General features: G+C 59.6%; 49 protein-coding genes (2 of these 49 running past the window's edge). 29 read left to right on the top strand and 20 right to left on the bottom strand.

Features of this window, described 5'->3' with window-relative positions; genetic code table 11:
• From GOX63_RS14250 to GOX63_RS14200, 11 genes are all read left to right on the top strand, one after another.
• On the top strand, positions 1 to 758 hold the end of the coding sequence (locus tag GOX63_RS14250) for a dynamin family protein (protein ID WP_170326524.1). It extends 976 nt beyond the left edge of the window; 758 of the gene's 1,734 nt are visible here — the last part of the coding sequence; its start codon lies off the left edge, out of view; the stop codon is at positions 756 to 758.
• A gap of 22 nt (positions 759 to 780) precedes the next feature.
• Positions 781 to 1,182 carry a hypothetical protein gene (locus GOX63_RS14245; RefSeq protein ID WP_170326525.1) on the top strand — a complete coding sequence of 134 codons (402 nt, stop codon included), beginning with the start codon at positions 781 to 783 and terminating at the stop codon, positions 1,180 to 1,182.
• Between the two features lie 24 nt (positions 1,183 to 1,206).
• Positions 1,207 to 2,082 (top strand): hypothetical protein, encoded by an 876-nt coding sequence (locus GOX63_RS14240; protein WP_170326526.1) that lies wholly within the window; start codon positions 1,207 to 1,209, stop codon positions 2,080 to 2,082.
• A 67-nt stretch (positions 2,083 to 2,149) separates the two neighbouring features.
• Complete coding sequence (locus tag GOX63_RS14235; RefSeq protein ID WP_170326527.1) at positions 2,150 to 4,192, top strand: dynamin family protein; 2,043 nt, start codon at positions 2,150 to 2,152, stop codon at positions 4,190 to 4,192.
• Complete coding sequence (locus GOX63_RS14230; RefSeq protein ID WP_170326528.1) at positions 4,189 to 5,475, top strand: dynamin family protein; 1,287 nt, start codon at positions 4,189 to 4,191, stop codon at positions 5,473 to 5,475. The genes GOX63_RS14235 and GOX63_RS14230 overlap by 4 nt, the downstream gene beginning before the upstream one ends.
• A 340-nt stretch (positions 5,476 to 5,815) precedes the next feature.
• Positions 5,816 to 7,942: a serine/threonine-protein kinase gene (locus GOX63_RS14225; RefSeq protein ID WP_170546131.1), complete on the top strand. Its 2,127-nt coding sequence runs from the start codon at positions 5,816 to 5,818 to the stop codon at positions 7,940 to 7,942.
• Between the two features lie 179 nt (positions 7,943 to 8,121).
• Positions 8,122 to 9,171, top strand: a complete 1,050-nt coding sequence (locus GOX63_RS14220) for an FHA domain-containing protein (protein WP_367647205.1) — start codon at positions 8,122 to 8,124, stop codon at positions 9,169 to 9,171.
• Between the two features lie 3 nt (positions 9,172 to 9,174).
• Positions 9,175 to 9,960, top strand: coding sequence for a PP2C family protein-serine/threonine phosphatase (locus GOX63_RS14215; protein WP_170546128.1), 786 nt, complete (start codon positions 9,175 to 9,177; stop codon positions 9,958 to 9,960).
• A gap of 22 nt (positions 9,961 to 9,982) precedes the next feature.
• On the top strand, positions 9,983 to 11,245 hold the full coding sequence (locus GOX63_RS14210) for a transporter substrate-binding domain-containing protein (protein ID WP_170326531.1): 1,263 nt from the start codon (positions 9,983 to 9,985) through the stop codon (positions 11,243 to 11,245).
• Positions 11,246 to 11,289: 44 nt separating this feature from the next.
• Entirely contained in the window at positions 11,290 to 12,399 is a 1,110-nt protein-coding gene (locus GOX63_RS14205; protein ID WP_170326532.1) for a LysM peptidoglycan-binding domain-containing protein, read from the top strand.
• A gap of 41 nt (positions 12,400 to 12,440) precedes the next feature.
• Positions 12,441 to 13,550 carry a transporter substrate-binding domain-containing protein gene (locus GOX63_RS14200; protein ID WP_170326533.1) on the top strand — a complete coding sequence of 370 codons (1,110 nt, stop codon included), beginning with the start codon at positions 12,441 to 12,443 and terminating at the stop codon, positions 13,548 to 13,550.
• 269 nt (positions 13,551 to 13,819) lie between these two features.
• Here GOX63_RS14200 and GOX63_RS14195 read toward each other — a convergent pair whose 3' ends face one another.
• The 8 genes from GOX63_RS14195 to GOX63_RS14160 form a co-directional block, all read right to left on the bottom strand.
• The gene (locus tag GOX63_RS14195) at positions 13,820 to 16,033 is read right to left on the bottom strand and encodes an NADP-dependent isocitrate dehydrogenase (RefSeq protein WP_170326534.1); all 2,214 of its coding nucleotides are present in this window, start codon (positions 16,031 to 16,033) and stop codon (positions 13,820 to 13,822) included.
• Positions 16,034 to 16,270: 237 nt separating this feature from the next.
• A complete protein-coding gene (locus GOX63_RS14190; RefSeq protein ID WP_170326535.1) occupies positions 16,271 to 17,401 on the bottom strand; it encodes a tetratricopeptide repeat protein in 1,131 nt (376 codons plus the stop codon).
• A gap of 99 nt (positions 17,402 to 17,500) precedes the next feature.
• Positions 17,501 to 18,526 carry a trans-3-hydroxy-L-proline dehydratase gene (locus GOX63_RS14185; protein ID WP_170546125.1) on the bottom strand — a complete coding sequence of 342 codons (1,026 nt, stop codon included), beginning with the start codon at positions 18,524 to 18,526 and terminating at the stop codon, positions 17,501 to 17,503.
• A gap of 9 nt (positions 18,527 to 18,535) precedes the next feature.
• Positions 18,536 to 19,774: an NAD(P)/FAD-dependent oxidoreductase gene (locus GOX63_RS14180; protein WP_170546122.1), complete on the bottom strand. Its 1,239-nt coding sequence runs from the start codon at positions 19,772 to 19,774 to the stop codon at positions 18,536 to 18,538.
• Positions 19,771 to 20,703 carry a proline racemase family protein gene (locus GOX63_RS14175; RefSeq protein ID WP_170326538.1) on the bottom strand — a complete coding sequence of 311 codons (933 nt, stop codon included), beginning with the start codon at positions 20,701 to 20,703 and terminating at the stop codon, positions 19,771 to 19,773. The genes GOX63_RS14180 and GOX63_RS14175 overlap by 4 nt, the downstream gene beginning before the upstream one ends.
• Positions 20,694 to 21,653, bottom strand: coding sequence for a dihydrodipicolinate synthase family protein (locus GOX63_RS14170; RefSeq protein ID WP_170326539.1), 960 nt, complete (start codon positions 21,651 to 21,653; stop codon positions 20,694 to 20,696). The genes GOX63_RS14175 and GOX63_RS14170 overlap by 10 nt, the downstream gene beginning before the upstream one ends.
• A gap of 159 nt (positions 21,654 to 21,812) precedes the next feature.
• Positions 21,813 to 22,871, bottom strand: coding sequence for an ABC transporter ATP-binding protein (locus GOX63_RS14165; protein ID WP_170326540.1), 1,059 nt, complete (start codon positions 22,869 to 22,871; stop codon positions 21,813 to 21,815).
• Positions 22,868 to 23,674, bottom strand: coding sequence for an IclR family transcriptional regulator (locus GOX63_RS14160; protein ID WP_170326541.1), 807 nt, complete (start codon positions 23,672 to 23,674; stop codon positions 22,868 to 22,870). The genes GOX63_RS14165 and GOX63_RS14160 overlap by 4 nt, the downstream gene beginning before the upstream one ends.
• A 149-nt stretch (positions 23,675 to 23,823) precedes the next feature.
• On the opposite strand from GOX63_RS14160, the gene GOX63_RS14155 reads away from it, so the two are divergent.
• From GOX63_RS14155 to GOX63_RS14110, 10 genes are all read left to right on the top strand, one after another.
• Positions 23,824 to 25,083: an ABC transporter substrate-binding protein gene (locus GOX63_RS14155; RefSeq protein ID WP_170546117.1), complete on the top strand. Its 1,260-nt coding sequence runs from the start codon at positions 23,824 to 23,826 to the stop codon at positions 25,081 to 25,083.
• Between the two features lie 98 nt (positions 25,084 to 25,181).
• A complete protein-coding gene (locus GOX63_RS14150) occupies positions 25,182 to 26,105 on the top strand; it encodes a carbohydrate ABC transporter permease (protein WP_170546113.1) in 924 nt (307 codons plus the stop codon).
• Position 26,106: 1 nt separating this feature from the next.
• Positions 26,107 to 26,955 (top strand): carbohydrate ABC transporter permease, encoded by an 849-nt coding sequence (locus GOX63_RS14145; protein WP_170326544.1) that lies wholly within the window; start codon positions 26,107 to 26,109, stop codon positions 26,953 to 26,955.
• A gap of 23 nt (positions 26,956 to 26,978) precedes the next feature.
• Positions 26,979 to 28,319, top strand: a complete 1,341-nt coding sequence (locus GOX63_RS14140; protein ID WP_170546111.1) for an alpha-glucosidase/alpha-galactosidase — start codon at positions 26,979 to 26,981, stop codon at positions 28,317 to 28,319.
• Positions 28,320 to 28,332: 13 nt separating this feature from the next.
• Positions 28,333 to 30,042, top strand: a complete 1,710-nt coding sequence (locus GOX63_RS14135; protein ID WP_170546108.1) for an IlvD/Edd family dehydratase — start codon at positions 28,333 to 28,335, stop codon at positions 30,040 to 30,042.
• Entirely contained in the window at positions 30,042 to 30,806 is a 765-nt protein-coding gene (locus tag GOX63_RS14130; RefSeq protein ID WP_170326547.1) for an SDR family NAD(P)-dependent oxidoreductase, read from the top strand. The genes GOX63_RS14135 and GOX63_RS14130 overlap by 1 nt, the downstream gene beginning before the upstream one ends.
• Before the next feature lie 4 nt (positions 30,807 to 30,810).
• Complete coding sequence (locus GOX63_RS14125; protein ID WP_170546105.1) at positions 30,811 to 31,704, top strand: 2-dehydro-3-deoxygalactonokinase; 894 nt, start codon at positions 30,811 to 30,813, stop codon at positions 31,702 to 31,704.
• Positions 31,701 to 32,306 carry a 2-dehydro-3-deoxy-6-phosphogalactonate aldolase gene (locus tag GOX63_RS14120; protein WP_170546102.1) on the top strand — a complete coding sequence of 202 codons (606 nt, stop codon included), beginning with the start codon at positions 31,701 to 31,703 and terminating at the stop codon, positions 32,304 to 32,306. Before GOX63_RS14125 ends, GOX63_RS14120 begins: the two co-directional genes overlap by 4 nt.
• Positions 32,303 to 33,163, top strand: a complete 861-nt coding sequence (locus GOX63_RS14115; RefSeq protein WP_170546099.1) for an SMP-30/gluconolactonase/LRE family protein — start codon at positions 32,303 to 32,305, stop codon at positions 33,161 to 33,163. The genes GOX63_RS14120 and GOX63_RS14115 overlap by 4 nt, the downstream gene beginning before the upstream one ends.
• The gene (locus tag GOX63_RS14110; protein ID WP_170546096.1) at positions 33,160 to 35,067 is read left to right on the top strand and encodes a beta-galactosidase; all 1,908 of its coding nucleotides are present in this window, start codon (positions 33,160 to 33,162) and stop codon (positions 35,065 to 35,067) included. Before GOX63_RS14115 ends, GOX63_RS14110 begins: the two co-directional genes overlap by 4 nt.
• A 36-nt stretch (positions 35,068 to 35,103) precedes the next feature.
• Here GOX63_RS14110 and GOX63_RS14105 read toward each other — a convergent pair whose 3' ends face one another.
• From GOX63_RS14105 to GOX63_RS14065, 9 genes are all read right to left on the bottom strand, one after another.
• Positions 35,104 to 36,411 (bottom strand): ABC transporter permease, encoded by a 1,308-nt coding sequence (locus GOX63_RS14105; protein ID WP_170326552.1) that lies wholly within the window; start codon positions 36,409 to 36,411, stop codon positions 35,104 to 35,106.
• Entirely contained in the window at positions 36,408 to 37,328 is a 921-nt protein-coding gene (locus GOX63_RS14100) for an ABC transporter permease (protein WP_170326553.1), read from the bottom strand. The genes GOX63_RS14105 and GOX63_RS14100 overlap by 4 nt, the downstream gene beginning before the upstream one ends.
• Positions 37,329 to 37,340: 12 nt before the next feature.
• The gene (locus tag GOX63_RS14095; protein ID WP_170326554.1) at positions 37,341 to 38,453 is read right to left on the bottom strand and encodes an ABC transporter ATP-binding protein; all 1,113 of its coding nucleotides are present in this window, start codon (positions 38,451 to 38,453) and stop codon (positions 37,341 to 37,343) included.
• 118 nt (positions 38,454 to 38,571) lie between these two features.
• Positions 38,572 to 39,696: an extracellular solute-binding protein gene (locus tag GOX63_RS14090; RefSeq protein ID WP_170326555.1), complete on the bottom strand. Its 1,125-nt coding sequence runs from the start codon at positions 39,694 to 39,696 to the stop codon at positions 38,572 to 38,574.
• A 148-nt stretch (positions 39,697 to 39,844) separates the two neighbouring features.
• Complete coding sequence (locus tag GOX63_RS14085; RefSeq protein ID WP_170546093.1) at positions 39,845 to 41,809, bottom strand: beta-galactosidase; 1,965 nt, start codon at positions 41,807 to 41,809, stop codon at positions 39,845 to 39,847.
• Positions 41,806 to 43,452: an amino acid ABC transporter permease gene (locus GOX63_RS14080; protein WP_170326557.1), complete on the bottom strand. Its 1,647-nt coding sequence runs from the start codon at positions 43,450 to 43,452 to the stop codon at positions 41,806 to 41,808. Before GOX63_RS14080 ends, GOX63_RS14085 begins: the two co-directional genes overlap by 4 nt.
• 65 nt (positions 43,453 to 43,517) lie before the next feature.
• Positions 43,518 to 44,267, bottom strand: a complete 750-nt coding sequence (locus tag GOX63_RS14075; protein ID WP_170326558.1) for a basic amino acid ABC transporter substrate-binding protein — start codon at positions 44,265 to 44,267, stop codon at positions 43,518 to 43,520.
• 22 nt (positions 44,268 to 44,289) lie between these two features.
• A complete protein-coding gene (locus GOX63_RS14070) occupies positions 44,290 to 45,336 on the bottom strand; it encodes a LacI family DNA-binding transcriptional regulator (protein ID WP_170326559.1) in 1,047 nt (348 codons plus the stop codon).
• Positions 45,336 to 46,088: a sugar phosphate isomerase/epimerase family protein gene (locus tag GOX63_RS14065; RefSeq protein ID WP_170546091.1), complete on the bottom strand. Its 753-nt coding sequence runs from the start codon at positions 46,086 to 46,088 to the stop codon at positions 45,336 to 45,338. Before GOX63_RS14065 ends, GOX63_RS14070 begins: the two co-directional genes overlap by 1 nt.
• 284 nt (positions 46,089 to 46,372) lie before the next feature.
• Between GOX63_RS14065 and GOX63_RS14060 the strand changes: the two genes are divergently transcribed.
• From GOX63_RS14060 to GOX63_RS14040, 5 genes are all read left to right on the top strand, one after another.
• Entirely contained in the window at positions 46,373 to 48,331 is a 1,959-nt protein-coding gene (locus tag GOX63_RS14060) for a family 1 glycosylhydrolase (protein ID WP_170546088.1), read from the top strand.
• Positions 48,332 to 48,369: 38 nt separating this feature from the next.
• Positions 48,370 to 49,296 (top strand): carbohydrate kinase family protein, encoded by a 927-nt coding sequence (locus tag GOX63_RS14055; protein ID WP_170546219.1) that lies wholly within the window; start codon positions 48,370 to 48,372, stop codon positions 49,294 to 49,296.
• Positions 49,297 to 49,312: 16 nt separating this feature from the next.
• Positions 49,313 to 49,984, top strand: coding sequence for a D-lyxose/D-mannose family sugar isomerase (locus GOX63_RS14050; RefSeq protein WP_170546085.1), 672 nt, complete (start codon positions 49,313 to 49,315; stop codon positions 49,982 to 49,984).
• A 114-nt stretch (positions 49,985 to 50,098) separates the two neighbouring features.
• Positions 50,099 to 50,356 (top strand): hypothetical protein, encoded by a 258-nt coding sequence (locus GOX63_RS14045; RefSeq protein WP_170546082.1) that lies wholly within the window; start codon positions 50,099 to 50,101, stop codon positions 50,354 to 50,356.
• A 10-nt stretch (positions 50,357 to 50,366) separates the two neighbouring features.
• Positions 50,367 to 50,840, top strand: coding sequence for a hypothetical protein (locus GOX63_RS14040; protein WP_170546080.1), 474 nt, complete (start codon positions 50,367 to 50,369; stop codon positions 50,838 to 50,840).
• Positions 50,841 to 50,843: 3 nt separating this feature from the next.
• Here GOX63_RS14040 and GOX63_RS14035 read toward each other — a convergent pair whose 3' ends face one another.
• The 3 genes from GOX63_RS14035 to GOX63_RS14025 are packed head-to-tail and all read right to left on the bottom strand — an operon-like array spanning position 50,844 to position 55,820.
• Positions 50,844 to 52,013 (bottom strand): acetate/propionate family kinase, encoded by a 1,170-nt coding sequence (locus tag GOX63_RS14035; protein ID WP_170326566.1) that lies wholly within the window; start codon positions 52,011 to 52,013, stop codon positions 50,844 to 50,846.
• Positions 52,006 to 53,400 (bottom strand): bifunctional enoyl-CoA hydratase/phosphate acetyltransferase, encoded by a 1,395-nt coding sequence (locus GOX63_RS14030; protein WP_170326567.1) that lies wholly within the window; start codon positions 53,398 to 53,400, stop codon positions 52,006 to 52,008. Before GOX63_RS14030 ends, GOX63_RS14035 begins: the two co-directional genes overlap by 8 nt.
• Entirely contained in the window at positions 53,397 to 55,820 is a 2,424-nt protein-coding gene (locus GOX63_RS14025; protein WP_170546078.1) for a DUF3141 domain-containing protein, read from the bottom strand. Before GOX63_RS14025 ends, GOX63_RS14030 begins: the two co-directional genes overlap by 4 nt.
• A 416-nt stretch (positions 55,821 to 56,236) precedes the next feature.
• On the opposite strand from GOX63_RS14025, the gene napF reads away from it, so the two are divergent.
• The 3 genes in view from napF to napA are tightly spaced (each overlapping or abutting the next) and all read left to right on the top strand, a layout consistent with a single transcriptional unit that may run on beyond the window.
• Positions 56,237 to 56,752 carry a ferredoxin-type protein NapF gene (gene napF, locus GOX63_RS14020; RefSeq protein WP_170326569.1) on the top strand — a complete coding sequence of 172 codons (516 nt, stop codon included), beginning with the start codon at positions 56,237 to 56,239 and terminating at the stop codon, positions 56,750 to 56,752.
• Complete coding sequence (locus GOX63_RS14015; RefSeq protein WP_170326570.1) at positions 56,749 to 57,042, top strand: chaperone NapD; 294 nt, start codon at positions 56,749 to 56,751, stop codon at positions 57,040 to 57,042. The genes napF and GOX63_RS14015 overlap by 4 nt, the downstream gene beginning before the upstream one ends.
• Positions 57,039 to 57,671, top strand: the beginning of a protein-coding gene (napA, locus tag GOX63_RS14010; protein ID WP_170326571.1) for a nitrate reductase catalytic subunit NapA. It continues 1,860 nt past the right edge of the window; only the first 633 of its 2,493 coding nucleotides appear in the window; its start codon is at positions 57,039 to 57,041; the stop codon falls past the right edge of the window. Before GOX63_RS14015 ends, napA begins: the two co-directional genes overlap by 4 nt.

The following is a 57,671-nucleotide window of genomic DNA, read 5'->3' as shown; positions in this document are numbered from 1 at the left end:
AGGCCGAGCGTCTGCGCGCCGAGATGGGAACCGAAACACCGGTGTCCGAGCCACAAACGGAAACCGAAGGCGACGATCTGCGTGCCTTTTTCCGGGAAACGGAAAGCAACAGCCTGAATCTGGCGGAATACACGGAATTACTGGCAGATGACGACCAGTTCGATCTGCTGGATGAAAGTGAGCTGGACGAAGAGGATGACAACATCCTGGCAGCTGGCGAACAGGTGGAAACACCAGACGAGCCCGCTCGTGACTCATCGGATCCATTCCTGGAAACGCTGGAAGGCAAGCTGGCGGACACGCCCGAACAGGATCAGGTATCGGTCGAAGACCCCAAGGAAGAAGGCGCTGAAATTTCTGTGTCGTCAATCGCTGCCTTGCTGGCCGAACAGTCGAATGGCGCCGAAGAAGAATACGAACCGGAGCCCGAATCCAGCGGCCTTGTGAACATGCAGGTCGTGTCCCTGTCAAATGGTGCCGCTACCGAGGAGTCCGCCCCGTCGGACGACAAGGATGAAGAAGAAGGCTTGCTGACTGTTTCGGAAAGCGCACCCCTGAGCGCGGCATCCATGTGGCGCGACGTTACCGCGGATGAGGATTTGCCGAACGATGTTGAAGGCATGAAAAAGGTGTTCGGGGCGTTTCTCGAGGAGTTCGACCAGATCGCGGCCGAGCATTTCGCGCGCCACGCAAAGGGCGCGGTTCGCCCTGTTCCGAACGCAACAGAAAACGGCGGGGCAGAGTTCCGTGTTTTATAACCAGAATCTCAGGTAGCAAGCGATGACGATCGAAGCCGCACTGAACACCGCAATGGAAACCATACCCGACTGTATTGCAGCCGGGTATGTCGATATGGAAACCGGGATGTTGCTTGGGACCAACACCCTGGATTCAGACAGCGCGGACGTCCTGGACACTCTTGCCCTTGCCGTGGCTAACCTGTTTCAGGGGCGCGGGGTCAATGCCTTTGAGGACTTGCTGCGTGCGGCTGGGGCTGAAGAAGCCGACAACCCGGGGTTCGGGGAAATCGCGGTGTTTTCGAATGATCGGCTAAATATTTTTCTGCGGACCCGGGAATATCCCGATCATGTGGTCTGCTACATCTGTCGCGGCAGCGCCAATGTCGGGTTGGCGTTGACAAAATCGCATCTCAGCCTGGGGCCCGTTGCGGCCGCAGTCTAGACCGGACCAAAGGGGGGTCACGGCATGATGGATACGGACATTCTCGAGATGCTCGACGACATTGGGCGCTCGTCTGTGGCACGCCTGAACCCGGCGGTCACTGTTCCGGGGGAAACGGCCCGGATTCGGCGCGAAAAGGTGCTGCGGACCATTCGCGGCACCATTCTGCCGCGCCGGCTGGAATTCACTGCCGCCAATGGCGATTGCCTTGCAATCGAGGTCAACAGTTCCCGGATCACGGATGTGTTCCGGGTCCAATCCGGCATCGCCCCGGATTTCGAAACCGAATCCCGTGAGGACCTGGCCAATAAGCTGGCGCAACTGGTGACCGACATTGCGGCGGCCCCCGCTCCGTTGGAACTGATTTCGCTGCAGCCTGACACCGCGCTTGAGGCCGACGATGTGGGCATCACCTTCAGCGAGATCGAAAGCGCCTGCGAGAAAATCGAACTGCCTGCCGAGCCTGTGATTGCCATCGTCCCGGATGAGCCCGAGCCTGAAGACACTGCACCCACTGTGGAAGCAGCAACAGAAGACACCACCGGCTCTTTGGCCCAACGGTTCTATGAGGGTTCGGAACGATTTGCCCAAGGCCGTGTTCTGGCCCAAGGCGATGACGGGGTGACATTGCGTATGGACGGGGCATGTGACGAAGGGGCGGCTCTGCACCCCGATTCCGATCTGCTAGCCCGTTTCGCCCGCGATCTTGCCGGTTGGGATGGCGACACGGCCTCAGCGATGGATCACCCGCAGCTGATTGTCATGCGCCCCTCGGGCGGCAAAGGGGCCGGGCTAGCCATCATGAATGATGGTGAGCGTTTTGCAATCTCTGTCCACGAGGCACGCAAACTGGGTGCTGTTATCAATCTGTGGGCCAGTCTGAAAAGGCCGGCCGGATGATTGCGCCCCTTTCGTTCAATTTTTCGATGAATTCGATCCGTGATTACAAGTTACCAGGGTAAGGTTTATGAGTGAAAATAATCGTCGCGAGTTAATCCGTATTGCCGAAGACATGAACGGCACCTCGAATGATGAGACCCGCCAGTTCATCTCTCGCATTGTCAGCGATCTAGCAAACCTGAAGCCTTCGATCGCCTTTGTTGGGCAGATCAAGGCAGGCAAATCTCGTTTGATCAACGGCTTCACCGGTCAGGCCGAATACCTGCCGTCGGACGTGAATCCCTGGACGACGGTGATCACCGACATGCATTTCGGCCACCCTTCGGGGCGGACCGCCGGTGCCGAGTTCCATTTCTTCGACAACCGCCAGTGGCAGGCTCTGATCGCCGAAGGCGAAGAGTTGCGCAACATGTTCCCTGATGACGAGGACAGCTATAAGCGCGAGATGATCGAAGAGCAGGTCGAGGCTATGAAGACCCGCGCCAAGCTGCGGCTGGGCGAAAGCTACAAGCACCTGCTGGGCCAGCATCACGACCTTGACGAACTGACTTCGGACGATCTGGCGCGCTATGTATGTGCCGGGGATGATCCCACCGAAGCAGGGGAACACGATCCGGGCTCGGATCGTGGTCTCTACAGCGACATCACCCGTAAGGCCGAGGTCTATTTCGACATCGGCCATTTCCCGTTCCCGCTGACGGTGACGGACACGCCCGGCGTAAACGACCCGCTTTTGATCCGTGAAGAAATCTCGCGCCAGTACCTCAAGGAATCCGATTTCTTTGTGGTGGTTCTGTCGGCGCATCAGGCCCTGTCTCGGGCCGATCTGAAACTGTTCCGCCTGATGCAAGCACTGGAGCTGGGCCAAATTGTGGTCTTCATCAACCGCGTCGATGAGTTGGGCGGCGGCCCCGAAGATGCCGCCAAGGTCCGGACCGATGTCATGGAAGGCTTGGAAAAGGCCCTTGGGAATTCGGACATCGACGTGCTGATGGGCAGCGCACAATGGGCGCATTACGCCCTGACCGGTGATGAGACCGGCATCAACCATGACGAGGTTCTGGCCTGGTTGCGGGCGCATCCGGCACAGATGAAACAATATCTGGACGGTGTGGAAGAGATCAAACAGGGGCCCGGCCCGATCAGCCGCGAAGGCGTTCTGCGTTTTGCCGCGATGATCGCCTCAGGTCTGCCAGACCTGCGCCGCCATGTCACCGGTGCCCTGACCGAGGGTCCGCGCAACGAACAGCTACGGATGGCATGGCAACACCTCAACACCTTCGCGCAAGGCGAGGTCGAGCGCAGCAGGGCACATCTGCGCGCCATTGAAGACGAAACGACTCCCACCGCCGAAAACGGGGGTGAAAACGACAAGACTCTGGCGGAATTGCGTACACTCGTCGCTGAAAAGACGGCCGGGATCATCCATGACATGGATGACGTTCTGGCCAATCTGCGCGGCGTCATGGACGACACCGTAGCCGAGGCGGTATCGGTCGTGGTGCGGGGTCCGAACGGGGATTCTCCGTTGCTGGCCAAGGGCGGTGACACCGAGCTGAACTTCACCCCCTTGCGGGATCGGATGCGTGAACTTGTGCAGGGGGCCACGCAGGTCGTGCGCCAACGGATGCTGAGCGAGTTGTATACGATCGACATGCAAAGCAATGCAGCTCTGCGCGCCCTGCCCGGCTGGCAGGACCCGACGGACAACCGGATGAACACCAGTGCCGTTCGGTGGTTCCGCCCCGACACCACCGCGCTGACCCGTGGCATTACGGTCGAGCTGCGGGTCAATTGGCTGTCGCGTCTGATTTCGCGCAAGAGTGTTGTGGCCCGGGCCGAACGCATGATTGTGCAGGAATTCGAGATGATCGGCGATGATCTGGTGGACACCGCGCGCAGCGATTTGCTGGAACGTCTGAACACGGTTCTGGATCACTATCTGGCCTTGCTGGCCGGGCATCTAGAACATCGCGCCGGAAGCGGCGAAACCAATGAGCGGGCCCAGGCGCAAGCAGCCTTTGACCACGCCCAGCATATCGCCGAAGAACTGGGCGCCGTCTTTGGCGCGGATGACATCGACAAGAGATTAGCAGAGGCTGCGGAATGATCGAATTTCCCGGAACCGAACAGGAAGTAAAACAACTTGAACGCTTTCTGACCGCGACCGAAAACCTGCCGACCGACACGGCGCTGGACGAGATGCGCGAACGCGCACTTGCCCATGCCGGGCGGCTGTCGAACGCGGTCAATATCGGTTTCGCCGGGGAATTCGGGGCTGGCAAATCCAGCCTCGCCAACATGCTGGCAGGGGCAGACATTCTGCCCACCGGACCGCAGCACCTGAAACTGCCACTGGTGATCGTCGCCTATTCCGACACACCGGAAACCACCGTCGGCTGGTGGGACAAAGAGCCCAAAACCTATTCCGGCATCGCATTGGAAAAAGCAGCCGAGGACGCGCCCGATTTCATCTCAGTCGGGCTAAACACCCCTGCCTTGCAAGAAATCTCGCTGTTTGACCTGCCCGGAACCGGCGCGTTGGACGATACGTATAAAGAAACACTCGATCTGCTGAAGTTCGTGGATTGCGCCATCTGGTGCACCAATGGCACCAACGCATGGCGCGAAACTGAACGACATCTCTGGTCACAAGTCCCGCAGGAGCTGCGCGCCAACAGCCTGTTGGCGGTCACCCATGCCGATCTGCCGCCGGTCCGCGATGCGCTGGACCGGGTTGTGTCCCGGCTCAACAAGGAAAAGGGCGATCTGTTCCGCTCGGTCGTGCCGATCGGTACTCCGGTGGCCGTGCGCGCTATGGCGCAAGAGCCCGAACCTGATTTCGCCCTCTGGGAAAACTGCGGCGGTCAGAATCTGGCTGAACAGGTACTACAGATCGCATCCGACCGTCGTCTGGCCGATCTCGAGTCCGCGCGCGCCGATCTGAAACAGGACTTTCTGCCCTTTCTGGAGACACTGACCGGCCCCGAGACCGAGACGCAGCAACCTGATGCCGTGTCCGTACATGCCGCATTGGAATCTGCCCTGCCCCCTCTGGAAAATCCGATCCTCGAGGACTGGTTGGCCGCAATTGCCAGTATCTACGCGGATCTGCGCGAATCGTCCAATATCGAGCCTTCCGCCTTCTTGCACTCGTGTCAGGAAATCGTCGAGGATTTCGCCGAGCGCCTTGAGCAAGGCGGAGAAATCGACCCCAAGGCTGATTGGATACCGGGCGAGTTCGAAAAGGCCACGGACCTGTTGTTGTTGCTGCAATTCGAAAGCGGTGACGCCCCTCTGAAGGATGCGATCAGCATCCTCGCGCAGCTCAGTGACAACCTGGCTTGGGCGGGCAGCCGAGTGGATTCGGTACAGCCGAAAACCGGAACCTGACAATTTCTCGTTAAGATTGCGCCATGGCGCAGCGATTCGAGACCCGTGGAATCGGGTCTCGAGCGCATCGACTCCGTTGACCAAGCGGAGACAAAGAGTCGGTCCGTCTGTATTTTGTGCAAGACAGTTTTCAATATTTAGATGCCGAAATGCCATCAGTTACAATATGTAGTGTTTCCCAAAAAACGATCCATAGTGAAGCCATGAGGCGGCCCCAATAAAGTCAAATTTGAAACGTCTAACCGTCTCAAGTGTCCTGCGGTTGTGTTTGGTTGTGAGTTCGCGGGCGATTTAGCCCAGTTAAGAAAACCGCAAAACGATTAGTAACGGGCGGAATGAAATGAGCCACAACCAGGCGGTCGGTGCATCGCACGACGAACCGAAAATCGAAGGACTTCAACCCGGCGCAAAGCTGTTGCACGGGCAGTATGAAATCCTGCGTTACCTCAGCAATGGCGGCTTCGGGATCACCTATCTGGCCCGCAACAGTCTGGACCGCGAGGTAGTAATCAAAGAGTGCTTCCCGGGTGCGCTATGCCACCGTAACGGTGACTTGGTTGAAGCAACCGATCCAGACCACAAGAACGATCTGCGCGCGATCATCGACTTGTTCATTCAAGAGGCGCGCAACCACGCGCGTCTGGTCCATCCCAATATCGTCGACGTCCATCAGGTGTTCGAAGACAACGACACAGCCTATATCGCGATGGACTTCATCAAGGGCTGCGATCTTCTGGATTATGTCGAGAATGCCGACAACAAAACCGGCTCGGATTTCATCGTTCAGGTCACCGAGAAGATGCTGTCGGCGGTGTCGTTCATCCACCAGAGTGGCATGTTGCACCGGGACATCTCACCCGACAACATCCTGATCAATGAAAACGGTGAGCCGGTTCTGATCGACTTTGGCGCCGCGCGCGAACAGGCCGCGAACCAATCCGCTGCGTTGTTGACCCTGCGGGTGATCAAGGACGGTTACTCGCCCCATGAATTCTATGTGCGCGGAGCCGATCAAGGCCCCAGCAGCGACCTCTATGTGCTGGCCGCCACGTTGTATCACGCCATCAGCGGCGAGCGCCCGATTGACGGCCAGACCCGTCTGAACGCCTTCAACAACAGTCAGGAAGACCCCTACACCCCGCTGGCCGGACGGTTCAAAGGCTATCCCGAAGGGTTCCTTGAGGCGATCGACAAGGCGATGGAGGTGCACGTCACCGACCGTTTGCAAACCGCGCTGGACTGGCTGCGCATGTTCCGCGGCCCGGACGTCATGTTCGATACGTTCGACTACCGCCCGGTCTCGGTCATCGTGGGCATGGACCGCAAGGATGAAGAGGCCGAAAAGGCCCGGATCAAAGCCGAAAGCGAAAATGCCGAAGCTGTGGTCACTGCCCTGCTGGCCGGAAATGCCGATCTTGCCCTGGGCAATGAAGACAAAGACGAAAATGAACTCGCCAAGTTCACACCCAAAGAAGAAGCCGCCGTCGCGGTTGATACCGTTGTCAAAAGCGGATCGGGCGGCAGTGGCAAACTGATTGCCGGTGCAGCTGTCGTCGCGGTTGGTCTGGCAGCGGGCGGGTATTTCCTGATGTCCGGTGACAAATCCGAACCGGCAAAGGACGTCGCGGTTGCATCAGCTCCTGCGGCTCAGGAAACAGAAGAACAGGTGGCAGTAACGCAAGAACCTGTCGAGCAGGTCGCCACCACAGAAACCGCGTCGGAACAGGTTGAGCCGGCCCCGGTTGCGGCAGAACCAACACAGGCACCTGTCGAGCAGACACAGGCACAATCGGCTGAACCAGAAGAGGCCCAGCCGGCAGAGACCGTTACAACTGAACCTGCCCCGGCCGTTTCAGCATCCCCGGCAGAAACACAGGTTGCCTTCTCGCATTGGGATGTCGAAATTCCGTTCCAGACGTCCAGACGTCGCGCATCGACCGGCAGCATCATCGCCGTGACCGGTGTTGATCCTTCGCGGGACATGTCGGTGATCGGTGACTGGGTCAAACGTGGTGACGCGATTTATACCCTGAACGGGAACCCCATCCGTGAAAACACAAGCTTTGCCGCGCAGGTTCTGGACGATCTGTCAATTGATCCCGATGGCTATATCCGCGTGACGGCCCGTTACCGTCCGCTGGGCAAAACCCTTGCTGTGAACGGGTTGCTGGCCTTGCCTGCCTTCCGCGCCATCGGGCTGGAAAACGGCTACGGCTTTACCGTTCGCAACGAGGATGGTCAGAACTGGACAACTGTTGTCACCACTGTGCCTGCGGATGCTGCCGGTGATTTGCAACGGGGCGATGTTCTGGTCTCGGAAGCGCAGACCGGGTTGGCCATCGACGGGCAGGTAAGCCTGGATGCCATGCTGGACGGGTTGGTTGCAGAAAAACAGTCGCAGGCCCGACTGACCGTGTTGCGCGATGGTGCCCAGACGGACGCCGTGATGCAGTTGGCGCAGGAGTAATCTGACCGGTCGCAAGTGATCTGCCGCGTTGTGAAAGCTGAGGGTGGCGCCCGGAAATCCGCCACCCTGACGGGGACCGGCCCGTCGCGGCAGAGAAAATTTGGTTTGGTTTCCGGATCAAAAGTGCCGTTGTGCCGATGCGCGCAGAGGCGAGTAGCAGCCCGCAGGACGCAGGTTCTGTGAAAGAAAGCAAAGGTATCGACATCATGTTCAAATACAAAAGCCCTCTTAGCCGGCTGCTTGAAGGTGCCGGAAAAGCCAAGGAACCCGAAGCCGAAACCGAGGTGGAAGAGACCGCCACGCCAGAGGCTGAAGCGCCTCAGCCGATTGCAGATTTCAATGCGCTTCGCGCTGCATTGGGCGGTGGCAACATGTCCTCGGAAAGCTACGAGGACAGCGATGACCTGATCCCCGAAGAAGAGATGCCCGAGTTTTCGGAAGAAGCGACCGACGACGCTGAAGACGAGGTCATCGTGGCCGCGGTCGTCGCGGAAACCCAGGACAATATTTTCGAGGCGCCCGAAGCACCCGAAGCACCCGAAGAGCTATCCGAAGCGGAAGAGCCGGTTGTAACCCTGCACATCGCCACCGAGGAAGACGTTGCCGCGGAACAGCCCGCTCAGGAGGAGTCGGTTGCCGAAGTGGTCGTCGAAACCGTTGAGCTGACTCAGCCCGAACCTGCGGCACAACCCGAACCTGTGGCGCAGGCCGAGCCCGCGCCAGAAGCTCAGCCGGAACCGCAACAGCCGATCGCAGCGCCTGCGGCGGATGACCGTCGTGGCCGCGTCAAGACCACCTTCCTAGGTTTCGAACGTGCAGACACCCATGTTCAGGACCTAATGGAAACCTCGGAACCGGTTGCCAAGACCGAAGCCGCGCAAGAGACCTTCCCGGTTGGCTGGCTGGTTGTCACCTCTGGCCCGGGTCGGGGTTCATGCATTACGCTGACAGAAGGCCTGATGCAGATTGGCCGCAACGATGATCAGGCCATTCAGCTGGACTTTGGCGACACCGGTATCTCGCGCAGCAACCATGCGGTGATTGCCTATGACCCCGAAGATCGCAAATGCTATCTGGGTCATGGCGGCAAGGCCAATCTGGTCCGCCTGAACGGCAAGCCGGTTCTCAGCACCGTCGCACTGTCCAGCGGCGACCTGATCCGCATCAGCGAAACCTCGATCCGCTTTGCCGCCTTCTGCGATGACGGCTTTGACTGGCGGGATGCCTGATAGATGCTGGCGCAACCGGCATATGATATTGCGCTGATCCTTGATCAGGGTCAGCGCGAGACGCAGGAAGACGCGATTGCCGCGCGCACATTCGATGCAGCGGATGCAGGCTATGTCGTAATTGCGGACGGTATGGGTGGTCACGCCGCGGGCGAGGTTGCCTCGGAACTCGTTGTTGCAGCCTGGCGCGAGTCCCTAGACGCCGAGCTTGGGAATACCCCGCTATCAGAAGCGGCAGTGGCCGACGCGCTGCCACTGGCAGCCATGCAAGCCAACGCCTTGATCGCGGCCCATTGCGAGGACAAAGGCGACAAGTTCAACATGGGGTCGACCCTGCTGGGACTTCTGTTGGTTGGTCACCGCGCATCCTGGATCTCGATCGGTGACAGCCCCTTATACCTGTTCCGCGACGGAGTTCTGCACCAGATCAACGAAGATCACTCGATGGCGCCGGTAATCGACGCGCAGGTGACCGAAGGCAAACTGACCGAGGCCGAAGCACAGGCGCATCCCGACCGAAACCAGCTGACTTCAGTCATCATGGGGGCTGCAATCCCCAAGGTCGATTGCCCCGAAACGCCGCTGGAACTGACCGCATCGGACGTTCTGATCTTGGGCAGTGACGGGCTGCAATACCTCAGTGACGCCGAAATTCAGTCCATTGTCCAAAGCAATTCGAACGCCTGGGCACAGGATATCGCCGACGCGCTGTGGCAGGCCCTTCGGGCCAAAGGCGATCCGGATCAGGACAATGCCTCGATCGGCGTTGTGAAACTTACAAAAAACTAACCAAGGCAAAGCTACAGGACCCATGAAACCTCATCTGTTCATCTCCAGCCTGGCACTAGCTGCCGCGGCCGGTACCGCCTCGGCGCAAGAGGCGTGCTCGACCTACGAAATCCAACGCGGCGACAGCCTGCGCGAATTGACGATCGAAGTGTATTCGACCGAGGATTTCCGTATCATCTTTGACGCCAACCGCGACGTGATCGGCAATAACCCGAACATCATCCGCGTGGGCGACGTCCTGACCCTGCCCTGTCTTGAGGATATCGGGCGGGCCCCGACTGCACCGCAGACCGAAGCCGAAGCGATGGCCGCTGAAATGGCGGCGGAACTGGTAAAGGCCGCCGAAAAGCGGGCCGCCAAGGCAATCGCCGATGCCGAAGCCCGTGTTGCCGAGGCCGAAGCCGAAGCCAAAAAGGCCAGCGAAGAAGCCGTGATCGCGGCCAAAGCCGAGGCCAAAAAAGAGATCGAAGCCGCCCGTGCCGAGGGTGCCGCGCTGATCCGCAACGCGGATGAGGGTGAGCGTCCGGAAATTCGGGACCGCCAACTGCTGCTGATCACCGGTGGCGACTATGCACCTTTCACCGACGAGGCCCTGCCCAATCGTGGCCTTTACACCAATCTGGTGGAAACCGCGATGCTGCGTGCCGCGCCCGAGCAAAGCTACAAAATCCAGTTCGTCAACGATTGGTCCTCGCATCTGGACCTGTTGATGCCGACTCTGGCCTTTGACGCCACATTCCCCTGGTCGCGCCCGAATTGCGAAGAGGCCGCAACACTGTCCGACAAGGACCGCGCGCGGTGTGAAACCTATAACTTCTCGAACCCGTTCTACGAGGTTGTGGATACATTCTTTGCCCGTGAAGGCTCGGGCTATGAACAGACCCTGACCTATGCCGATTTCGCAGGCACCACGATCTGCCGCCCCGAGGGCTGGTCGCTGTCGCATATGGACGCGGTGGGCCTTTACGAGCCCGCGATCACTCTGATGCGCCCCGTCTCGCCGGATGACTGCTTTCACGCGGTCATGGAAGGCACGGCCGATATCGTAGCAATCGAAGCCCATCTGGCCGTCGAGGCAATCGGGCGGCTGGGATACGAACACCGCATCATCGAAAACCCCAACCTCGCGGCGATCAAATCGCTTAACGTCATGACCCACAAAGATAATCCGGATGGTGAAGCGATCCTTGAGACGCTGAACCAAGGTCTGGCGATCATGCAGCAATCCGGAGAATGGCGGGACATCGTCTCGACCGCACTACGCCACCAAATGGAAAACGGCTGAAACAACAAATAGCCCTCTCAAATACGATCTGGAGAAACTACCGAATGCCCCAACTACCGCTCCATAACGTTGCGATGACCTCTGCTGCAGTCATCGCGCTAAGCGCCGGAGCCGCTGCCGCCCAGCAAGCATGTGCGAACTATACCGTGCAAGATGGTGACACCATGGCCACCATCGCCATTGCTGCCTACGGCACATCGAACTACCAGCCTATTTTCAACGCGAACCGGGAGAATATCTCCAATCCGAACGCGCTGACACCCGGGCTTTCTCTTGTGCTTCCCTGTTTGGACGGAAGCCTGCCAAACGGCCAGAGTGCGCGCGATATCATCGCAGCACAGCAAGCACGGTATGCAAACACGTCGGCGAACAGTGCGTTCAAGCAGCCGATCAAGCTGGTGACCGGCAACGGATGGGCCCCCTTCGCGGACGAAACTCTGAATGGGGGCGGCTTCATCACCCGTTTGGGGACAACAACCCTACAACGGGCCGGGAACAACGAGGAATACTCGATCAGTTTCGTGGACGACTGGAACTCGCACATCGAAACACTACTGCCCTTGGGCGCGTTCGACATTTCGATGGCCTGGAACATCCCGGACTGCACCAACAGAAGCTATGAATGGTCTTGGGAAACCGAGGTCCGCTGCACCCAGTTCCACGCATCGGCACCGGTCTATGACATCGTTTTCGGGTTCTACAGCCTTCCCGAAAGCACATATGCAAGCGCAACCAGCTTCGACGATCTGCACGGTGCCACAATCTGCCGTATGGAAGGCTGGCCCCTGCACGATCTTGAACAAGAAGGCCTGCTGCGCGGCGAGACAATGACCGTATTGCAACCCGCCACTGCGCGGGAGTGCCTCGACGCGGTCATTACCGGTACGGCCGACCTTGCCACGTTCGAAGTGCAGCTGTTCGCGGACGCCATGAGCCAAATGGGCTTGGACACAAACGACATCGTCGAGAACCCCTATGTCTCAACGCTGTCCGCACTTCGGTTCATTACTCACCGGTCCAATCCTCAGGGGAAGAAATACCTTGCCCTGATGAACAAGGGCCTAAACGAAATGCGTGAAACCGGGGAGTGGTACGCCATCATCTCGGACACCCTGAATGAGCACAACGAAAGACTGCTAGAAGCGATCAACTAGGGTCTCATTTTCAACATTCCAACCGACGGGAGGAAGAATAAATGCTGAAGGAAAAACTAAATATCAAGGTGATGACGGCCACGGCCGTCCTCACACTCACCGCAGGCGCAGCCGCAGCGCAGGAAGCCTGTACAAACTATACTGTCGAAGATGGCGACACGATGGCCACCATCGCGATCGCGGCTTATGGCACGTCGAACTATCAGCCGATCTTCAACGCGAACCGCAACGTCATCACCAACCCAAACGATCTGGCGCCCGGCCTTGTACTGGCCCTGCCTTGTGAAGATGGTAGCCTCCCGAATGGTCAGTCCGCGCAGGAAATTATCGCGGCCGAGGAAGCACGAGCAGCCAGCGTCAAGCGGTCGAGCGTTTACGAGCCGCCGATTAAACTGGTGACCGGCAATGGCTGGGCGCCGTTTGCCGATGAATCGCTGAATGGCGGCGGCGCGATCACCCGTCTGGGGACCACGGCGCTACAGCGTGGCGGCAACGCGCGCGACTATTCGATCAGCTTCGTGGACGACTGGAACTCGCACCTGGAAACACTACTGCCTTTGGGCGCGTTTGACGTGTCGATGGCGTGGAATATGCCGGACTGCACCAACCGCACCTATGAGTGGTCTTGGGAAACAGAAGTGCGTTGCACCCAATTCGACGCATCCGTACCCGTCTATGATATCGTTGTCGGTTTCTACACCCTGCCAGAAAGCGACTACGCAAACGCCACCACGTTCACTCAATTGGAAGGCGCAACAATCTGCCGTATGGATGGATGGTTCATCCACGACCTTGAACAAGAAGGTCTGCACAACGGCGAAACCATGACCCTGATGCAGCCGATCACTGCACGTGAGTGCCTTGACGCTGTTCTGACCGGCACCGCTGACGTTGCAACCTTCGAGGTTCAGCTGTTCTCGGACACCATGGTGGAAATGGGCCTCACCTCGAACGATCTGGTGGAAAACCCGTTCGTGACTTCGCTGTCCTCACTGCGTTTCATCAGCCACCGCAGCAATCCGTTCGGAAAACAATATCTGGCGATGCTGAACAAAGGCCTGAACGAGATGCGTGAATCCGGCGAATGGTACGCCATCGTTTCGGACACGCTGCGTGAGCACAATGAAAAACTGATGGCAGCGTCGAACTGATCCCACGGTTCAACTAACTACCAAGGGGCTGGTCTCAGGACCGGCCCCTTTTTTGTCCGGGGCCTTCCGGTTCAACGCCCTGGCCAAGGCGCCTACGGGAAACCCCCAATACCCAGCCGCGCTGGAAGTGATATTCTGCAGACAACTAACCGGTGAGGCTATGCCTCTCCACTCACTCAAAAAGGGGCTGACTTTGGGGGTCAGCCCCTTTTTTTCAACGCTCTGATTTGAAAAGTAAAAGCCACGCCCAAAGGCGTGGCCCTACATGATCATCCGATGATCGCGTTCAGAGTCGCACTGGGGCGCATCACTGCAGCGGTCTTGGCGGGATCGGTGTGATAGTACCCGCCCAGATCGGCAGGCGCGCCTTGTGCGGCCGCCAGTTCACCCAGGATCTGTTCTTCCTTGTCGGCCAGTTCCTTGACGATGGGCGCGAACTCAGCCGCCAGTTCCGCATCGTCGGATTGCGCGGCCAAAGCCTCCGCCCAGTAGCGTGCAAACCAGTAGTGGCTGTCGCGGTTGTCGGGCTGGCCGACTTTACGGCTGGGCGACTTGTTGTTGTCCAGAATGCCCTGCGTCGCTGCCTCGGCCGCGGCACCCAGAACGCCCGCTTTTGCATTGCCCTTGCTGTCGGCAAGGAAGTTCAGCGATTCACCCAGTGCACAGAACTCACCCATCGAGTCCCAACGCAGGTGGTTTTCTTCGACAAGCTGCTGCACGTGCTTCGGCGCCGAGCCGCCGGCACCGGTTTCAAACAGACCGCCGCCATTCATCAGCTTGACGATGGACAGCATCTTGGCAGAGGTGCCCAGTTCCAGGATCGGGAAAAGGTCGGTCAGATAATCCCGCAGTACGTTGCCGGTGATCGCGATCGAGTCATTGCCTGCCGTGATGGTTTCCAGCGATTGACGGGTTGCTTCACGCGGCGCCATGATCTGGAACTTGTCGGCCACGCCAGCGGCCTCGAGCGCCGGTTTGACGTATTTGATCAGCTCAGCATCGTGGGCGCGGTTTGCGTCCAGCCAGAAGATCGCCTCGGACCCGGTCAGGCGCTGACGGTCCATCGCCAGTTGAATCCAGTTCTCGATCGGCGCTTTCTTGACAGTGCAGGACCGCCAGATGTCGCCCTTTTCGACCGCGTGCTCATGCAGCGTTTCGCCATTGGCCAGAACGATGCGGATGGTGCCATCTGCAGGGGCCTGGAATGTGGTCGGGTGCGAGCCGTATTCCTCGGCCTTCTGCGCCATCAGGCCAACGTTGGCCACGGCACCGGCAGTGGCCGGGTTCAGAGCGCCATTGGCTTTGAAGAAGTTGATCGCTTCGTCATAGACCGGCGCATAGCAGCGATCGGGGATCACACAGTTGGTGTCGCCCTTGGCACCGGTTTCATCCCAGCCCTTGCCACCTGCGCGGATCACGGCAGGCATCGAGGCGTCGATGATCACGTCCGACGGCACGTGCAGGTTGGTGATGCCCTTGTCGCTGTCGACCATGTACATCGACGGACGGTCGCCTTTCAGCGCGTCGATGGCGGCCACGATCTCGGCATTGTCCTTGACGCGATCCAGCAGGTCACCCAGGCCCGAGTTCGGGTTCACACCCAGCGCGTCCAGTTCGGCACCGAATTTCTCGAACACCGGGGCCAGCCAGGCTTTGACCGCATAGCCAAAGATGATCGGGTCGGACACTTTCATCATGGTCGCTTTCATGTGAAGCGAGAACATGGTGCCGTCTTTCTTCGTGTCTTCGATGGCGTCCGCCAGGAACGCAGACAGAGCTTTGACAGACATGAAAGTCGCGTCCGCCACGGTGCCTTCGTCCAGCGTCCAACCGTCTTTCAGAACGGTCACGCTGCCGTCTTTGCCGACAAACTCGATCTTTGCATCACCGGCCTGCGCTGCAGTGATGGTGGTCGATTTTTCGTTTGCGTAGAAATCGTTATCCGACATCGACGACACTTTGGTTTTGCTGTCTGCGGACCACTCGCCCATCGAATGCGGGTTGTTCTGAGCGTAGTTTTTAACGGCCTTTGCCGCACGGCGGTCACTGTTGCCTTCGCGCAGAACCGGGTTCACGGCCGAGCCTTTGATGGCATCGTAACGCGCGCGGATCGCCTTTTCTGCGTCGTTCGCGGGCTCTTCGGGGTAGTTCGGGATATCGTAGCCTTGCGCCTGCAGCTCTTCGATCGCAGCAACCAGCTGTGGGACCGACGCCGAGATGTTCGGCAGCTTGATCACGTTGGCCTCGGGCGTTTTCACCAGCTCACCCAGCGCGGCCAGATCGTCGGTGATGCGCTGTGCATCGGTCAGGTTTTCCGGAAAGGTCGCCAGAATACGGCCCGCCAGCGAAATATCCTTGGTTCCAACGCTGACACCCGCGGCTCCGGCGAACTTGCGAATGATGGGCAGGAACGACGCGCTGGCCAGCTCGGGCGCTTCGTCTACAATGGTATACAATATATCGAAGTTCGATTTTTCTGCCATATTCTTTTACCTTTTTTAAGCCTTTCGGGGCGTGCGATCCAAGAGTGCGCCACGTTTGCGTGGCTACGGATGGGGCGCGAGAATCCTACCGCCCCAATGGTGACTCTGATTTGACAGGGCCTCCCATAAAACAGGTTGCGTTTCGGATCAATCCTCTAGTGGGGGCGCAAATTGACACGGGGTAACAGGTAATATCTGTTTTCCAAGAATTTGGGCGCGGCAGCCCCAGCATGACGGTCAGTCTTTGTTCGCCAAGCCGAAAACACTGAATCCACCCGTATCCTCAACATGGTCCAGATAACGCAGTATGGTGTCTTCAAGGTGCGCGCGTGAACCTGCCTGAGCTTCCTCTGGAACCGGAACACCTGCCTTTTGGACCAGTCCCAAAAAAACCGTGCGACCGTTTTCCCCGGTGTCTCGCAGAAAATCATCTATCTCAGCTTTGGCCAGATCCCTTCGGCCAATCACAGCATAGGTCGTCATACGAATAACCCATCGATCGCTCCGTCCAAAAACTCCCCAACTCAGCGCAGACTGATACAATTGCTCGACTATTGGCTGCCGGAAAAAATATAGTTCCGTAAATTTCCTGACATATTCAATGCCTTTGGCTTCATCCCCGATTTTAAGGTGAATCAATGCAAGCGTAAAAGCTTCATTGGCGGGATCGAGTTTGCGTCTGGCTCGTTGAGACACCGCCGAAACTGCGGCTTCGACATCACCGGTATAGTTAAGGGCCGTAAACAGCTGAATATCAAAAACCCAGTCTGCGTCAGGCCATCGATGACTGGCACGGTCAAGAAATGCAGTTACCTGTGTTAGTCCGCCAGTTTCATAGTGTCGCTCCATCAAATACATGTAAGCGTCTGAATCATTGGGGTCGACATCCAGAACTTTTTCACTCGCCCTGATGGCAGCTTGAATGTCGCCACGGCTGTTTTCAATTCTGGCTACGTTAAGCAGACTGACTTTGTTTTCGAAGTCAAGTGACAGTGCTTTGGCATTGTCTTGTTCAGCGCGCTCCAAATCACCCATTTTAATGAAAGCAAGAGCCCTACCCGCGAGGGCTGGAACAGAGTCCGGCTGGATCTCAAGAGCTTCGGTAAGATCCTGAGTTGCCGCTGTATACTGCTCGACAACGAAGCTCGCCGCTCCTCGAAAGAACAAAGCATCAAACCGGTCGTCCTCTGAAAGACCATCCATTTTCAGCAGCTGCGAACAAGCTTCGTAAGCTTCCGAAGGAGCCTCGTTGACTGTCTGACAATCATCCATAAGCGCTTGCACTTTGGTTGACTCTTCGGCCCCTGCGCTAAGCGCGAAGCCCAAAGAAGCCACTGCCACGACCGCTACGGTAAAACGAAATCTCACTGAACCCCAAAGCCCTTCATATTCAACTTACAGTAGCAATACAGAGGTGGGCACAAAAGCGAGTTTGGTCAAGCAGTTGCTCTAAATCTGAACTGTGGTTCAGACGCCCCACGTGTCGCTCAACCGATACCCGCCGGGCCAGGGGTCATCCGGGTCCAGCATGTGTTGGTGCGTGCCGGTGATCCAGCCTCGGCCGCTGATTTCGGGGATGATGGCCGGTCGGTCGCCGACTTGCGCGTGTTCGACGATCCGTCCGGTAAAGCGCGATCCGATGATCGAGACCGCCTCGAACGTTTGACCGACCGTCATTTGACCCTTTGCGGCCATCAGGGCCATCCGGGCCGAGACTGCCGTGCCGGTGGGGGATCGGTCAACCTTTCCCGGCTGAATGGCGACCGCGGATTTGCCGGTCAGGCCGGTTTCGGTTTTGTCCACCGGCCCGCAAAAGGCGCAGAAGGAGATGTGATCCCAATCCGGGTTCTCGGGGTGGGTAAACCCAAGCTGTTCATTGGCCGCATTGGTGATGGCCACGCCCATACGCGCGATGTCGCGGGCTTCGTTTTCGACGATTTCAAACCCCAGCGCCGCAGCATCGACCACAACGAAGCTGTCCCCGCCATAGGCCGTATCCACGGTCAGGGTGCCGAGGCCCGGGACCTCCAGCGGAATGGATATCTTGTCGACAAAACTGGGCAGGTTTTGCACAAAGATGCGCTCGGCTTTGCCGTTTCGGCATTCGGCCCGGACCTTCACCAACCCGCCCGGGGCCTCAAGCGTCATCAGCGTCTCGGGCTCCTGCATCGGAATGATCCCGCCATCCAGCAGAACCGTAGACACACAGATCGAGTTCGAACCGGACATGGGCGGCGTATCTTCCGGCTCCATGATGATAAAGGCGGCGTCCGCCTCGGGGTGTTTCGGCGGCACCAGCAGGTTGACGTGCCGGAAGACACCGCCGCGAGGTTCGTTCAGCACAAAGTTCCGCAGGGTCTGATCCTGCGCAATGAAGGCACGCTGTTCCCAGATTGTCGCGCCGTGTGGCGGCTGAACACCACCAACGATCACATCACCCACTTCCCCTTCGGCATGAGCCGAGATCACATGAATTGTTTTACTGCTGCGCATGATCTGTCCTTAAAAACGGGAGGCCGAAAATGGCGTCAGTGAAATCTGGGCAGACTGCTCGTCAATCAAAGCGCCAACCAGTTCGGCTGTTCCTGCCGATTGGGTAAGGCCCAGATGGCCGTGGCCGAACGCGTAGATTACGTCCCTTGCGTGCGACGAAGCCCCAATCACCGGCAGGCTGTCGGGCAGCGACGGGCGGAACCCCATCCATTGCGTGCCGCCCTCTGTGTTCAGACCGGGCAGAAACTGCGTCGCCTTTTGCAGCAATGTATCGGCCCGTTTGAAATTCGGGGGGAGATCCAGACCGCCAAGTTCAACCGCGCCACCGATCCGCACCCCACCATTGATCCGGCTGGCCACAAAACCGTGGCCCGAGAACGTCAAATGCATCCGCAGGTCAAACGCGCCCTCGGGGAGGGTCGTGTTATAGCCGCGCTCGGTTTCCAACGGGATGTGATCGCCCAGTGTCCGCGCAAGGTGATGCGACCACGCCCCGGCGCACAGCACGACCTTGTCCGCCTCGAGCTCGCTTTCTGCCAAGGTGATCCTTACGCCGATGTCGGTGGGGGTCAGCGCACGTATCTCCTGATGTTCGATCCGGCCACCACGGTCCCGGAAAACCTGCGCCAAATGTTCGACCCACTTCTTTGGGTCGACAGTGTTGATCCAGTTCGGCGTAAATCCGGCATGGGTGAACCGGGGGCTGAGGCCGGGTTGACGTTCGGCGATCGCCTCACGACTTTCCAGCAATTCGAAGTCTATTCCGTGCTGGCGGCGCAGCTCCCACGTGGGCAGGCTGGCGCGGAACTCGGCCTCGCTTTCATATAGCTGCATCTGCCCGTCGCGCTGCATCATCGCCTCGCCATCCACCGATGTGATCAGCCGGGTCAGAGCTGCACTGGACAAGTCCATCAGGCTGGCTTGGGCGTGCAGGAGTTCCGTGTAACGTCCCGGACGGCTGGCGCGCCAGAACCGATACATCCACGGCGCGATCTTCAACGCATAGGCGGGCTTAATGGACAGCGGCCCCAGCGGATCCAGCAGCCATTTCGGCGCTTTTTTCATGATGCCGGGGGTTGCCAGTGGTTCAACCTCGGGAAAGGCAAAGGCACCCGCATTTCCGGCCGAAGCCTGCGCGGCGACGCCTTCGCGATCCAGCACCAGAACGGAATGACCCCGGCGCTGCAATTCCAGCGCCGTTGTGATGCCGATGATACCGGCGCCAATCACAACGACCTGCTTGGTCATAACTCTATGCCCTCTTTGAATGGATCGGTCGTGTCAAATATCAGAGTTGTCTCGGCCATGATATGCGCCTGCCCGGTGATCGAGGGGATGACCCCTCCGTTCGGCCCCGGTTGATAGGACAGCCGATAGGCGCTGCCGATGACGCTGTGCTGGATGATTTCCTTGCCGGGGGCCAGCGCACCATCTGCGGCTAGACAGGCCAACCGTGCTGAACTGCCGGTGCCACAGGGCGAACGGTCGTAGTTATCGTCCGGGCACAGGACAAAGTTGCGGCTGTGGACGTCTGGATCGGGGGAGGCATCCTGAAAGATCACGTGATCGATTGGCTCGCCCTGCTCGCCGCCAATCCCCTGCGCGATCGAGGCTTTACGGATCGCGACCGTCATATCGGTCAACTGACCGATATTGCCGGCCACAACCGGAATCGGGCTAGGATCGACGATGAAGAACCAGTTGCCGCCATAAGCGACATCCCCGGTCACCGCGCCATAGCCCGGCACATCCAGTGTCACGTCATTGAGGACCCGGCGGCTTTCGATATTCGTGACGGTGACGGTATTGGCATCGTGCAGCTCAACCGTCACGACCCCGGCGGGCGTTTCAATCTTGTGCCTCCCGGTACCGATCCGCCCCAGATGCGCGAGTGTGACCGTCAGACCAATGGTACCGTGGCCGCACATGCCCAACACGGCGTCCACGTCGAAATAGATCACACCTGTCACGCAGGACGGGTCAACCGGTTCGACCAGCAGCGCGCCGACCATGGCGGGCTGACCGCGCGGTTCCAGCATGATCGACCGGTAAAACCCTTCATGCTCGGTCGCCAGCCTGCGGGCGCGCTCGGCCAAAGGGCCAGAGCCCAGATCCGGTGCGCCGTCGAGGATGACCCGCGTTGGCTCACCCCCGGTATGGCTGTCGATCACATGCATTCAGCGATCACTCCGCCCTGTTTTGACCAATCGGCGAACCATGTGCGGAACAGGTCGTATTGCTGTTCGCAATAGTTGCGCTGCGCGTCGGTCAGCTCATCGGTTTCATTGAAGTGCAGACGGTATTCCTGTTCGCCGTTCAGCACCAATAGATGCTTGTAATACAGCACCAGATCGGGGCCTTCGTCAAAGCTGGAAAGCACTTGAATCGCCTCAGTCAGTTCCTGGGCGCGCTGGCGCGCCTCGGCATGGCCTTGCGCTGCCTTTTGCGACAACGTGGCCAGCAACAGGGCCTCGCGCGGCAGGGCCGTGCCAATCCCTGTGATCGAGCCGGTTGCGCCGCAATTGACGAAGCCGTGGTAAACCTCGGTGTCCACGCCGACCATCAGGGTCACCTGATCGTCCTGGCTGGTGATGTTTTCGGCCGCATAACGCAGATCATCCTTGCCGCCGAATTCCTTGAAGCCGATCAGGTTGGAATGCTCGGCCCGCAGGGCAAAGAACAGATCGGCGCGCGTGGCAAAGCCGTAGTAAGGGCTATTGTAGATGATCGCTGGCACATCCGGCGCTGCGGACAGGATCGCCTTGAAATGGTTCTTTTGCGCAGCCGGGGACGTGCCACGCGACAGGACGCGCGGGATCACCATCAGACCGACCGCGCCGACCTTCTGCGCATGTGCTGCGTGGGCAACGGCGGATTTGGTGTTGATGGCCCCGGTGCCAACCACAACGGGCAGTCCCGCTGCGACCAAGCGTTCAACACCTTCCATGCGCTGCTCATCCGTCAACAGCGGCCAATCGCCCATCGATCCGCAATAGACCACAGCCGACATGCCCGCATCGATCATCTGCTTTCCCTTGCGCACCAACGCATCGAAATCTGGTGTGCGATCCGCCTTACAGGGGGTCATGAGCGCAGGCATGGTGCCGGTGAAAACATTGGTCGACATCGGATCTATCCTTTGAAAATGCAGGGTCAGGACGGGCGGAATGGGCCCTTTCAAATTGCCATAACGGATATTGGATACAAAATCCAGAAAAATTGAAGCCAAGAAAAAACGCGCCGGATCGCGGGATCGGCGCGTTTGAATTGGGGCGCTGTGTGATGGTTACCGGAACCGCTGGCCGGTCTCCGGATCGAACAACATTGCCCGCTCCGAGCGAACGACAAGGCCGATTCGATCGCCTTGTTTGCTGCGCTGGTCATCTCGCTCTTCAACGATCAGCTTGTCGCCATTCGGCGTCAGCAGGTATGAATAGCTCACCCCGCCTAGCGCCTCGGTCAGATCAACGGTGCAGGTGTCGCCCGCGCGGTCGATCTCGATGTGCTCCGGGCGGATACCCAGCGTGACTTTGCTCTGCCCTGCCGGCACGTTGGCCGCCACTTCCAATGGTGCGCCAAGCGCCGGATGCGAAACCTTGCCGTCCGCATAGTCGCATTCAAGGAAATTCATCGCCGGAGAGCCGATGAACCCCGCCACGAACCGGTTGTCCGGATCGCGATACAGATCCATCGGCGCGCCGACCTGTTCGATTCGACCATCGCGCAGCACCACGATCTTGTCAGCCATCGTCATCGCCTCGACCTGATCATGGGTCACATAGATCATCGTGGCGCCGATCTCATTGTGCAGACGCGCGATCTCAACCCGCATCTCGACACGCAGTTCTGCGTCGAGATTGGACAGAGGTTCGTCGAACAGAAACACCTCAGGCCCCCTGACAATCGCCCGTCCGATAGCCACACGCTGACGTTGACCACCAGACAGCGCTTTGGGTTTGCGCTTGAGATACTGATCCAGCTTCAGGATATTCGACGCCTGCTGCACCTTCTGGTCGATCTCGGATTTAGCAACTCCGTTCATGCGCAGACCAAAGCCCATGTTTTCAGCCACGCTCATATGCGGGTACAGCGCATAGGTCTGAAAAACCATCGCCACGCCACGCTTGGCCGGGTCCATATGAGTCACGTCACGCGCGCCGATATGAATTTGCCCTTCGGTGGTCTCTTCAAGCCCCGCGATCATCCGCAGCAAGGTAGACTTGCCGCAGCCCGAGGGGCCGACGAAGACGCAGAACTCTCCATCCTCGATTTCCAGATCAATGCCGTGAATTACCTGCGTCTCGCCATACCGCTTGATCGCCTGGTTCAAAGTCACACCCGTCATGTCGCTTGCATCCTGTCTGTTTCGGCGCTTGGGCGGGTCTCAGGGAACCGCCAGGCCTGTGCTTCGGCTCCGATCTGTTCGGCCACGCGGCGAACTCGGGGAACCCAGGTTTCCAATTGTTCGAAATTCATCCGCTCGGTCGATCCGGTCACGGAAATCGCCCCCAGCATCCGCCCGCCCGAGGTCAGGATCGGACAGGCAATGCAGATGATGCCGGGTTCGTGCTCTTCATCGTCGATGGCGTAACCCCGGCTGCGGATCAGTTCGAGGTCGGCCCGCAACGCCGCCTCAGATGTCAGGGTCTTGTCGGTAAACCGGTGATAGCTTTGCTGCGACACGGCGCGGTCCAGCGCGGCCTCATCCAGAAACGCCATCATCGCCTTGCCGACGCCGGTGCAATAGGCCGGGCCAACCTTTCCGGCCTGCGAATACATCTCGATTGGCTGGGCGGCGTTGCGCTTATCGACATACAGCACCTGGCTGGAATCGAGCTGCGCCAGATGCACCGTTTCCCCGGTTTCCCGGCTGAGCGCGTCCAGAAACGGACGCGCAATCGGAGCCAGCGAGCTTTGCGTCCACGCCGCATGGGCCAGCCGCACCAATCGCAATCCCGGTGCGTATGTCTGCCGATCGGGGTCATATGACAGCATCCCCTGATTGGTCAGCGTCTGCAGAAACCGATACAGCGTCGCTTTGGGAAAATCGCTGCTTTCCAGCAATTCGGCGAATCGGACCGGGCGGGCAAAAGCCGCCACCTGATCCAGCACATCACATGCTTTTCCTATTGTTCCGTCACCAGCCACGGGCGCCTGTTCTCCTCCCTTTAACCCATCGCCATTGCAACGAGGGTCTTGACAAGACTAACCGAGTCGATGTGTAGTTTTCAATATGTAAAACACGGTTTCATTATTTGGAACTTAAAAAGTAAAAATGGAAGCTAAGGGAGGAAACCATGCATTCCATGTTCAAGCGCACAGCAGCGGCGCTGGTGGCCAGTGTGGCACTTGCCGCACCTGTTGCGGCCGAGCTGACCGGCGAGCTGAGAATCTTTCTCGACACATCGAACCCGGCGCCGCGCGCGACGATGGAAGCGATGATCGAGCGGTTCGCGGCCAAGCACCCGGGGCTGGAGATCGAAACCACCGTGATCGACCGCGAGGCCTACAAGACGCAAATCCGCAACTTCCTGACAGCCGACACGCCGGATGTTGCGACATGGTATGCAGCCAACCGGATGAAGCCCTATGTCGAAGCTGGACTCTTCGAAGACGTCTCGGACCTATGGGCCGAACCTGAGATTGCCGACAACCTGGCTTCGACCAAAGGCGCGATGACCATCGACGGCAAGCAGTGGGGCGTGCCCTATACCTACTACCAGTGGGGTGTTTACTACCGCAAAGACATCTTTGATGAGCTGGGCCTAACCGAGCCGACCACATGGGAAGAAGAACTAGCCAACTGCCAGAAGATCGTCGATTCGGGCCGTGCCTGCTATACCATCGGCACCAAGTTCCTGTGGACCGCCGGTGGCTGGTTCGACTACCTGAACATGCGCACCAACGGGTTCGACTTCCACAACCAGCTCGCCAATGGCGAAATCAGCTGGGAAGACGACCGGGTCAAGCAGACCTTCGCCAACTGGAAACAGCTGATCGACATGGGTGCGTTCATCGACAACCACCAGACCTATAGCTGGCAAGAAGCCCTGCCCTTCATGGTCAACGGTGAAGCCGCGGCCTATCTGATGGGCAACTTTGCTGTTGCACCCTTGCGCGAAGCTGGCCTGACCGACGATCAACTGGATTTCTACCAGTTCGTCGCCATCAACCCCGATGTCGAACTGGCCGAAGATGCCCCGACCGATACGTTCCACATCCCGGCCAACGCCTCGAACAAAGAAGCCGCACGAGAGTTCCTGCGCTTTGCCGTTTCACCGGATGAACAGACCGAGATCAACAATGGCGCAAACCTCGGCCAGCTGCCTGTGAACGCACAATCTGCAGTGGATGACGACAAGTTCCTGCAACAGGGCTTCACCATGCTGTCTTCTAACAGCCCCGGTGGCGTCGCTCAATTCTGGGACCGCGATGCGCCTGCGGAAATGGCCAAAGTGTCGATGGAAGGCTTCCAGGAGTTCATGGTCAAGCCGGACAACGCCGACCGCATCCTGTCCAAACTGGAACGCGCCCGTCAGCGTATCTACGACAACTAAACCGGTCAGGCCGGGCTCAAGCCCGGCCTGCACCCAAACCTGCGTAAGGCGGGTGCTAACCCGTCTTACTCCTTTGACCAAAACCCTCGAGTATCCGCATGTCAGCCGTTGAAGCCCCCGAACAGGAAAGCTGGTTCCACAGAAATCAACAGCGCATCGCGCCCTGGCTGTTTCTGGCCCCCGGCCTGCTGTTCTTCATGGTCTATGTGATCATCCCGGTATTCCAATCCTTCAATCTGTCTCTGTACGAATGGGACGGGCTAGGGGCTGCCGAATATGTCGGGTTCAGAAACTACGAAGACCTCTATTGGGAATGGGTGGACCGAGATGCGTTTTACACCTCGCTCAAAAACAACCTGATCTGGCTGATCCTGTATCTGGCAGCGATCCCGGCGGGCTTGTTCATTGCGTTGTTCCTAAACCAGACGGTCTGGGGCATCCGCCTGTATAAGTCGCTGTTTTTCTTTCCCTTCGTGATCTCACAGGTCGTCGTCGGCCTCGTGTTCACCTGGTTCTATGATCCGACCTTTGGCCTGCTAAACGAATTCCTCAGCCTCTTCGGCATGGGCCCGCTGAATGTCTTGGGCGACGAACGCTTTGTCACCTACGGCATCATCTTCGCCGGTCTCTGGCCGCAGACAGCCTATTGCATGATCCTGTACCTGACCGGCCTGAACGCCGTGGACCCCGAACAGATCGAGGCTGGACGCCTGGACGGCGCCAAGGGCCTGCGGATGCTGTGGCACATCATCCTGCCACAACTGCGCCCCGCGACCTTCATCGCCTTTGTTGTGACCATCATCGGCGCGTTGCGCAGCTTCGACCTGATCTCGATCATGACCCAGGGCGGGCCGTTCGGCTCATCCCGCGTGCTGGCCTATTACATGTTCGAGGTCGCCCTGTCCGAATACGGCTTCCGCATGGGATACGGTGCCGCCATCGCGGTGGTCCTGTTCCTGATCATGCTCTGCTTCATCGCCTATTTCCTGTGGTCGATGTACCGCGAAGAAAGGGGGCACTGAGATGTTTCCCAAGCCCATCGAAAAACAATCCCGCGCGGCGCAAATCAGCTATCAGGCCATGTTGCCGCTGGCCTTGCTGCTCTGGCTCGGACCCCTCCTGGCGGTCGCCCTGTTCTCGGTCAAACCGGCGGCGGATTTCACCAATGCAAACTACTGGGGTATGCCGTCCAGCTTTGAGGGTGCGTTCAACTATGGGCAGGTATTCTTCAACTCGGACATGCCACGGTATTTGTTGAACTCGTTCCTGATCACCATACCGACAGTAATCGGAGCAGTGGCGCTCAGCTGCATGACCGGTTTCGCACTCGGCATCTATAAATTCAAATCGAACCTCTGGATCTTCTTCATGTTCGTGGCAGGTAATTTCGTGCCCTTCCAGATCCTGATGGTTCCGGTGCGCGATCTGACCCTGCAACTGGGCCTCTACAACACCAAAACCGGCCTGGTTCTGTTCCACATCGCCTTCCAGACCGGGTTCTGCACGCTGTTCATGCGTAACTTCATCCGCGCGCTGCCCTTTGAACTGATCGAGGCCGCCCGCGTCGAAGGCATCAGCGAATGGCGCATCTTCTGGTACGTGGTCCTGCCGCTGATGAAACCGGCGATTGCGGCGCTCAGCGTTCTAATCTTCACCTTCATCTGGAACGACTATTTTTGGGCCGTGGTCCTGACCCAAGGCGCTGAAAGCCAACCTGTCACCGCAGGGATCACCAGCTTCAACGCCCAGTTCCGCGCCGCCTATCAGTTGATGAGCGCCGGCTCTATCGTCGCGGCCTTGCCGCCGGTGGCCATGTTCTTCCTCATGCAGAAGCACTTCATCGCGGGCCTGACCCTCGGTGCCGTAAAATAACGTCAAACCAGAGGTTTGCCTCAATGACAAAGATCACCTTTATCGGAGCGGGCTCCACGATCTTCATGCAGAACATCGTGGGCGACGCTCTGCTGACCCCCGCTCTGGCCGACAGCCATTTCGCCTTGATGGATATCGACCCCGAGCGTCTGGCCGAAAGCGAAGCTGTGGCCCGCGCCATGATCCGTTCGGTTGGAACCGGAGCAACCGTCACCACCCACACCGACCGCCGCGCAGCACTGGACGGCGCCGATTTCGTGATCACCGCCTTTCAGGTCGGCGGGTACGATCCTTGCACGATCACCGATTTCGAAATCCCCAAACAATACGGCCTGCGCCAGACCATCGCTGATACGTTGGGTGTCGGAGGCATCATGCGCGGTCTGCGCACGGTTCCGGTTCTGTGGGACGTGGCGCGCGACATGATGCAATTGTGCCCGAATGCGACGCTGCTGCAATACGTCAACCCGATGGCGATCAACACCTGGGCCCTGGCCGAGCAGTTCCCTTCGCTGAAACATGTTGGCCTTTGCCACTCGGTCCAGAACACGGTCGAGGAATTGGCGCATGACCTTGACCTTCCCAAGGATGAGTTCCGTTACAAGGTCGCTGGCGTCAATCACGTCGCCTTTTTTCTGAAACTGGAACATCAGGGGCGCGACCTCTACCCTGCGCTGCGGCAAGGTTATGCCGGCGGCCAGATCCCAAAGGCCCCGCTGCTGATGCCGCGCTGCCCCAACAAGGTGCGATACGAGGTGATGGACCATCTCGGCTATTTCTGCACCGAAAGCTCCGAGCATCTGGCCGAATACGTCCCGTGGTTCATCAAGGACGGACGGCAGGATCTGATAGAACATTTCTCGATCCCGCTGGACGAATACCCCACTCGTTGCATCGAACAGGTCGCCAACTGGAAGGAACAGGCCAAAACCCTGACCGACGGGCGCGATATCGAGGTGATCCGCAGCCACGAGTTTGCTGCCGACCTGATGAACGCCATCGTCACCGACACGCCCTATGTGGCCTATGGTAACCTGCCGAACACTGGACAAATCCCGCAGCTGCCCTTGGGTGCGGCGGTGGAAACGCCGTGCCTGGTGGACAGCAATGGCGTGCAACCCTCAGTCGTCACCGATATCCCACCGCAGCTGATTGCCCTGATGCGGACACAGATCAACGTGCAGGAATTGACCGTGCGCGCGCTGGTCGACCAAAACCCGGAATACATCTATCACGCCGCCATGATGGACCCGCACACCGCCGCCGAGTTGGACCTGCGCCAGATCCGTAATCTGGTGACAGACCTTCTTACCGCACATTCAGACTGGCTGCCTGACTGGTGCCAGCCCGCCAAAGCCGCTTGAAAGGGCTCCGCGAATGACCAAGAAACGCCGTTCACAGCATTGGTATGGAAAGCTCGACAAGGACGGGTTTATTCACCGCTCGTGGATGAAGAACCAGGGTTTTCCCGATCACGCCTTTGACGGACGCCCCATTATTGGCATCTGCAACACTTGGTCGGAACTCACCCCCTGCAATTCGGGTCTGCGCGATCTGGCCGAGGGCGTGAAACGCGGGGTGTGGGAGGCCGGAGGCTTCCCCGTCGAGTTCCCGGTCATGTCACTGGGCGAGACTCAGATGAAACCCACCGCCATGCTGTTCCGCAACCTGCTGGCCATGGATGTCGAAGAGTCGATCCGCGCCTATGGCATCGATGGCGTCGTTCTGCTGGGTGGGTGTGACAAGACCACGCCGGGTCAGTTGATGGGCGCAGCCTCGGTCGATCTGCCGTCCATCGTCGTCAGCTCCGGCCCGATGCTGAATGGGAAATATCGCGGGCAGGATATCGGTTCGGGCACGGATGTGTGGAAATTCTCAGAGGCCGTCCGCGCCGGGGAGATGACCCTGCAGGACTTCATGAACGCCGAATCCGGCATGTCCCGCAGCGCAGGTGTCTGCATGACGATGGGCACAGCCTCGACCATGGCTTCGCTGGTCGAAGCGATGGGCATGTCCTTGCCCACCAACGCCGCGCTGCCTGCTGTCGACGCCCGCCGCATGGCGCTGGCGCATCTGACCGGCAAGCGGATTGTCGAGATGGTGGACGAAGACCTGAAACCCTCGGACATCCTGACCAAGGAAGCGTTCGAAAATGCCATTCTGACCAACGCCGCCGTGGGTGGATCGACCAATGCGGTGGTTCATCTGCTGGCGCTGGCGGGTCGTGTGGGCGTGGACCTGACGCTGAAGGATTTCGAGATCGGCTCGGAAGTTCCGTTGCTGGTGAACTGTATGCCTTCGGGCAAGTACCTGATGGAAGATTTCTGTTATGCAGGCGGCGTGCCGGTCGTTCTGAACGAACTCAAACCCTTCCTGCGCCCAGCCAAAACTGTACTGAACAAAGATATCTCGGCCCATTACGAAGGGGCCGAGTGTTTCAACACCGACGTCATCCGCCCCTTCAACGATCCGGTAAAACCTGCTGCGGGCCTGCGGGTTCTGAAAGGCAATCTGGCCCCGAACGGCGCCATCGTTAAACCCTCGGCGGCAACGGATGAATTGTTGGAAACCGAGGCCGAGGTTTACGTTTTCGAAAACATCGAAGACCTGAAAGCCAATATCGACCGCGACGACCTGCCGGTCACGCCCGAGACCATTCTTGTGCTCAAGGGCTGCGGCCCCAAGGGCTATCCTGGGATGCCCGAGGTCGGCAACATGCCGATCCCGGCCAAGCTGGTGAAAGAAGGTGTCCGCGACATGATCCGCATCTCGGACGCGCGCATGTCCGGCACCGCCTATGGCACTGTCATCCTGCATGTCAGCCCCGAAGCACAAGCGGGCGGCACGCTGGCGCTGGTCAAAACCGGCGACCGCATCCGCGTGTCGGCCAGCAAGGGCGAGCTGGAGTTGTTGGTGGATGAAAAGGAACTGGACGCCCGCCGCGCCGCGTGGCAACCGGATGACCCGCACTATACCCGCGGTTACGCGAAACTCTATATCGACCACGTGCTGCAGGCCGATCAGGGCGCGGACCTTGATTTCCTCGTCGGCAAAGACACTCGCCTAGTGACCAGAGAGAGCCACTGATGGATCAACCAGCCACTTTCCACGATCTCAACGGAGCCTCGGTCTATATCACCGGCGGTGGGTCCGGTGTAGGCGCTGCCTTGACGGATGGTTTCATGGCGCAAGGGGCCAATGTCGCGTTCATTGGCCGTTCTGAGGCCAGCGGTTTCGTCGAAGAAATGCGCGACAAACACGGGCGTGCGCCCCTGTTCATGCAGGGCGACATGACCGATACCCAGTTGTTGCACGCCACCATGCAAGAAGCCGCCGAGGCGCATGGGCCGCTGAATGTGCTGGTCAACAACGCGGCCAACGACAAACGCCACTCGCTGGAAGAAACCACCACCGAGTTCTGGGATTGGATGATCGAGGTGAACCTCAAGGCCTATTACTTCGCCTGTCAGGAGGCCGCCCGGCAGATGACAAACGGGGGCGCGATCATCAATTTTAGCTCGATCAGCTACATGATGGGCAATGCGGGCTATCCGATCTACACCACCTCAAATGCCGGGATCACGGGCATGACGCGGTCCTTGGCGCGCGAGTTGGGGCCGCAGAACATCCGGGTTAATGCGCTGGCTCCGGGCTGGGTTCTGACGCAGAAACAATTGGATATGTGGGCCACGCCCGAGGATCTGGCCGCGCATATGGACCGCCAATGCCTGAAAGAACACCTGACGCCTGAAGACATGATTGCGCCGACCTTATTCCTGGCCTCAGACGCCAGCCGCGCGATGACCGGGCAATGTATGGCCGTCGATGGCGGCGTTGTCGTAACGGGGTAAAGCCATGAATACAGAGTGGATTGCTGTCGATTGGGGAACCTCGCATCTGCGGGCCTGGGCGATGCAGGGCGCTGCGGTGCTGGACCAGGCGCAGTCGGACAAAGGCATGGCGCGGGTGGACAAAGGCGGTTTCGAACCCGCGCTGTTTGAACTGATCGAAGGCTGGCTAAACGATGCCCCACTGGACGTGATCGCCTGTGGAATGGTCGGCGCGCGGCAGGGCTGGGTCGAAGCCCCCTATTCCGCCGTTCCCTGTGAGCCGACGCCAGTTGCCCCGTTTCGTGTACCCGGCACTGACCCCCGCATTCGCGCCTTCGTCGTGCCCGGTCTGAAACAAGTTGCGCCACCCGATGTCATGCGCGGCGAAGAAACCCAGATCGCGGGGTTTCTGGCCTCGCATCAGAACTGGGACGGTGTGATATGTCTGCCCGGCACCCACACCAAATGGGTGCAGGTCAGCGCCGGAGAGGTCGTTAGCTTTCGCACCTTCATGACCGGAGAGATGTTCGATCTGCTGGCCGGGCAATCGGTGCTAAAACACTCGGTCGGTCATGGGTGGGACGATGCCGCCTTTGCCGAGGCTGCGGCAGATACCCTGTCCAAACCCGAACAACTGGCCGCGCGACTGTTCGGCCTGCGCGCCGCCGATCTGTTGCAGGGTCAGGATAGCAGCGTTACCCGCGCTCAGCTTTCCGGCTTTTTGATCGGTGCGGAACTGGCCGCGACCCGCCCCTATTGGCTGGGGCAGCAACTGGCGATCATCGGGGCCGAGGGACTCTCAGACATTTACACCAAAGCCCTGCAACAACAGGGCGCGTTTGTCGAAACCGCCAACAGCACGCAATGCACACTGGCCGGCTTGCTGCAGGCCCGAAACCTGACGAGGCAAACCGCATGAGCCGTCCCATTATCGCCATTCTGCGCGGTCTGCGCCCGTCTGATGCCGCCGCCACTGGGCAGGCCCTGATCGAAGCCGGGATCGACAAGATCGAAGTGCCATTGAACTCACCCGATCCGCTGGAGTCGATCAGTATTATGGCCGCGGAATTCGGCGACCGCGCCCTGATCGGAGCAGGCACCGTTCTGACGACGGATCAGGTGGACGCGGTGGCCAAGGTCGGCGGCAGGCTGATCGTGTCGCCGAACTGCGACGCGCAGGTTATCTCGCACACCCATCAACTGGGTCTGGAAAGCTGGCCCGGCATTTTCACCCCGACCGAGGCATTTGCGGCCCTCAAGGCCGGGGCCTCTGGCCTGAAACTCTTTCCCGGCGCTCTGGCCGGTCCGGCGGGGCTGTCCGCCCTGCGCGCAGTGTTGCCCAAAGGTACGCTGATCTATGCCGTCGGCGGCGCGGGGCCCGAGAACTTCGACCAGTGGATCAAGGCCAGCGCCGACGGGTTCGGCATAGGATCGGCACTGTTCAAGCCCGGCATGGCCATCTCTGAGATCGCAGACCTCGCCGCGCGGATCGTGGCCGCCTATGACGAGGCCGCCGGATGAGCATCGTCTACGACGACCGCCCTTGCGAACTGGGTGAGGGGCCGCTTTGGCACCCCGAGCGGCAACAGCTTTTCTGGTTCGATATCATCGGCAAACGCCTGATGACGCGGGAAAACGGCGAACAGCATAGTTGGCAGTTCGGCGAACATGTCTCGGCTGCGGGCTGGGTCGACCGGGACAGGCTATTGATCGCCTCTGAAACGGGGCTTTGGCGATTCAGCCTGAAGACCGGGCAGAAAGAACTGATCTCCCCGCTCGAGGCAGGCACCCCGGTCACCCGCTCGAATGACGGGCGCGCGGACCCGTGGGGCGGGTTCTGGATCGGCACGATGGGAAAAAATGCCGAACCCGGCGCAGGTGCGATTTATCGGTACTGGCAGGGCGAGTTGCGGCAATTGGTGCCAAACGTCACGATCTCGAATGCGATCTGTTTCGCTCCGGACCGGTCCTGCGCCTATTACGCAGATACGGTCACGAAACAGGTTATGCTCCAGCCTTTGAACCCTGAAACCGGCTGGCCCGAGGGCGAAAGCACGGTCTTCCTCGATCTGCGCGTCGATGGAATTAACCCCGACGGCGCGGTGGTCGACGTCGACGGTAACATCTGGATCGCCCAATGGGGCGCAAGCCGCGTGGCCGCTTATACCCCTGCGGGCCAGTTCCTGACAGCGGTCGCCTTTGAGGCGGCGCATACCTCATGCCCCGCCTTTGGCGGAGATGATCTGACCACGCTGTTCTGCACCACCGCACGCGAAGGGCTGGATGCAGAGACATTGGCCAACCACCCAACCAATGGCATGACCTTTGCCGCCTCCGGCGCTGGCAAGGGACAAGCCGAGCACAGAGTCCTTCTATGAAGCCCGAACTTGGCGTTTGCTACTATCCCGAACACTGGCCCGAAGAGATGTGGGCCGAGGACGCCGCCCGCATGGTGGAAACCGGCCTGACATGGGTGCGGATCGGCGAATTTGCCTGGAGCCGGATGGAACCAAGTCCCGGCGATTTGCAATTCGACTGGCTGGATCGCGCGATTGGTGTGCTGGGGGCTGCGGGGCTCAAGGTAGTGCTGGGTACGCCCACGGCGACGCCCCCGCGTTGGATGTTGGACAAACACCCTGACATGCTGGCCGCGGATGCTCAGGGGCAACCGCGCAAATTCGGCTCGCGCAGGCATTATTGCTTTAGCCATCAGGGCTTTATCGAGGAGTGCACCCGCATCACGCGGATCATGGGGGAACGCTACGGACGCAACCCACATATCGCCGCGTGGCAGATCGACAACGAATACGGCTGCCACGAGACCACGGTCAGCTACAGCCAACCGGCCTTGCAGGCGTTTCGGCGGTGGCTGGCGGATCAGTATGGCTCGGTTGAGGCGCTGAACGCGGCATGGGGCAATGTGTTCTGGGCGATGGAATACGACAGCTTTGATCAGATCGACCTGCCCAACCTGACCGTGACCGAGCCGAACCCCGCCCACGTTCTGGCCTTTCGCCGCTTTAGCTCGGATCAGGTGGCGGTGTTCAACAAGGCTCAGGTCGATGTGTTGCGGCCGCTGACCGATGCGCCGCTGCTGCACAACTATATGGGGCGGATTCTGGATTTCGACCATTTCAAGGTCGGTGAGGATCTGGATATCGCCACATGGGACAGTTACCCGATCGGCTTCCTGTCCGATCGGCTTGAGGCTGACGAGGCGCACAAAACCGCGTTCCTGCAGCAGGGCGACCCGGACATGCAGGCCTTTCACCACGACCTCTACCGCGCTGTTGGACGTGGCCGCTGGTGGGTGATGGAGCAACAGCCCGGCCCAGTGAACTGGGCGCCTTATAATCCCGCCCCCCTGCCCGGCATGGTGCGCCTGTGGTCGCTTGAGGCCGTGGCACATGGGGCCGAGGTGGTCAATTATTTCCGCTGGCGCCAGGCCCCGTTTGCGCAGGAACAAATGCACGCAGGGCTACTGACCCCGAACAATGCCCCCGCCCCGGCCTTAGCCGAGGCCCGCCAGACAGCCGATGATCTGGCAAAGCTGGGCGCAGTCACCCAGACACAGGCAGACGCGGCCATCCTGTTCGACTACGCCTCGGACTGGGCGTGGACCACACAGCCGCAAGGGGCCGGGTTCAACTATTTCCGGCTGGTCTTCTCGGCTTATCGGGCCTTGCGGCGGGCCGGGTTATCGGTGGATATCCTCTCGGCGTCCGAAACGCCCAAGGCTGGGTACAAACTGATCCTCGCCCCCGGGCTGGCCACTATTGGCGAAAAGTCACAACAGCGCTTGGGTGACCTGACACTCTATGGCCCCCGCAGCGGAGCCATCACGCATGATTTTCAGATCCCAGAAGCGCGCCCCGGCCTGTCAGAACTGGATAGCGAGGTTGACCTCGTCGAAACTCTGCCCCCGAACGTGCGCCGCGAGGTCGTTGGCGGCGGCGCGGCTCAGCACTGGATCGATCGCCTGTCTGGCAGCGCCCAGGACCTGCTGACCTACACCGACGGGACTTCTGCCCTGAAGGGGGAAAACGGGGCCTGGTATCTGTCCGGCTTCCCGGATGAGGTCCTTTGGGATCGGGTGATCTCTATGGCAGCGCAAGAGGTCGGACTGACCCAGCATCTCCTGCCCGCAGGATTGCGCCGGCGCGAGACCGAACAGCACGTTTTTCTGATCAACTACACCTCTGCCCCCGTGTCATGGAACGGGCTTGAGATTGATGCCTGCGACGTGCTGATCCTAAAAAAGGACGCGCCCGAAGAGGGGTAACTCTCCGGGCGCGTGGGTTTCTGTCAGGCGTGACACCTAGTCATCGCTTTGCAGGCTGTTGGGATCAAAAGCCCCACCGAAGCCGCCATTGCTGGCAGGCGGCGTTTCGGGTTCCGCTTCGCCCTCATCGCTGTCACCGCCCAAGGTATTCGGTGCAAACACGTTGCCAAAACCAGAGTTATTGGTGCCGGTGTCTGGCTCTGCTTCCTCCTCGGTTGATCCGGGTTGTAGATCACCGGGCTCAAACACGCCTTCGAAGCGCTGTTTGCGTTCCTCTTCACGCAGTCTGCGCTGTTCTTCGCGCTGCTTACGCAACTCCTCGATACGCTGCTGGGCTTCCAGTTGCTTTTGCTCACGCACGTCGGCGATACATTGCGCCGGGTTGTAAGCCGTCGCGGTGCCGATCACGGTGATGGTGGCCACTGCGAATACAACCACAAGAACCGCTGCCATATTGCCGGAGAAGAAGCTGGGCAGTTTGATCTTGCCCGCCAACTCCTCGACCGTGGCATTCTTGCGCGCGGCGGCAACCAGCTCCTGCCGTTTCAGCTTGGCCTCGTTCAGCAAGGCAAAGAACACGGTCAACGCCACGATGATGAAGGCCAGAGCGGAAATCGACGGCGTGATGCCGTAGCGCACCTTTTGCGCCAGTTCGATGGTCAGCGTCGGGTATTCACCAAAGGTGAAGGTGGTGGTGTTGTAGTTCTCGAACGAAGCGAGGAACGCCAGCACCGCCGCCGAGGCAATCGCCGGACGCATGAAGGGCAGCAGGATTTTACGAAACGCCTGCGCGTGGGTCGCGCCGAGGTCCAGTGCGGCCTCGGTCAGCGCCACGTCATAGCGCTGCAGCCGCGCCACCAACACCAGCATGCAATAGCTGGCGATAAAGGTGGATTGGCCGATCACCGTCAGGAAGATGCCGTTGGACAGAAAACTGTCCGCACCCAGTCCCAGCATCCGGTTGATCCGGTCCCAGAACACCAGCGTCGAGATACCCAGAACCACGCCCGGGATCAGGATCGGCGCGATGATGACCGTGTAGTAGGTCGCCCGCAGCTTGGGCCAGATCTGCGTCAGCATCAGAGCGCCCGCCAGACCCATCGCCACTGACAGAACAACCGTCCCGGCCCCGATGATCAACGAGTTCTTGATACCGTTCAGGATACGCTGATCCTGGAACAGTTCGCCGAACCACTGGAAGGTCAGGCATTCCCACGGCGTCATTCTCGGGAAAGCCGAAGAGTTGAACGCCGTGACCGACATGATCACCAGCGGGCCCAGCAGGTACAGGAAGAAAATCGCCAGATAGACCCAGATGCTTATACGGAGGAAGGAATTGTTCATTTCCCGATATCCCCCATGTTCACCTTGAACAGGCGCATCATTGCCAGCACGAACAGGATACAGGTCACCAGCAGCACGATGGCGTAGGCGGCCCCCTGCGGCCAGTCATTATTGTCGTTGAATTGCTGATAGATCAGCTGCGTGAACCACAAGCTGGACGGCCCACCCAGAATCTGCGGTGCAGCCAGCGCACCTGCAGACAGCATGAAGACCATGGTACAGCCCGAGCTGATGCCGGGTTTGGCGTAGGGGATTACTACCCGCCAGTGAATACGCCACCATGGCGCACCCAAATCCCGTGCAGCTTCGATCTGGTTTCCGTCCAGACTTTCAATCACATTGTACATCGGGAAGATCATCAACAGGATGTAGGCGTACCCCAGACCGGCATAGAGCGCGATGTCATTGCGAATGAAGTCAAACGGTGTGTCCCAGATGCCCAAACCCATGAACAGGGTGTTCAGCACGCCGGTCTCGCCGAAGATGATCCGCAACGCAAAGGCCCGCAGGATTTCGTTGATCCAGTAGGGGATGATCAGCATGATCGCGAAGATGCGAATATGGTTGCCCTTGGACTGACCCAGATAATAGGCAATTGGATAGCAGATGATCAGGTTGAAGATCGTCACACACACGGCCGCAAGAAGCGTGCGGAAAAAAACGCGCAGATCGACTGCGTTATAGTTCTGACTGCCGCCTTCGGGGCCGTAGATCAGATATTTGTAGTTCTCCAGCGTATAAACGTCTTTTGGTCCGCCGATCTCTGGTGGCGGCAGGTTCGGACGGAATGAGAAATCGAGCATCGACAGCTGCGGCAGGATGATCAGGCCGATGGTCCAGAACAGGACCAGACCCAATATCGCCAGCCCCATGCCGGTGCCGTTGCGGTTGAAGAAGTCCTTCAGAAAGCGGGGCATGTGGTCTTCCCCCTATTCCGCGGCCAGTTCACCCGCCGGAACCAGAACCGCGTTCTGGGTTTCATATTCCAGCGTGATGTTCTGTCCGGTGTGATCCTTAAAGGACTGACCGTGGTTCGGGATCGACACCTTGATCTCTTTGCCGCCCTCACCTTCGGTGAAGATGTTGAAGACATTTCCTTCGAATTCTTCATGGTTCACCCGCGCGGTGACGAAGTGATCACCGGTGGCGCCGTCGGGTGCGATAGCCAGGGCTTCGGGGCGGATGAACATCATGGCGTCGTCGCCCACTTTCATCGTGCCCTGATTGGCCGTCGAAATCCGCGCGACCAGATCCCCCGAGCGGTTGGTCTCGATCAGCGCCTCACTGCCCATGACCTGCTTGATCTTTCCACGGAACACGTTGTTTTCGCCTACAAATGAGGCCGCAAAGGCGGTGTTGGGGTCGTTATAAATCGTCTTGCCATCCGCGATCTGATCAATCACCCCGGCCCGCATGACGGCGATGTTGTCCGACATGGTCAGGGCCTCGCCCTGATCGTGGGTGATGTAGATGAAGGTGATGCCGACCCGCTGCTGAATTTCCCGCAGTTCCGTCCGCATGTGTTGACGCAGCTTGAGGTCGAGTGCCGACAGCGGCTCGTCCAGCAACAGCACATCCGGCTCGGCGCACAAAGCACGCGCAATGGCTACACGCTGACGTTGACCACCCGAAAGCTCACTGGGCAGCTTATCGCCCTGTCCCGGCAGCGCGATCATGTCCAGCAATTCGTCGGCGCGCTTGCGGCGTTCCTTGGCGCTGGCACCTTTGATCTCCAACGAGAACGTGATGTTCTCCCACACTTTCATCAGCGGGAACAACGCCAGGTTCTGAAAGATCAAAGCCGTCGGACGCTTGTTCGGGCCGATGCCTTGCATGTCGTTGCCGCCGATCAGAACCCGGCCCTCGCTTGGGTCTAGAAAGCCCGAGACCGCACGCAGGATCGTTGTCTTGCCGCAGCCCGAGGGGCCAAGGAACGAAAAGAAATCGCCTCCGTTGATATTCACATTGGCGTCCCGCACGGCGACAAAGTCACCGAAACGGATCCACAGATTTTCAAGATCTACACCGACCCCTGCACTCATTTTTGGTATCTCCGTCAGGTGCGGTTGCTGACCGCACCAAAATAGGGTCCGTCACGCCGAAACGGCGCGCGAATGGATAGCCCCCCGCGCAATGGCGGAGGGCAGCGTTTCAAAGCAATCAGGCGCTTTTGAACTTGTTGACAAACTCGGTGCGGGTTTCCGCATACCACGGCGCTTCGGCCGGCCATGGGTTGAGGTTCGCCAGCGAGTCACCCGGATAGGCCTCGGCAAAGTTCTTCTTGTAGGTGTCGCCCGAATACTGGTCGGCGCCCAGAACCGGCGAGTTGTAGCCGTGGCTGTCAATCGCAACACCGGCCGGTTTCGCCTGGAAGGCGAAGTCGATGAAGGCATAAACTTGGTCGATATTGGCCGCGCCTGTCGGCATCGCCATACCGTCAACCCAGGCCATCGCACCTTCGATCGGGGCTTGATAATGCACCGGCTCACCCGCCGATTTCAGCGCCAGCGGCGGACCATCCCAGGTTTGACCGACCACAACGCCTTCGTTCAGCAGACCGTTCTTTTGGGTGTCGGCATCGTTCCAGATCAGCTTGATCCGGTTCTTACGCGCGATACACCAGTCGGTGATCTGACCCCAGACCTTGCGCATGGTTTCCTCGTCGCCATACGCGGCCCAGACCGAGCCCGGCTCCATCTCACCGGCGCGTTCCATGTAAAGGCCTGCGCCCAGCATCATCGAATGCGCGCGGCCCATGGTCTTGCCGGCGTTTTCTTCGGACCAGACATCGCCATAAGACGGCGCGTCGCCTTCCGGCAGCCACAGGTCGGTGCGATAGGCGATACCCTCGGTGCCCCAGATATGCGGCAGCCAGTGCACGCCGCTGTCACCGAAGTTCCACGCATCCGTGCCGATTGCGGCCATCGCCGGGTTCACCAGATCGATCGGAACCTTGTTCATGTCGAAGGGTTGCAACAGCTCCAGCGGCTCCCATTGCAGCGAGCGGTTGTTGGTCGGCGACACGATGTCAAAGCCCTGACCCTTGGTCGCCTTCATCTTGTTGATGATTTCTTCGTTCGACCCGATACCGGTGTAGTTCACCTTGATCCCGGTCAGAGTCTCAAACTCCTGAATGAAGCTGGGCGGCAGGTAATCCGACCACATCAGAATGTTGATCTCACCCGAGGACGCCAGCGCGCTTTTGCTATAAAGCGGTGCCGCCAGCGCAGCAGCACCCGCGCCTTTCAGGACAGAGCGTCTGGAAAGCGTTTTCCGTTCAGCCATTTTCGTTTCTCCCGTTGTTGGACTTTGTAGTCTTTTTGTTTTGTCAGTGCAGGCTAGACCTTTGCCGCAGCGCTGTCAGTCCAAAAGTGACAGTTATCAGTTTTCATAGGTCCAGTTTGCGATCACGTCCGTCAGAACCGTGAACAGGTCACGGTTCCACCCAGACTGAGACACCATAGGACGGGATTTCTGAAGTACCAAACAGATAGTGACGTTCTTCGCGATCAGGCAGAACCTGCGTGGCCGCGCTGAAATTGAAGGCGAAGAACAGCTCTCCTCGGCGTGTGATGCGCACATCCCGGTTGTTTTCCGTTACTGGGATGTCTGCCCAGTTCAAGACCTGTGCCAGAACGGCCTGCAACAATGGCCCGCGCGGAATCATCGCCAGGTACATCGCCCGATCCGACTGCACAATCGCCGGGCTGCCGTTGCGGTAAGCGCTTGAAAAACGGGCTGTTACCGAATGTTTGGTCTCGATGATTTCGCGCCAACCGGTGAATTCGTGCTGGGTTCCATCCTGCAACCGCACCGATTCCCGGGCCAGATCGGGCAGTGATTCGACCCTCAACACCCGGACACCGGCCAGATCGGCCAACTCTCCGGGGGCGAGGTTTTGGGGCGTGTGCATATCGGCGGTCTTGCTGCCCGCGCGGGCCCCGATCAGCAGCCTTGCCTGACTGCCCCGCAATCGTTTCGCAAGTTCCGGCGACACGATCATGCTTTGCGGTAATACGATCAGCTCATAGCCGGTCAGGTCATCCTCTGGCCCGACAAAATCCAGATCGACACCAAGGGACCGCAGCCCGGCATACCATTCACGGAAGATTTGCGCATTCGGGAACGCATCGTCATGGGGCAGGATATTTGCAGCCCAGATAGACGTGTAATCCAGCAGGATCGCCACTGATGCCCGCTGGCGCGCGGCCGGAGGCAATGCCGCCCGCTCCTGAACTACCTGCGCCAGTTCCAACGCGGCCTGATCCGGGCTGCCGTCCGAGCGCAACAGGGCGGTGTGAAACTGCTCTTGCGCGAACTTGGCCTGACGCCAGCGGAAAAACATCACCGCCTGCGCCCCGTGCGCATAGGCGGCCCATGTCCACAGCCGGACCATGCCGTCCGCAGGGGATGGGTTCTTTTCTGCCCAGTCCACCGGGCCGGGTTGCTGTTCCAGCACCCACATCCGGCCCCTGCCCTGCGACCGATAGAGATCACAGTGAAACCCCTGATAGTCCGGCGCGCCCGTGCGCAGGTATCGGAGTTTGTCCTCATCAGACAGGGTCGATCCCAGAAGGTTGCCCAGCGGATAGCTGTCAAACCCGACGACATCCAAATCGGCCGCCACGGCGTGGTGGTCAAACTCGAAACTGCCGGCCATGAAGTTGTGGGTGATATCCCGACCCGGAGAATACTGCCGCAAAATATCCACCTGCGCCTTGTTGAACAGCCGTACCCGGTCCGAGGAATAGCGCGCAAAATCCAGCGCGTGGGTCGGGTTGGGACTGGCCACCAGCCCGTTGGGCAGTTCAATCTGGTCAAAGCTGGAATAAGCAGATGACCAGAACACGGTGCCCCACGTCCGGTTCAGGTTGTCGATGTTGCTGTAACGCTGCTCCAACCAGCGCCGGAACCCGTCGCGCGCCGCGTCCGAGTAGCTGAGCACCGTGTCGTGATCATTATACTCATTGTCGATCTGCCAGGCGTGAACCTGCGGGTTCTCACCATAGCGGCGCGCGTATTCGGTGGCTATCCGGCGGGACTCGGCCAGATAAACCTCGCTGGAAAAACAATAGTGCCGGCGGGACCCAAACCCCCTGACGCGCCCATCCGGGCCAACCGGCAGGATTTCGGGATGCTCATCGATCAGCCATTTCGGCGGTGCGGCTGTCGGCGTGGACATCATCACCCGCAGCCCGGCACTCCCCAGAATGTCTATCACCTCGTCCAGCCAGTCCCACTGGAATTGCCCACGCTCGGGTTCAATCAGGCCCCAGGTGAATTCGGCAATGCGCACCCAATCGAGGCCCATCTCGACCATCCGTTTGGCATCCTCGCGCCACAGCGACCGATCCCATTGTTCGGGGTAATAGCAAACCCCCAGTTCCAGCTTGCTCATCGGTCTTCCCTTGCCGTGCGGCGTTCGATCCATTTCAGGAAGCTGGCACAGCCCAGCGTGATCACGACATAGAGGATCGCCGCAGTGTTAAACGGAGCAAAAGGCAGGAAGCTTGCCGCCTGGAATTCGCGCATCCGCTGGGTCATGTCGCGCACCGACAGGATCGACAGCAGCGAAGTATCCTTGATCATCGCAATGAATTCGTTGCCCAAAGGCGGTGTCACGATCCGCAGCGCCTGCGGCAGGATGATCAGCCGCGCGGTCTGCCAGCGCGACAGGCCGAGCGAGCCGCCTGCCTCGATCTGCCCTCTGGGGATGGCTTCGATGCCGGATCGGAAAATCTCGGCCATATAGGCAGAGTATCCTACGGAAATCGCGATGATCCCGCGCGTCATGTTGGTCATGTCGATACCGCCGCCGGTGGCATCCTTGACCGCCCCCGCCAGCGGCAGGCCGATATAGAGAATGATCACCAGCATCGGAATACCGCGGATCGTGTCGACAAAGAACTCGGCGCCTACGGCCAGCGGATGCAGCTTGTGCTGGGCGCCGCCAACGGTCAGCGTCAGCAGCAGAAAGCCAAAGACGGCAAAGGCCAGTGCCGGATTGCGGTATTTGTCCGGCAGGAAACTGGTTTGCCAGATCACTGGATAGCCCTTGTTGTTCGTTCCGACTGGAACAAAGGCAGCCGAGACACTGTCTATGGTTTCGATCTGTTCCACCGCAGTGGCTGCATCGGGCGCGCTGCGGATGCGGTATTGCTGGCTTTCTCCCTCCTCCTGAAACTCACCAAAACGGATCATGTCCGCCTGCGCTTGCGGGGTGCCCCGCACGATGGCGATGCGGGCGTCCAACGTGCCGACAAGTTCGTATTTCACTTGGGGCTGCATGAAGAAGAACGCTGAAATGGCCAGCAAGGCCAGGCTGATGCAACCATAAGTGACGGTCGTGCGCGCTTTGGGTTTGAATGATTGCAGCCCAACCCAGATCAAGCCCAGAATGGCCGCAAAGATATAAGCGAAGATGGCCGCGCGGAACGTGATCGCCACGCCAGTGGCAAACTGCCAATGTGCCATGAACATCAGGTAGAACAGCACCGCACCGGTCAGGATTTCAAACCCCAACTGAACATAGCTGCGCGACCCATTGTGCAGGCGGGAAGACAGAAGGATGGCGGCTACGACAAGTGCGTATATCACCAGCACGATCTGCAAGCCGGTTTGAACGGCCTCGACCACCTCGGGGAACAGCACCCAGGTCTGCGAGGACCGGTCGATCAGGGTCGATGTGTTCTCGCTGAGCGCGTGAAAGAAGACGGACTCGGCAAAGGGCAACAGCACCTGTGGCGCAATGAACCCAAGAACCGCCAAGGCCACCGCCGCGGGTAACGCCGTCAGCGCCGAGATGCGCAACCACCCCGGAGCCGTCTGAAACCGCGCATTGCGGGCGCAGAGGTATCCAAGGATGGCCACCGCCAGAATAATCAGAAACCCGACAAAGATGGGCCCTGCGTTATTGCCGATCCCCAGAATCGCAATCAGCGAGCGCAGGTATTTCGACGAGGTGGCGAACAGGTAGATGATGAACGGAGCAGCGGCGAGCAACACAAGGTTGCTCGGACGGATCGAGCTTAGGCGCGACATGGGACCTCTCTGCTGATATGCGGCCCGGCCACCGGTGGCGCCGGGCCGTTACGGGAAGGACCGGGTTACTCGGTGCTCCAGTATTTGCCGATCAACGCGTCCAGGGTGCCGTCGGCCTTGATCGCCGCCAGCCCCTCGTTGATGGCATCCACGGTTGCGTCACCTTCCTGGAAGACAATCCCCAGCGGGTCGGATTGCAGCCCGGTGATCCCCACGGTCAGCTCACCCGCGAACTCCTGCTCGTAGGCGGCCGCCGAAGTGCCGTCGATGATAACGCCCTGCACATCAGCGTTCTGCAACGCCAGAATCGCGGCCGAGAAGTTGTCGTAGAGGCTGACATTCTCACGCCCGACCAGTTCTTCGGCCAGCTGCGCGTTGGTGGTACCGGTCTGCGCCGCCAGTTTCTTACCACCGGCCTTGAAGTCATCCAATGTCATGTCGCCATTGTCGACCTGCAGCAAGATGGCCTGACTAACCACGATATAAGGTTCCGAGAAATCCATTGTCTCTTCGCGTTCCGGCGTGATCGAAACGCCCGAGATCACCAGATCGAACTCTCCCTGCTGAAGCGCGGCAAAGATGCCGTCCCAGGCTGTGTTCACAAAGTTCGGAACGCAGTTCACCTTTTCGCAGATCGCATTCATCACATCCACGTCAAAGCCCACGATCTCACCGGTCGCCTCATCGACCGTTTCCATCGGCGGATAGGTGGCGTCGGTTCCGATCTTCAGCACTCGCCCTTCCAGATCGGCGGCAAAGACCGCCGGGGCGGCTATCGCGGTCAGGGCAGCTGCGGCCAGTAGGTTTTTGAACATCTTCAAGTACTCCTCTGTTGGTTTATTTGATGGACGCCGTTTGCGGCGCGGGGGTGTCAGGTTGGCGCTCGATAAGCGTGGCCCTGATCTTTTTCTGGGTCTCGGACGGGTCTGCCCCGTCCAGAGCTTTCAACATGTATTCGCCCAGCAGGCGGCTGGTCTCTTCGATCGGCACGTAATAGGTGCTGGGCGGCGGCACGAAATAACGACTCAGCTGCAGGTCATCGGTCGAAATCACCACCAAATCGCGACCAACCTGGAAGCCTGCGGCATGGGCGGCGGATAGCACGCCGAGTGTCATCGCCTCATTCGCACAGATACAGGCCGTGGGGCGATCCGGCAGCCGCATCAGTGCGTCAAAGCTGTGCTGCCCGGTGCGCGCCGTAGTCGGGCCGTTGAAGATCAAGGCCGGGTCCGGCGCGATCTGGGCATTGGCCAAGGCCTGTTCGTACCCGGTTTGACGCTGGCGCGCATAAATCAACTCGGTCGGAGGGTTGACCAAGGCAATGCGCCGGTGGCCCAGCCGTACCAGCCGCGCAGTAGCGTCGAAGGCGGCGGCCTGACTGTCGAAATCAACAAAGGCATGGGGCGTTTCGCTGTCACTCATTCCCATGGTCACAAAGGGGAACGCATTTTGTTGCAGATACACGATGCGCGGGTCACCGTGCAGCGTGCCCGAGAATATGACGCCATCGGCCAGCCCATCCTGAACGATCCGCGCCAATGTCGCCATGGCATCCGGGATATCTGCCACGTTGAACACGCTCATTTCATACCGCGAGCCCTGCAGCGCCGCAGAGATCCCGGCCAGAATGCGAGTGAACTCTACCCCCTCCCATTCCTCTGCCGCGTCCGGTGACACGCTGACCAGAACCGCGATGCGGTAAGATTTATTTGTGCGCAGCTTCAACCCGTCCATGTTGACGCGATAGCCAAGCCGGGTGGCAGCGGCCTGAATCTCTTGCCGGGTCTTTTCTTTGACTGACGCCGCCCCGCGCAATGCGTTCGAGACGGTGCCGACGGAATAACCGGTCTCTTTCGCGATGGACTTGATCGTCGCGCGCGCCATTACCCGACCTCGACCGCAAGCTGGCGCATCAGGAATGTTCGCCCTGTCCACAAGGTCTCGGCGTGGTTGGGCGTTTCGTCATGTTCAACGAACAGATCACTGCACGGGCTGTTTGCCAGAATGCGCAGCACGCGGGGCCAGTCCACCACGCCCTGACCCAGATTGCGCCAGCGCTCGTCCCCGTGGCCTGCCGACGGGTCTGCATCCTTGGCATGAACCGAAACGATCCGGTCCGCATAGCGCTGCAGCAGCTTTACCGGGTCCTGCTGCGAAACCTGCAACCACCCGATATCGGGCTGCCAATACAGGTTTTCGTGTGACAGGATCTGGTCCAGAGGCGTTTCGCCGGCACAGCCCACCAGATCGAAATCATGATTGTGATAGGCCACGCGAACACCCTGTGCTGCAAGCTGCGTCGCCCAGCCTGCCAGCCGATCCGCCATCGCCGCCCATTCCCTGGGTGCGGCGGGCCGTTCCTCGGGCTCCAGCCATGGCATTACGGCCACGGGGCATTGCAAAAGGCGCAACAGCTCCACGATTTCGTCGAACCGCGTTTCAAACTCGGGCCAGTCGAAATGCGCCGAGCGCACAGTCAGACCTGATCGCTCCACCTGCTGCGCCATATCCCGGGGGGCCAGATCATGGAACCCGATCGTTTCGATGTCCTCGAACCCGCAGGCGCCGATCAGTTCAAGCTGGGATGCCAGATCCCCAACCTGCCGAACGGTATAAAGCTGCGCCGCAATTCGCATTTACCGGTCTAATCCTTTTTGAAACGTTTCAATTAGGTTGAAACAGGGCAACCTCACTTGTCAAGACAAGGGTTCAGCTGCGCTTAAAGGCTCACTACGCGACCCGCCTTGCCTGACAAGCGGTCAGGATTCAGATGTTGTTAGCGCTATCAATTTTTGATATCGCCGAGCCCATAAGACCCAGCACAGCGCTTTAAGGCGTCACAACCCCGCACCAACTGGAATGCCGGAGGCCAAACTGATAGGTGGCACCCCTACCGGTCCCGCCCCAACAGGTACTGATCATGCAAGACATCCGCGCTGATTTTCCCAAGGACTTCCTCTTTGGCTTTTCGACCTCTGGCGGTCACCACGATTCTGAACCGCTGAACCTTGGCCCGGTGCAAAAGGCCGGGTTCGACTGCTATCGCTTTTCGACCAGTTGGGCGCATGTTCTGCCCGAAGGCAGGGGATCGGTGAATCAGGCCGGGCTGGACGACTACGACCGTCTTGCCGATGCCTTGCTTGAGTATGGTCTTCGCCCTTGTGTAACGCTCTGTGGCACCGATCTTCCCCTGGCGCTGGACGATCTGGGCGGCTGGCGAAACCGCGATGTTGCGGGCTGGTTTGCCGACTATACCGAAACCCTCATGAGCCGCATTGGTGACCGCATGTTCAGCGTTGCCCCGATAGACGCGCCTGCATGGCTCGGTGCCCCGGAATTGCGCGACGTCCGTACCACCACACGCAGGATGCATCACATGCTACTGGCCCATGGCCGCTCGATTGAGGCGATGCGCGGGCTGGGCATGACCAATCTGGGTGTGGAAATCCCTCTGAAATGGGCCGAGAACGACTCTCGTTCCGCTGACCTGTTAAGCGGCATATTCAACAACGCCTACCCGGAAGTCACGGTAGCAGAATTAGAGCCATACCTGCCGGAGGGCTGGCAGGACGATTTCGACATCATCGGTACTCCGGTTGACTGGTGCGGTTTGCATTGCGATGCCCGCGGACCAATCGACGCCGCAGCCTTGACCCGCATCCAGCAGGACTTCACCAAAGACCTGCCCCTCTATTTCATCGAAAACGGCAACTCGGAACGCCAGCAAGATCCCGCCCGGTTCAAACAGAACCTGCAGGCCGTGCACGAGGCTCTGGACCAGGGCGTGCCGGTGAAAGGCCTGTTTATCCACGCATCAGGGATTGAAGATCTGCCTGCTCTGGAAACCAAATTGAGAGGAAGCACGGTGTCTCTGCCCCTTGCACAGCCCGCCGGTGCCATGCACGAACACTGGAATCTGGTTGCAGATATTGGCGGGACCAATACGCGGCTGGGTGTGATTTCGAACGGCAAGCTGGCCGATCTGCGCAAATACCCGACGGGCACCCTGTCTGACTTGCTTGCGGTGTTTCACAGCCTGCGCGACGAGATCGGCACCGATCCGCGCGCCGTTGTAGCCGCTGGGGCCGGCCCGGTCAGGGACGGGACGATCCGCCTGACAAACGCAAATCTCGATCTTTCCGAGGCCGATATCAGCAAGGCCACCGGTGCGCAGCATACTTTTGTGATCAACGATTTCACTGCCGCCGCGTGGTCCGTTGCCGAAGTCACCGGCAACGACGTCGAGGTTCTGCAGGGGGAAACCACCCCGCCCCCCGGCACCAGGCTGGTGGTTGGACCGGGCACCGGGCTTGGCGTCGGCGCCCTGCTCTACTCCGATGGCCGCTACCACACGGCATCGGGTGAAGGCGGCCATGTCGGCCTGTCGCCCCGCCATGTGGATGAGGTCGAGATTTTCCGCGCCGCCCGCCACATCGCCCCGGATTGCTTTTTTGACGACACTCTGGTGCTAGAGGCCGAAATGTTCCTCAGCGGAACCGGCCTGCCAATCCTGTATCAGGCTGCCGGAATGGCCGCCGGTCAGGCCGATACGCCACAACGCAGCGCCCGGGACATTCTGGAGGACGCCCGCACGCAAACCGATCCGATTGCAGTGAAAACGGCGCATATGTTTACCACCCATCTGGGCGCGGTGATGGGCGATCTTGCGGTTGTGCTCATGCCCTCGGGCGGCGTTTTTCTTGTGGGCGGCGTCGCCGAAAAGAACCGCTGGCTGTTCAAGGACGCGTTCCGCGATGCGTTCAACGCGGGCGGTCGGTTCAGCGATCTTCGGCGATCGTTCAACCTGTATGTGTCGGAACAGGACGAATTTGGCATTGTTGGCGCTAACAATTTCTGTAAAAGTGCCCTGACGCGCTAAAATACGCGCTTGATCCCATGAAACAGAAAGGTCCCGGCATGATCCTATGCTGCGGTGAAGCCCTGATCGACATGATCCCCACCCCGACCGTTTCGGGCGGAGAAGGGTTTGTTCCCCATTCAGGCGGCGCCATTTTCAACACGGCCGTTGCGCTGGGGCGGCTGGGGGCTCCGGCCGGACTGCTGACGGGGCTGTCTTCGGATATGTTCGGGGAACAATTGGCCGACGCCCTACAGGCCAGCCATGTGGACGGCAGCCATGTGATCCGCTCGGACCGCCCGACAACGCTGGCCTTTGTGCGGCTGAAGGACGGGCACGCGTCCTACAGCTTCATGGATGAAAACTCGGCCGGGCGGATGTTGATGCCCGAGGATATGCCCAGCCAGTTGCCCGCCGTATCAGCCCTGTATTTCGGCGGGATCAGCCTGGCCTGTGAACCCTGCGCCGACGCCTATGCGGCGCTGCTGGACCGGCATGGGGCGGATCGGGCAGTGATGATCGACCCGAATATCCGGCCGGATTTCATCAAGGACCAGACCCGCTATCGCACCCGGCTAAACCGGATGATCGCGCAGGCGGATATCGTGAAGGTCTCGGATGAGGATCTGGACTGGATCGTGCCCGGCCCCGAAACCATCGCCGAGAAAGTGCCTTTGCTGCTGCAGGCAGGGCCAGCCGTTGTCATCGTCACCCGCGGCAGCGACGGCGCATCGGGCTATCTGGCGGATGGGTCCGAGACCTCGGTTCCTGTCCAACCGGTCGAGGTGGTCGATACGGTTGGTGCAGGCGATACCTTCAACGCCGGCGTTCTGGCCCAACTCGAAGACGCGGGCCACCTGAGCAAACCCGCCCTACGCGCCCTGACCCCTGACCAATTGCGCGCAGCCCTTTCCAAAGGGGCCGAGGTTGCTGCCGTCACCGTATCCCGCGCCGGGGCCAACCCGCCCTGGGCGCACGAGCTTTGACCCATAAGAGACAGACATGAAACGATCCGACATCAACGCCATCAAGACCGAGGCCGAGGCCTTTATCCGCTCGTTCGGTGCGGTGCTGCCACCCTTTGCGAACTGGTCCCCCGATCAGATGCGCAGTGAAAAAGCCGTTGGCATTCGCGAACGCGGGCTGGGCTGGGACATCACCGATTACGGGCAGGGCCGCTTTGACGAGCTTGGCCTGTTTCTGTTCACCCTGCGCAACGGCGATGTGGGCGACTTGAACAATGGCCGGGGAATGCTCTATGCGGAAAAGCTGCTGGTCTCGCGCGACAAACAGCTGTCGCCGATGCACCGCCATATCATCAAGGCCGAGGATATCATCAACCGGGGCGGCGGCGATCTGGTGATGGAAATCTATGCCTCGGACGCCGAAGGTGGCATAGACCGTGACAACCCCGTTGTCGTGCCCAGCGATGGCTGCCCGGTCTCCATCAAACCTGGCGAGTTGCTGCGCCTGAAACCGGGCGAAAGCGTCACCCTGATGCCCGGCATCTGGCACGCGTTTTGGGCTGAAAAGGGCGATTGCCTGATCGGAGAGGTGTCGACCGTCAATGACGACCGTACCGATAACGTGTTCGAAGATCCGATCCCGCGTTTCGCCACCATCGAAGAAGATGCCGAACCCGATTTCCTTCTGGTTGCGGACTACTATTCCTGAAAAAAGATAAGTCCCTTTTCCTAAACCGGAAAAGCGCATTAACATGGTCCTTGAAGCCGGGGGTTGGGGTGTTAGCCTCAACCCACGCGCACCCATTGCAAGAGGACCGGTTCCATGGTCACGAAAGCCGAGCTTGAAGCCCAGGTCGCCGATCTGCGCCGCCAACTGGCCGAGCAATCCGCAGCCAGCAATCAGACCTCCGAGCCAGAGCCAAATGACTCGGTTGCCGACAGAATTGCCGAAAACTTCGACAACTGGTCCGGACAGCTGGAAGAAGCCCTGACCGAGTTGGAAGACCTGCCGCACAAACGGCCGATCCTGTTTGCGCTTGGTATTTTCACGCTTGGCTATTTGCTAGGCCGGTCCCGGTAGGAGCCCGATCATGAGCCGCATTTCCCGCAATATTTCAATCGTACTGCGCGCCGAACGGCTGATCGCACAACGCCATGTCGCGGTGGCGGCGCGTCGCACCGGTTTCTACGCCGCAGCCGGGCTGGCCGTTGGTCTGGCGGTCATCATGCTGAACGTGGCCGGGTTCTTCTGGCTGTCGGCAAGCCTGTCTAAACCACTCGCCGCGCTGATCATGGCCGGGGCCAATCTGCTGCTGGCGCTGATCCTTGCCCTTTTGGCCAACACGCAGAACGCGCAGGCCGATACAACGGCAGCGGTCGAGCTGCGCGACATGGCCTTGCAGGACATCGAAACCGAGGTCACAGACACTCTGTCCGAGGTGCGCGGCACCGTAGCGGGTCTCCGGCGCGACCCGCTGGGCGCACTGACGCCCGATGTCATCAGCGCGATCCTGGGGACGTTGGTCCGATACGCCCGGCGGCGAAAAAACAAGCCGGACCAATAGCGGTTACATAATCTGTGCTGCGGCGCGGGCGATAACCATCTCTTCGTTCGTGGGGATCGCCAGGATGCGAACGCGGCTGAAATCGGTCGACAGCACCGTGCCGCCATCGGCATTTCGGTTGTGGTCCATATCAATCCCAATCCAGCGCATCCCGTCACACACCAGTTGACGGATTTGGGCCGAGTTCTCACCGACCCCCCCGGTAAAGACCAGCGCGTCGATCCCTTCCAGCGCAGCGGAGAGCGCGCCCAGTTCGCGGCGGATGCGGAACACATAGTAGTCTATGGCCTTGCGTGCGTCGGGCGTGTCAGCGGCCAACAGGGTACGCATATCGGACGAGATACCCGACAGGCCAAGCATGCCGGACTTGCGATAGAGCATTTCGGCGATTTCGTCCGCGCTCATGCCTTCCTGCTGCATCATGTAAAGCACGACGCCGGGGTCCAACTGACCGCTGCGGGTTCCCATCGGCAACCCGTCCAGCGCGGAAAAGCCCATAGTCGAAGCCACGGCCCGGCCGCCCGATACCGCACACATCGAGGCCCCGTTGCCCAGATGCGCGATGACCACGCGACCGTCGTACAACCCCGGGGCGATCTCTTTCAGTTTCTGCGAGATATAGTCGTAGCTCAGACCGTGAAAGCCGTAACGACGCACGCCTTTTTCATAATAACCTTGCGGCAGGGCGAAGGTATCGTTGACCCAAGGGTGCGTCCGATGGAACGCGGTATCGAAACAGGCGACCTGAACGGTGTCGGGAAATGCCGCGCTGGCGGCACGGATACCGGCCAGGCTGTAGGGTTGGTGCAGCGGCGCAAAAGGGATGAACCCGGACAGCGTATCCATGACCTTTTCATCGATCACAACAGGCTCAGAATACACCGTGCCACCATGAACGACCCGATGGCCGATGGCGCGGATGTTGATGCTCGGCAAATACTCTTGCGCCATGTCCAAAAAGGCCTGGATGGCCTCATCATGGCTCTTGGCATTGGTCAGCGGCTGGTTGACCGAGCGCCCTCCGGCAGATTGCGCCAGCAACCGCGGTGCGTCGCCCAAGCGTTCGATCTGGCCATGCCAGCGCATGCTGGGGCGGTTGCCTTCGACCAGTTCGTACAGTCCAAATTTCAGAGAAGAAGACCCGGCATTCAGCGCCAGAACGTAGTCAGCCATGGATTTTACCTTTATTCGCCTGCGCATGCAGTGCCGCCACCGCGCAAGAGGCCAGCCGCGACGCGTCATCATCCGCCCGCGATGTCAGAATGATCGGTACGGTGGCACCGACAACGATCCCCGCTGCCTCGGCGTGCGAGATATAGGTCAGCTGTTTCGCCACCATGTTGCCCGCCTCGATATTCGGAGCCACCAGAATATCCGCCGCGCCGGCCACCTCGGAGGTGATGCCCTTGGTGCGCGCCGCGTTCAGGTCCACCGCGTTGTCCATCGCCAAGGGGCCATCGACCAGACCGCCGGTGATCTGACCGCGCTCGGCCATTTTCGACAGCAACGCCGCATCCACGGACGAAGGCATATGCGGGTTGATCGTTTCAACTGCCGACAACACGCCAACCTTGGGCGTTTCGATCCCGATGGAATGCGCCAGATGGATGGCGTTTTGCACGATATCGGCTTTGGTTTCCAAATCGGGGGCGATGTTGACCGCCGCGTCCGTCACCATGATCGGACGCGACATGCCCGGAACGTCCATCACGAACACATGTGACAGGCGCCGCCCCGTTCGCAGCCCTCTGTCGCGGCGCAAAACCGCGTGCAGCAGCACATCCGTATGCAGATGTCCCTTCATCAGGGTCTCTGCTTTGCCTTCAACAATAAGGTCAACTGAGCGATGGGCGGCGATCTCGTGGCTGTTGGCTTCAATGATTTCGATCCCCGACAGATCAGCACCCAGCTCCGCCGCCGCTGCGGCGATCTTGTCCGGGTCGCCCAACAGGATCGGCGTGATGATGCCCTTGTCCTTGCCCAGCAACGCACCGCCCAACGAGTTCGGCTCTTCCGGCGCTACGACAGCTGTAGGCATCGGGTCCATCGGCTCGGCCTTTGCGATCAACGCGTCGAAGTGACGGTGGCGCTGAACGATCAGGCCGGGCACCTCAACCGAGTCGAAGGCCAAATGTTTGGCCGGCGGCGTGACCTGCACCTCGCCGCTGAGGACCAGCGCGTTATCACCAACCCGGCGCACTTCGGCGGCACATAGCAAGTCGCCATCCGCGCGCTTTTCAGTCACGGTGACAAAGGCGGTGACCTCGTCGCCCGCAATCACGGGAAGGTGGAAGGACAAGTTCGCCCAACGGGTCTGCGTTCCCGCGCCGGGCAGGATATTGCCCAGGACAGCCGCGATCAGACCGGCTGGCCACAGGGCCGGTGCAATCGCCTCGGGGCGGCCGTCCCCATCACCGTCGTAGGCGGCCAAATGCAACGGGTTGTGGTCGCCCGAGGCCGAGGCAAAAGCATAAAGGTCATCAATTGTGCACAAGCGCGTCACCTGTGCTTCGTCCCCAACCTCGACCTGCGCGTAAGTGCGGTTTTCTTCTATCTTCATTGCGGCTTGGCCTTGTTCACTGCAGCAGCCTTGCGCGCCCGGGATTTGGGGGCAGGTTTGGCCGGGGCATCGGATTTCTTTTCAATCTCAGCAAGATCGAGTGTCTCGTACAGCGCCTGCGCCATCTCTACAAGTTCGGGCGACGGGTTCGGGATATCGCCCAGAATACGCTTGATCAGATCGACGGCCTGCTTTCTGTCAGCGGCACGCGGCAGCAGATCGGGCAACGAGTCCATCGCGCCTTGTTCATCAAAAGTCACGATCACGGTCTGTTCGCGCAACATCCGCTGGCGTTGGTCGACGGTCAGAGTCTTGAAGGGCGCCTCATTCCTAAAAACATGCGCCCAGCGGTGCAGAATCTCGGCCCGGAAGCTCTGATTGCTGACACCCAGCAGAAGCAGCAGACGGATCACCGCTTCAGCCAACCCACCCTGCTTCATATGCGCCAGCGCAGCTTCGACCTGAGGCAAGGAACGCAGGGATTCGGGATAGGGCAAAGTGCGGTGTGCCGCGTATTTCTTACCGAACCACGTCGCCAAAGGCCCGCCCCAGAGGGTAAAGAACGTGGCCTCATACCACGCATCGCGCAGGTCCCGGTTCAGATCCATGACCTGCTCGATCCAGTCGGCGGTCAGTTTCTCAAGCTCAAGGAACGGATTATCCGGCGCGGCGGTGTCGCGCTGTTCGCGCACGGTGTCGGCCAGATGCTCCACACCTTTCATAACCGGGTTCGCAGACGACATTGCAGCCCGCTGCACGCGCAACGGATGAAGGTCACGCAGGACTTTCGCCCCCATCGGTGTGGACAGGGACCGCACAACCGGACGCCCGAAGGTTTCATAGACGTTGGCCTGCACCTCGGACATATGCGCCACGGCGGCAAAGCTGGCCTCATCCTCCTGACCATCATCAAGCGCGGCCACATCTTCCAGGGTACGGTCATGGAACCGGACCTCGAACCGCTTGTCCTGACCTTCGCCTTCGATGTTCTCGATCACCATCTCGTAGAGGCCCGGCGCCATCGCCTCGACCGTCTCTAGGGTCGAGGCCAACTCGGTATGTTCCTTCCGCGCCACCTTGGACGAGACGAAGATGCCCAGATGGCCAACCTCGTCATGCAGCATGTAGATGATCCGCTGCCCGCGCAGGCGGATTTCCTCTTCGTCCGCATAGGTTGCCGCAATCCAGTTCAGCGCCTGCTGCGGTGGGGTGATGTTGTCGCCTTGGCTGGCAAAGACAAAGATCGGGCCTTCGATGGCCTTGATGTCCACCGGCACGCCGGGTTCCAGCTGCGCTGTGTTCTTGACCAGCCGGTTGCCGACAAACAGCTGCTCGACGATCCAGTGGATTTCAGCCTCGTTCAGAATGAAATAGCCACCCCACCAGCGTTCGAAATCGATGAAGCGTTTCCAGCCCGCTTCGGGATCGCGGTAGAGGTCGAAATACTTGCCGAAATAGTTCCGGCTGGGGTTCAGTTGTTCGAAGTTCATCACCAGATTGGCGCCGTCGAACTTGCCCGCACCCAGATCGGACCAGAGCATCGGCTGCCACGTGCCCCCCAAAACGCCAGCGTTATACCGCATCGGGTTTTCACCCACCTCACTAGACCAAGGTGCGACCGGCGCGCCGTTCAGGATCAACGGCCCGGTCAGGTCCGGATTGCAGGCGGCCATCAGCAAGGTCGCCCACCCGCCCTGACAGTTTCCCGTCACCACGGGCTGCGGGCTGTTCGGGTGGCGCGCCCGCACGGTGCGGACAAAACCAGCCTCGGCATGCATGACATCGGCAAGGGTTTGGCCGGGCACCGGGTCACGTCCGAAACTGACGAAATAAACGGGATGCCCCTTGGACAGGGCAACGCCCACCTGGCTGTCGGGTTTGAAGCCCCCAATCCCGCCGCCGTGTCCCGCCCGCGGATCGATGATGATATAGGGACGTTTTTTGCCATCCACCGTCACGCCCTTTGGCGGCAGGATGCGCAGCAGTTGGTAATTGCAGGCGCGTTTCAGGGTCTTCCCATCAACGATGACCTCGTAGTCATAAGCCAGCACCGGAGGGCAACCCGCGGCCTCGTGCTCCAGAAACACGTCGCCGCGTTCGCGCAGCGCGTCCATGGTCAGCACCACCCGTTGCGAGGCGTCCTTCAGGTAGCTCGCCCAGTCTTTCGCCATGGAGTGCGACCGCATAAGGCGTTGGGTTGCATCGGCAAACCCCTGCATCAGATCCCGGGTGCGTTCCGAATGGGTTTCGGCGATCTTTTCCGACTGCAACCGGGCCGATCGGGCCAGCAGGTGCCACTGGACGCCCGACTGGTCCAGCGCCCGGGTTACGATATCAAACGTCCGGTCCTGAACCGCCGCCGCATCCTGCGCCATCTCGGAACCAAGTTTAAGCGAAGTCTTCTGAACATTTGAATACATGAGCCTGTCCTCTACCCGCCCTGAATCCCGGCATTGGTGGCTTGTGCCTCAGTCGGCTGATTGGTCCCGTCCTGTCTGAACATTTAGGCCGATCCTTTCGCCCATTCTGCGTTGCAGCATGCCGAGTTTCAATATGGGACTCAAATTCAGTGCTGCAACGCCGCATAGCAAGAAAATGTAACAATAGGACTGTGCCCCGCCGCACGGGGCATTTTGGCGGGTTTTGCGCCTAAAAACCGCGCCAAACCGATGATCCATCCTGCCCCCGCAACCGGGTTGGCGGTTCTGATCAATCAAAGGGACGCAAAGTGATGAAAAATAAAGCTCTCGTTTATGATCTGGATCAAAATTCATCAACTTTAGAAGCGCTAATGAGGTAACGTAGAAGAAGAATCAAACGCGAACAGTCCAGCCATATGAGCCAGATGACGAGCCGCCGGGCGTTTCTAAGCGCCAGCATGTTCCGGGAGGACAGTAATACTGTTCGACCGCCGGGTTCGGCTGTACCGGGATTTGTGGATCAGTGCTCCAAATGCGGCGACTGCGCCGAAGCCTGCCCCGAGAACGTGATTGCGATTGGCCACGACGGTTTCCCGGTGTTTCAGCCCGGCGACGATCCCTGTACGTTTTGTGGCGATTGCGCCAAGGCCTGTCCGACGGATGCTCTGCAAGTCGAACGTCTGGCCGACTGGCCCTGGCGCGCGGCCATTCAGGATGCCTCATGCCTGTCCATGAACGGAGTCAGCTGCCGCGTCTGTCAGGACAATTGCGAGCAGAACGCCATCCGGTTCAAACTGCAACTGGGCGGGCGGGCAGAACCCGCACTGGATACCGAGACCTGCAACGGATGCGGCGCCTGTGTGGCGCTTTGCCCTGTCGACGCTGTCGCGTTTGAACGTCGGCCCATAACTCAAACGGAAACGGTTCAATGAATATCTGCGGTTGCCTTGCACATGTTGCCCAAGAACAGACCGACGCCGCCGCGCAAACGATGCGGGACACGCCGGGCGTCGAAGTTCACGCCCAGGCCGAAGATGGCCGTTTCGTCATCGTTGTCGAAGACACACCCGACCGCCTTGCGTCCGAGATCATCATGGATCTGCATCAGATCCCCGGAGTGATTTCTCTGACGCTGACTTATCACCATTTCGAGGATCTCGCGGAAAGCGCTCCGCATCCCGAGGCCCCAAGCCAAACCACCAGCCGGAGGCTCACGCTATGACTACATCAGAATCTCGCCGGACTTTCCTCAAGGCCTCAGCGGCCGCTGCCACTGCGTCCGCCGCAGGCATCCCTCTGGCCACCGGTCAGGCCAATGCGCAAACCGGTGCCCCAGATATCCGCTGGGACAAAGCGGCCTGCCGCTTCTGCGGCACCGGCTGCTCGGTTCTGGTCGGCACCAAGGACGGCCGCGTTGTCGCCACCCAGGGCGACCCGGACGCGCCGGTCAACCGCGGCCTGAACTGCATCAAGGGCTACTTCCTGTCCAAGATCATGTACGGCAAGGACCGTCTGACCACGCCGCTGCTGCGTAAATCGAACGGCGTTTATGACAAGAACGGTGAATTCGAGCCGGTCAGCTGGGACGAAGCCTTCGACGTTATGGCTGAGAAATGGAAAGAGTCGCTGGCCAAGAAAGGTCCGACCAGCGTTGGCATGTTCGGCTCTGGCCAGTGGACCGTCTGGGAAGGCTATGCCGCCGCCAAGATGATGAAGGCGGGCTTCCGGTCGAACAACATCGACCCCAACGCGCGCCACTGCATGGCCTCGGCCGTTGTGGGCTTTATGCGCACCTTCGGCATTGACGAGCCGATGGGCTGCTATGACGACCTCGAGCACGCGGACACCTTC

It is taken from the genome of Ruegeria arenilitoris (assembly GCF_013031355.1).
Taxonomy (GTDB): domain Bacteria; phylum Pseudomonadota; class Alphaproteobacteria; order Rhodobacterales; family Rhodobacteraceae; genus Ruegeria; species Ruegeria arenilitoris_C.
This window is presented reverse-complemented; position numbering and strand designations above follow the sequence as displayed.

Excerpts from the sequence above, each read along its gene's own strand:
- GOX63_RS14030 (WP_170326567.1), bottom strand. The coding sequence starts at position 53,400 with ATGAAGATAGAAGAAAACCGCACTTACGCGCAGGTCGAGGTTGGGGAC.
- GOX63_RS14240 (WP_170326526.1), top strand. The coding sequence starts at position 1,207 with ATGATGGATACGGACATTCTCGAGATGCTCGACGACATTGGGCGCTCG.
- GOX63_RS14095 (WP_170326554.1), bottom strand. The coding sequence starts at position 38,453 with ATGAGTGCAGGGGTCGGTGTAGATCTTGAAAATCTGTGGATCCGTTTC.
- GOX63_RS14235 (WP_170326527.1), top strand. The coding sequence starts at position 2,150 with ATGAGTGAAAATAATCGTCGCGAGTTAATCCGTATTGCCGAAGACATG.
- GOX63_RS14135 (WP_170546108.1), top strand. The coding sequence starts at position 28,333 with ATGACCAAGAAACGCCGTTCACAGCATTGGTATGGAAAGCTCGACAAG.
- GOX63_RS14145 (WP_170326544.1), top strand. The coding sequence starts at position 26,107 with ATGTTTCCCAAGCCCATCGAAAAACAATCCCGCGCGGCGCAAATCAGC.
- GOX63_RS14035 (WP_170326566.1), bottom strand. The coding sequence starts at position 52,013 with ATGGCTGACTACGTTCTGGCGCTGAATGCCGGGTCTTCTTCTCTGAAA.
- GOX63_RS14175 (WP_170326538.1), bottom strand. The coding sequence starts at position 20,703 with ATGCATGTGATCGACAGCCATACCGGGGGTGAGCCAACGCGGGTCATC.
- GOX63_RS14210 (WP_170326531.1), top strand. The coding sequence starts at position 9,983 with ATGAAACCTCATCTGTTCATCTCCAGCCTGGCACTAGCTGCCGCGGCC.
- GOX63_RS14120 (WP_170546102.1), top strand. The coding sequence starts at position 31,701 with ATGAGCCGTCCCATTATCGCCATTCTGCGCGGTCTGCGCCCGTCTGAT.
- GOX63_RS14225 (WP_170546131.1), top strand. The coding sequence starts at position 5,816 with ATGAGCCACAACCAGGCGGTCGGTGCATCGCACGACGAACCGAAAATC.
- GOX63_RS14105 (WP_170326552.1), bottom strand. The coding sequence starts at position 36,411 with ATGAACAATTCCTTCCTCCGTATAAGCATCTGGGTCTATCTGGCGATT.
- GOX63_RS14055 (WP_170546219.1), top strand. The coding sequence starts at position 48,370 with ATGATCCTATGCTGCGGTGAAGCCCTGATCGACATGATCCCCACCCCG.
- GOX63_RS14110 (WP_170546096.1), top strand. The coding sequence starts at position 33,160 with ATGAAGCCCGAACTTGGCGTTTGCTACTATCCCGAACACTGGCCCGAA.
- GOX63_RS14170 (WP_170326539.1), bottom strand. The coding sequence starts at position 21,653 with ATGTCGACCAATGTTTTCACCGGCACCATGCCTGCGCTCATGACCCCC.
- GOX63_RS14060 (WP_170546088.1), top strand. The coding sequence starts at position 46,373 with ATGCAAGACATCCGCGCTGATTTTCCCAAGGACTTCCTCTTTGGCTTT.
- GOX63_RS14230 (WP_170326528.1), top strand. The coding sequence starts at position 4,189 with ATGATCGAATTTCCCGGAACCGAACAGGAAGTAAAACAACTTGAACGC.
- GOX63_RS14100 (WP_170326553.1), bottom strand. The coding sequence starts at position 37,328 with ATGCCCCGCTTTCTGAAGGACTTCTTCAACCGCAACGGCACCGGCATG.
- GOX63_RS14040 (WP_170546080.1), top strand. The coding sequence starts at position 50,367 with ATGAGCCGCATTTCCCGCAATATTTCAATCGTACTGCGCGCCGAACGG.
- GOX63_RS14140 (WP_170546111.1), top strand. The coding sequence starts at position 26,979 with ATGACAAAGATCACCTTTATCGGAGCGGGCTCCACGATCTTCATGCAG.
- GOX63_RS14195 (WP_170326534.1), bottom strand. The coding sequence starts at position 16,033 with ATGGCAGAAAAATCGAACTTCGATATATTGTATACCATTGTAGACGAA.
- GOX63_RS14200 (WP_170326533.1), top strand. The coding sequence starts at position 12,441 with ATGCTGAAGGAAAAACTAAATATCAAGGTGATGACGGCCACGGCCGTC.
- GOX63_RS14065 (WP_170546091.1), bottom strand. The coding sequence starts at position 46,088 with ATGCGAATTGCGGCGCAGCTTTATACCGTTCGGCAGGTTGGGGATCTG.
- GOX63_RS14155 (WP_170546117.1), top strand. The coding sequence starts at position 23,824 with ATGCATTCCATGTTCAAGCGCACAGCAGCGGCGCTGGTGGCCAGTGTG.
- GOX63_RS14130 (WP_170326547.1), top strand. The coding sequence starts at position 30,042 with ATGGATCAACCAGCCACTTTCCACGATCTCAACGGAGCCTCGGTCTAT.
- GOX63_RS14070 (WP_170326559.1), bottom strand. The coding sequence starts at position 45,336 with ATGGCGCGCGCGACGATCAAGTCCATCGCGAAAGAGACCGGTTATTCC.
- GOX63_RS14050 (WP_170546085.1), top strand. The coding sequence starts at position 49,313 with ATGAAACGATCCGACATCAACGCCATCAAGACCGAGGCCGAGGCCTTT.
- GOX63_RS14165 (WP_170326540.1), bottom strand. The coding sequence starts at position 22,871 with ATGACGGGTGTGACTTTGAACCAGGCGATCAAGCGGTATGGCGAGACG.
- GOX63_RS14180 (WP_170546122.1), bottom strand. The coding sequence starts at position 19,774 with ATGACCAAGCAGGTCGTTGTGATTGGCGCCGGTATCATCGGCATCACA.
- GOX63_RS14025 (WP_170546078.1), bottom strand. The coding sequence starts at position 55,820 with ATGTATTCAAATGTTCAGAAGACTTCGCTTAAACTTGGTTCCGAGATG.
- GOX63_RS14045 (WP_170546082.1), top strand. The coding sequence starts at position 50,099 with ATGGTCACGAAAGCCGAGCTTGAAGCCCAGGTCGCCGATCTGCGCCGC.
- GOX63_RS14150 (WP_170546113.1), top strand. The coding sequence starts at position 25,182 with ATGTCAGCCGTTGAAGCCCCCGAACAGGAAAGCTGGTTCCACAGAAAT.
- GOX63_RS14090 (WP_170326555.1), bottom strand. The coding sequence starts at position 39,696 with ATGGCTGAACGGAAAACGCTTTCCAGACGCTCTGTCCTGAAAGGCGCG.
- GOX63_RS14245 (WP_170326525.1), top strand. The coding sequence starts at position 781 with ATGACGATCGAAGCCGCACTGAACACCGCAATGGAAACCATACCCGAC.
- GOX63_RS14215 (WP_170546128.1), top strand. The coding sequence starts at position 9,175 with ATGCTGGCGCAACCGGCATATGATATTGCGCTGATCCTTGATCAGGGT.
- GOX63_RS14080 (WP_170326557.1), bottom strand. The coding sequence starts at position 43,452 with ATGTCGCGCCTAAGCTCGATCCGTCCGAGCAACCTTGTGTTGCTCGCC.
- GOX63_RS14085 (WP_170546093.1), bottom strand. The coding sequence starts at position 41,809 with ATGAGCAAGCTGGAACTGGGGGTTTGCTATTACCCCGAACAATGGGAT.
- napF (WP_170326569.1), top strand. The coding sequence starts at position 56,237 with ATGAGCCAGATGACGAGCCGCCGGGCGTTTCTAAGCGCCAGCATGTTC.
- GOX63_RS14205 (WP_170326532.1), top strand. The coding sequence starts at position 11,290 with ATGCCCCAACTACCGCTCCATAACGTTGCGATGACCTCTGCTGCAGTC.
- GOX63_RS14115 (WP_170546099.1), top strand. The coding sequence starts at position 32,303 with ATGAGCATCGTCTACGACGACCGCCCTTGCGAACTGGGTGAGGGGCCG.
- GOX63_RS14185 (WP_170546125.1), bottom strand. The coding sequence starts at position 18,526 with ATGCGCAGCAGTAAAACAATTCATGTGATCTCGGCTCATGCCGAAGGG.
- GOX63_RS14075 (WP_170326558.1), bottom strand. The coding sequence starts at position 44,267 with ATGTTCAAAAACCTACTGGCCGCAGCTGCCCTGACCGCGATAGCCGCC.
- GOX63_RS14015 (WP_170326570.1), top strand. The coding sequence starts at position 56,749 with ATGAATATCTGCGGTTGCCTTGCACATGTTGCCCAAGAACAGACCGAC.
- GOX63_RS14125 (WP_170546105.1), top strand. The coding sequence starts at position 30,811 with ATGAATACAGAGTGGATTGCTGTCGATTGGGGAACCTCGCATCTGCGG.